This is a genomic window from Enterococcus caccae ATCC BAA-1240 (genome assembly GCF_000407145.1).
Classification (GTDB): Bacteria; Bacillota; Bacilli; order Lactobacillales; family Enterococcaceae; genus Enterococcus_L; species Enterococcus_L caccae.
Genome location: NZ_KE136473.1, coordinates 288,358 through 346,028 on the forward strand (window position 1 = coordinate 288,358; position 57,671 = coordinate 346,028).

The 57,671-nt window shown below is 36.2% G+C and carries 57 protein-coding genes, 1 tRNA gene and 1 other annotated feature (2 of these 59 only partly in view); of the genes, 52 read left to right on the plus strand and 6 right to left on the minus strand.

What is annotated here, in order from left to right:
- The 15 genes from rsmH to ileS all read left to right on the plus strand — a co-directional run.
- Window positions 1-589, plus strand: the 3' portion of a protein-coding gene (rsmH, locus tag I580_RS06900) for a 16S rRNA (cytosine(1402)-N(4))-methyltransferase RsmH (protein WP_010771237.1). Its footprint begins 371 nt before the window's first position; only the last 589 of its 960 coding nucleotides appear in the window; the start codon falls outside the window, past its left edge; it ends in the stop codon at window positions 587-589.
- Window positions 590-605: 16 nt separating this feature from the next.
- The gene (gene ftsL / locus I580_RS06905) at window positions 606-1,007 is read left to right on the plus strand and encodes a cell division protein FtsL (protein ID WP_010771238.1); all 402 of its coding nucleotides are present in this window, start codon (window positions 606-608) and stop codon (window positions 1,005-1,007) included.
- Window positions 1,008-2,888, plus strand: coding sequence for a peptidoglycan D,D-transpeptidase FtsI family protein (locus I580_RS06910; RefSeq protein WP_010771239.1), 1,881 nt, complete (start codon window positions 1,008-1,010; stop codon window positions 2,886-2,888).
- A gap of 60 nt (window positions 2,889-2,948) precedes the next feature.
- Window positions 2,949-3,914: a phospho-N-acetylmuramoyl-pentapeptide-transferase gene (gene mraY / locus I580_RS06915; protein WP_010771240.1), complete on the plus strand. Its 966-nt coding sequence runs from the start codon at window positions 2,949-2,951 to the stop codon at window positions 3,912-3,914.
- A gap of 523 nt (window positions 3,915-4,437) precedes the next feature.
- The gene (gene murD, locus I580_RS06920) at window positions 4,438-5,808 is read left to right on the plus strand and encodes a UDP-N-acetylmuramoyl-L-alanine--D-glutamate ligase (protein ID WP_010771241.1); all 1,371 of its coding nucleotides are present in this window, start codon (window positions 4,438-4,440) and stop codon (window positions 5,806-5,808) included.
- 7 nt (window positions 5,809-5,815) lie between these two features.
- Window positions 5,816-6,907, plus strand: a complete 1,092-nt coding sequence (murG, locus tag I580_RS06925) for an undecaprenyldiphospho-muramoylpentapeptide beta-N-acetylglucosaminyltransferase (protein ID WP_010771242.1) — start codon at window positions 5,816-5,818, stop codon at window positions 6,905-6,907.
- Between the two features lie 117 nt (window positions 6,908-7,024).
- Window positions 7,025-7,963 (plus strand): cell division protein FtsQ/DivIB, encoded by a 939-nt coding sequence (locus I580_RS06930; protein ID WP_425387082.1) that lies wholly within the window; start codon window positions 7,025-7,027, stop codon window positions 7,961-7,963.
- Between the two features lie 161 nt (window positions 7,964-8,124).
- Window positions 8,125-9,447 (plus strand): cell division protein FtsA, encoded by a 1,323-nt coding sequence (gene ftsA / locus I580_RS06935; RefSeq protein WP_010771244.1) that lies wholly within the window; start codon window positions 8,125-8,127, stop codon window positions 9,445-9,447.
- Window positions 9,448-9,473: 26 nt separating this feature from the next.
- Complete coding sequence (ftsZ, locus tag I580_RS06940; protein WP_010771245.1) at window positions 9,474-10,730, plus strand: cell division protein FtsZ; 1,257 nt, start codon at window positions 9,474-9,476, stop codon at window positions 10,728-10,730.
- 15 nt (window positions 10,731-10,745) lie between these two features.
- A complete protein-coding gene (locus I580_RS06945; RefSeq protein WP_010771246.1) occupies window positions 10,746-11,423 on the plus strand; it encodes a YggS family pyridoxal phosphate-dependent enzyme in 678 nt (225 codons plus the stop codon).
- Between the two features lie 13 nt (window positions 11,424-11,436).
- Entirely contained in the window at window positions 11,437-12,042 is a 606-nt protein-coding gene (locus I580_RS06950; protein WP_010771247.1) for a cell division protein SepF, read from the plus strand.
- A gap of 10 nt (window positions 12,043-12,052) precedes the next feature.
- Window positions 12,053-12,325 (plus strand): YggT family protein, encoded by a 273-nt coding sequence (locus I580_RS06955; RefSeq protein WP_010771248.1) that lies wholly within the window; start codon window positions 12,053-12,055, stop codon window positions 12,323-12,325.
- 22 nt (window positions 12,326-12,347) lie between these two features.
- Window positions 12,348-13,130 (plus strand): YlmH family RNA-binding protein, encoded by a 783-nt coding sequence (locus I580_RS06960; protein ID WP_010771249.1) that lies wholly within the window; start codon window positions 12,348-12,350, stop codon window positions 13,128-13,130.
- A gap of 19 nt (window positions 13,131-13,149) precedes the next feature.
- Window positions 13,150-13,869, plus strand: a complete 720-nt coding sequence (locus I580_RS06965; RefSeq protein ID WP_010771250.1) for a DivIVA domain-containing protein — start codon at window positions 13,150-13,152, stop codon at window positions 13,867-13,869.
- A 370-nt stretch (window positions 13,870-14,239) separates the two neighbouring features.
- Window positions 14,240-17,029: an isoleucine--tRNA ligase gene (gene ileS, locus I580_RS06970; RefSeq protein WP_010771251.1), complete on the plus strand. Its 2,790-nt coding sequence runs from the start codon at window positions 14,240-14,242 to the stop codon at window positions 17,027-17,029.
- Window positions 17,030-17,296: 267 nt separating this feature from the next.
- Here ileS and zwf read toward each other — a convergent pair whose 3' ends face one another.
- Window positions 17,297-18,817, minus strand: a complete 1,521-nt coding sequence (gene zwf, locus I580_RS06975) for a glucose-6-phosphate dehydrogenase (RefSeq protein ID WP_010771252.1) — start codon at window positions 18,815-18,817, stop codon at window positions 17,297-17,299.
- Between the two features lie 72 nt (window positions 18,818-18,889).
- Window positions 18,890-19,537: a transcriptional regulator EfaR gene (gene efaR / locus I580_RS06980; protein ID WP_010771253.1), complete on the minus strand. Its 648-nt coding sequence runs from the start codon at window positions 19,535-19,537 to the stop codon at window positions 18,890-18,892.
- Between the two features lie 342 nt (window positions 19,538-19,879).
- On the opposite strand from efaR, the gene glpK reads away from it, so the two are divergent.
- Genes glpK through I580_RS07000 form a run of 4 tightly spaced genes read left to right on the plus strand, consistent with a single transcriptional unit; the run spans window position 19,880 to window position 23,013 of the window.
- Window positions 19,880-21,385, plus strand: coding sequence for a glycerol kinase GlpK (gene glpK, locus I580_RS06985; protein ID WP_010771254.1), 1,506 nt, complete (start codon window positions 19,880-19,882; stop codon window positions 21,383-21,385).
- A gap of 34 nt (window positions 21,386-21,419) precedes the next feature.
- Window positions 21,420-22,220 carry a helix-turn-helix domain-containing protein gene (locus I580_RS06990; RefSeq protein ID WP_010771255.1) on the plus strand — a complete coding sequence of 267 codons (801 nt, stop codon included), beginning with the start codon at window positions 21,420-21,422 and terminating at the stop codon, window positions 22,218-22,220.
- 42 nt (window positions 22,221-22,262) lie between these two features.
- The gene (locus tag I580_RS06995) at window positions 22,263-22,661 is read left to right on the plus strand and encodes a VOC family protein (protein ID WP_010771256.1); all 399 of its coding nucleotides are present in this window, start codon (window positions 22,263-22,265) and stop codon (window positions 22,659-22,661) included.
- Window positions 22,651-23,013, plus strand: coding sequence for an MmcQ/YjbR family DNA-binding protein (locus I580_RS07000; protein ID WP_010771257.1), 363 nt, complete (start codon window positions 22,651-22,653; stop codon window positions 23,011-23,013). The genes I580_RS06995 and I580_RS07000 overlap by 11 nt, the downstream gene beginning before the upstream one ends.
- 79 nt (window positions 23,014-23,092) lie before the next feature.
- Here I580_RS07000 and I580_RS07005 read toward each other — a convergent pair whose 3' ends face one another.
- Window positions 23,093-23,839, minus strand: coding sequence for a TraX family protein (locus I580_RS07005; protein WP_010771258.1), 747 nt, complete (start codon window positions 23,837-23,839; stop codon window positions 23,093-23,095).
- Window positions 23,840-24,389: 550 nt separating this feature from the next.
- On the opposite strand from I580_RS07005, the gene I580_RS07010 reads away from it, so the two are divergent.
- The 15 genes from I580_RS07010 to hisE all read left to right on the plus strand — a co-directional run bounded on the left by I580_RS07010 (window position 24,390) and on the right by hisE (window position 38,475).
- Window positions 24,390-25,052 carry a hypothetical protein gene (locus I580_RS07010; protein WP_010771259.1) on the plus strand — a complete coding sequence of 221 codons (663 nt, stop codon included), beginning with the start codon at window positions 24,390-24,392 and terminating at the stop codon, window positions 25,050-25,052.
- Entirely contained in the window at window positions 25,049-26,143 is a 1,095-nt protein-coding gene (locus I580_RS07015) for a WxLIP family cell surface protein (RefSeq protein ID WP_010771260.1), read from the plus strand. The genes I580_RS07010 and I580_RS07015 overlap by 4 nt, the downstream gene beginning before the upstream one ends.
- Before the next feature lie 41 nt (window positions 26,144-26,184).
- Window positions 26,185-26,409 carry a hypothetical protein gene (locus tag I580_RS07020; protein WP_010771261.1) on the plus strand — a complete coding sequence of 75 codons (225 nt, stop codon included), beginning with the start codon at window positions 26,185-26,187 and terminating at the stop codon, window positions 26,407-26,409.
- Between the two features lie 72 nt (window positions 26,410-26,481).
- Window positions 26,482-27,219 carry a WxL domain-containing protein gene (locus I580_RS07025; RefSeq protein ID WP_010771262.1) on the plus strand — a complete coding sequence of 246 codons (738 nt, stop codon included), beginning with the start codon at window positions 26,482-26,484 and terminating at the stop codon, window positions 27,217-27,219.
- Window positions 27,220-27,330: 111 nt separating this feature from the next.
- Entirely contained in the window at window positions 27,331-28,374 is a 1,044-nt protein-coding gene (locus I580_RS07030) for a WxLIP family cell surface protein (RefSeq protein WP_010771263.1), read from the plus strand.
- A complete protein-coding gene (locus I580_RS07035) occupies window positions 28,371-30,911 on the plus strand; it encodes a lectin-like domain-containing protein (protein WP_010771264.1) in 2,541 nt (846 codons plus the stop codon). The genes I580_RS07030 and I580_RS07035 overlap by 4 nt, the downstream gene beginning before the upstream one ends.
- A 619-nt stretch (window positions 30,912-31,530) precedes the next feature.
- Window positions 31,531-31,804: a binding site (T-box leader), on the plus strand.
- 133 nt (window positions 31,805-31,937) lie between these two features.
- The gene (hisZ, locus tag I580_RS07040; protein WP_010771265.1) at window positions 31,938-33,122 is read left to right on the plus strand and encodes an ATP phosphoribosyltransferase regulatory subunit; all 1,185 of its coding nucleotides are present in this window, start codon (window positions 31,938-31,940) and stop codon (window positions 33,120-33,122) included.
- A gap of 2 nt (window positions 33,123-33,124) precedes the next feature.
- Complete coding sequence (hisG, locus tag I580_RS07045) at window positions 33,125-33,766, plus strand: ATP phosphoribosyltransferase (RefSeq protein WP_010771266.1); 642 nt, start codon at window positions 33,125-33,127, stop codon at window positions 33,764-33,766.
- The gene (gene hisD, locus I580_RS07050; protein ID WP_010771267.1) at window positions 33,763-35,043 is read left to right on the plus strand and encodes a histidinol dehydrogenase; all 1,281 of its coding nucleotides are present in this window, start codon (window positions 33,763-33,765) and stop codon (window positions 35,041-35,043) included. Before hisG ends, hisD begins: the two co-directional genes overlap by 4 nt.
- Before the next feature lie 108 nt (window positions 35,044-35,151).
- Entirely contained in the window at window positions 35,152-35,736 is a 585-nt protein-coding gene (gene hisB / locus I580_RS07055; RefSeq protein ID WP_010771268.1) for an imidazoleglycerol-phosphate dehydratase HisB, read from the plus strand.
- On the plus strand, window positions 35,737-36,363 hold the full coding sequence (gene hisH / locus I580_RS07060) for an imidazole glycerol phosphate synthase subunit HisH (protein WP_010771269.1): 627 nt from the start codon (window positions 35,737-35,739) through the stop codon (window positions 36,361-36,363).
- Window positions 36,341-37,066: a 1-(5-phosphoribosyl)-5-[(5-phosphoribosylamino)methylideneamino]imidazole-4-carboxamide isomerase gene (gene hisA, locus I580_RS07065; RefSeq protein WP_010771270.1), complete on the plus strand. Its 726-nt coding sequence runs from the start codon at window positions 36,341-36,343 to the stop codon at window positions 37,064-37,066. The genes hisH and hisA overlap by 23 nt, the downstream gene beginning before the upstream one ends.
- Window positions 37,056-37,811 carry an imidazole glycerol phosphate synthase subunit HisF gene (gene hisF / locus I580_RS07070; RefSeq protein ID WP_010771271.1) on the plus strand — a complete coding sequence of 252 codons (756 nt, stop codon included), beginning with the start codon at window positions 37,056-37,058 and terminating at the stop codon, window positions 37,809-37,811. Before hisA ends, hisF begins: the two co-directional genes overlap by 11 nt.
- Window positions 37,808-38,113, plus strand: coding sequence for a phosphoribosyl-AMP cyclohydrolase (hisI, locus tag I580_RS07075; RefSeq protein ID WP_010771272.1), 306 nt, complete (start codon window positions 37,808-37,810; stop codon window positions 38,111-38,113). The genes hisF and hisI overlap by 4 nt, the downstream gene beginning before the upstream one ends.
- A 50-nt stretch (window positions 38,114-38,163) precedes the next feature.
- Window positions 38,164-38,475, plus strand: a complete 312-nt coding sequence (gene hisE / locus I580_RS07080; RefSeq protein WP_010771273.1) for a phosphoribosyl-ATP diphosphatase — start codon at window positions 38,164-38,166, stop codon at window positions 38,473-38,475.
- 195 nt (window positions 38,476-38,670) lie between these two features.
- Here the strand turns inward: hisE and I580_RS07085 are convergent, their stop codons facing one another.
- Entirely contained in the window at window positions 38,671-39,069 is a 399-nt protein-coding gene (locus I580_RS07085; protein ID WP_010771274.1) for a DUF4828 domain-containing protein, read from the minus strand.
- 220 nt (window positions 39,070-39,289) lie between these two features.
- Between I580_RS07085 and sfsA the strand changes: the two genes are divergently transcribed.
- The 18 genes from sfsA to I580_RS07170 all read left to right on the plus strand — a co-directional run bounded on the left by sfsA (window position 39,290) and on the right by I580_RS07170 (window position 56,237).
- Entirely contained in the window at window positions 39,290-40,027 is a 738-nt protein-coding gene (sfsA, locus tag I580_RS07090; RefSeq protein ID WP_034860236.1) for a DNA/RNA nuclease SfsA, read from the plus strand.
- Between the two features lie 8 nt (window positions 40,028-40,035).
- Window positions 40,036-41,037, plus strand: a complete 1,002-nt coding sequence (locus tag I580_RS07095) for a Gfo/Idh/MocA family protein (protein ID WP_010771276.1) — start codon at window positions 40,036-40,038, stop codon at window positions 41,035-41,037.
- A gap of 27 nt (window positions 41,038-41,064) precedes the next feature.
- Entirely contained in the window at window positions 41,065-42,345 is a 1,281-nt protein-coding gene (locus I580_RS07100; protein WP_010771277.1) for a DEAD/DEAH box helicase, read from the plus strand.
- Between the two features lie 39 nt (window positions 42,346-42,384).
- The gene (locus tag I580_RS07105) at window positions 42,385-45,099 is read left to right on the plus strand and encodes a sigma-54-dependent transcriptional regulator (RefSeq protein WP_010771278.1); all 2,715 of its coding nucleotides are present in this window, start codon (window positions 42,385-42,387) and stop codon (window positions 45,097-45,099) included.
- A 148-nt stretch (window positions 45,100-45,247) separates the two neighbouring features.
- The gene (locus I580_RS07110; protein WP_010771279.1) at window positions 45,248-45,568 is read left to right on the plus strand and encodes a PTS sugar transporter subunit IIB; all 321 of its coding nucleotides are present in this window, start codon (window positions 45,248-45,250) and stop codon (window positions 45,566-45,568) included.
- Window positions 45,569-45,601: 33 nt separating this feature from the next.
- Entirely contained in the window at window positions 45,602-45,922 is a 321-nt protein-coding gene (locus I580_RS07115; RefSeq protein WP_010771280.1) for a PTS lactose/cellobiose transporter subunit IIA, read from the plus strand.
- 111 nt (window positions 45,923-46,033) lie between these two features.
- On the plus strand, window positions 46,034-47,314 hold the full coding sequence (locus tag I580_RS07120; protein WP_010771281.1) for a PTS sugar transporter subunit IIC: 1,281 nt from the start codon (window positions 46,034-46,036) through the stop codon (window positions 47,312-47,314).
- A gap of 129 nt (window positions 47,315-47,443) precedes the next feature.
- Window positions 47,444-48,841: a glycoside hydrolase family 1 protein gene (locus I580_RS07125; protein WP_010771282.1), complete on the plus strand. Its 1,398-nt coding sequence runs from the start codon at window positions 47,444-47,446 to the stop codon at window positions 48,839-48,841.
- A 225-nt stretch (window positions 48,842-49,066) separates the two neighbouring features.
- Entirely contained in the window at window positions 49,067-49,387 is a 321-nt protein-coding gene (locus I580_RS07130) for a PTS sugar transporter subunit IIB (protein WP_010764085.1), read from the plus strand.
- A 27-nt stretch (window positions 49,388-49,414) separates the two neighbouring features.
- Window positions 49,415-49,735, plus strand: a complete 321-nt coding sequence (locus tag I580_RS07135; protein WP_010771283.1) for a PTS lactose/cellobiose transporter subunit IIA — start codon at window positions 49,415-49,417, stop codon at window positions 49,733-49,735.
- A gap of 151 nt (window positions 49,736-49,886) precedes the next feature.
- Window positions 49,887-51,320: a PTS sugar transporter subunit IIC gene (locus tag I580_RS07140; RefSeq protein ID WP_390621163.1), complete on the plus strand. Its 1,434-nt coding sequence runs from the start codon at window positions 49,887-49,889 to the stop codon at window positions 51,318-51,320.
- 72 nt (window positions 51,321-51,392) lie between these two features.
- Window positions 51,393-51,611: a hypothetical protein gene (locus tag I580_RS07145; protein ID WP_010764088.1), complete on the plus strand. Its 219-nt coding sequence runs from the start codon at window positions 51,393-51,395 to the stop codon at window positions 51,609-51,611.
- A gap of 21 nt (window positions 51,612-51,632) precedes the next feature.
- A complete protein-coding gene (locus I580_RS07150; protein WP_010771285.1) occupies window positions 51,633-51,830 on the plus strand; it encodes a DUF3188 domain-containing protein in 198 nt (65 codons plus the stop codon).
- Window positions 51,830-52,243, plus strand: coding sequence for a DUF3284 domain-containing protein (locus I580_RS07155; protein ID WP_010771286.1), 414 nt, complete (start codon window positions 51,830-51,832; stop codon window positions 52,241-52,243). The genes I580_RS07150 and I580_RS07155 overlap by 1 nt, the downstream gene beginning before the upstream one ends.
- Before the next feature lie 334 nt (window positions 52,244-52,577).
- Window positions 52,578-53,981 carry a PTS sugar transporter subunit IIC gene (locus I580_RS07160; protein ID WP_010771287.1) on the plus strand — a complete coding sequence of 468 codons (1,404 nt, stop codon included), beginning with the start codon at window positions 52,578-52,580 and terminating at the stop codon, window positions 53,979-53,981.
- Between the two features lie 225 nt (window positions 53,982-54,206).
- Entirely contained in the window at window positions 54,207-55,403 is a 1,197-nt protein-coding gene (locus I580_RS07165) for a GNAT family N-acetyltransferase (RefSeq protein WP_010771288.1), read from the plus strand.
- Between the two features lie 470 nt (window positions 55,404-55,873).
- Window positions 55,874-55,996: a hypothetical protein gene (locus I580_RS17320; RefSeq protein ID WP_010771289.1), complete on the plus strand. Its 123-nt coding sequence runs from the start codon at window positions 55,874-55,876 to the stop codon at window positions 55,994-55,996.
- 167 nt (window positions 55,997-56,163) lie between these two features.
- Window positions 56,164-56,237 (plus strand) — tRNA-Arg (locus I580_RS07170).
- A 111-nt stretch (window positions 56,238-56,348) separates the two neighbouring features.
- Here I580_RS07170 and I580_RS07175 read toward each other — a convergent pair.
- Together I580_RS07175 and I580_RS07180 are read right to left on the minus strand one after the other, a co-directional pair.
- Window positions 56,349-56,999, minus strand: a complete 651-nt coding sequence (locus I580_RS07175) for a uracil-DNA glycosylase (protein ID WP_010771290.1) — start codon at window positions 56,997-56,999, stop codon at window positions 56,349-56,351.
- 62 nt (window positions 57,000-57,061) lie between these two features.
- A protein-coding gene (locus I580_RS07180; RefSeq protein WP_010771291.1) for an aminopeptidase crosses the window boundary here: on the minus strand, window positions 57,062-57,671 show its 3' portion. It continues 629 nt past the right edge of the window; 610 of the gene's 1,239 nt are visible here — the last part of the coding sequence; its start codon lies off the right edge, out of view; it ends in the stop codon at window positions 57,062-57,064.

Genomic DNA, 57,671 nt, shown 5'->3' on the forward strand with positions numbered 1-57,671 from the left:
AGACGCACCATTAGATATGCGGATGGACCAAGAGGCGGAGTTGTCGGCTTACGATGTAGTCAACAACTATAGCTACCATGAATTAGTGAAGATTTTCTTCCGTTATGGAGAGGAAAAATTTTCTAAGCAAATCGCTAGAGAAATTGAACGGGTACGCGAAAAAGCACCAATCGAAACAACTGGCGAATTAGTAGAAATCATCAAAACAGCAATTCCAGCGCCAGCAAGACGTAAGGGTGGACATCCAGCAAAAAGGATTTTCCAAGCTATTCGCATTGCGGTAAACGATGAATTAGGCGTTGTTGAAGAGTCTTTGGAACAAGCAATTGCGTTATTAAACAAAAATGGTCGAATTAGCGTGATTACTTTTCACTCTTTAGAAGATCGAATTGTAAAAACCATGTTTAAAGAATATAGTACGATGCAGGATTTACCACCTGGACTACCCGTAGTGCCAGAAGAATTTCAACCTGAGTTAAATGTAATTACTAGAAAGCCGATTTTACCAGGTGAGACTGAGTTGGCTGAAAATAATCGCTCACGAAGTGCTAAATTAAGAATTGCCGAAAAAGTTAAATTAAATTTATAAAGAAAGGGGTAACGACATGGCTGAGTTAAAAAAAGTGGAAGAGTTCCAATATGATATTCCAATAATGGATGAACCAGTCACTGCTCCTGAACAAAAGCCAAAAGTTCAGAAAAATGTAGACCTACCCCAATCTCCCAAAAGGAAGTTGAGAAATATCTCACTTTTAGAAAAAACAATCGGCTTTTTATTATTAGTAGCGATTATCGGTATAGCTGTTCTCACCATTCAAGTACGTACTTCTATTACACAAATGACGAATGAAATCACTGAAACGCAAGCGACGATCCAAGAGAAAGAAGAATCTGCATTAAAATTAGAACAACAAAAAAATGAACTATCCAAAGCAGATCGAATCAAAGATGTTGCAAAGCGCAAAGGGCTTTCAGATAACCTTGATAGTATAAGGAATGTGAAATAAATGAGCATAAAAAATAAAATAAAGAATTTTGTCAAAAAGAAGAACTTAAATCCAATGAACAATCGTAAAAAAGTAGGCATTATTTTATTTGCTACGAGTATTGGATTGTTCTTTTTATTTGCCTTTAGATTAACGTACATAGTAGCTGTGGGCAAAGTAGCCGGTGTCTCTTTACCAGAAAAAACAGCGAATCTCTACCAAGGCAGTAGTGTAGTCAAAGCAAAAAGGGGAGCCATTTTAGATCGAAATGGAGCAGTTATTGCAGAAGATGCTACCTCATACTCTGTTTATGCTATTTTGTCTGAAACATATTTAGGTGAAGAAAATAAAAAATTATATGCACAGAAAAAAGATTTCCAAACACTAGCAGAAATCTTAGATAGAAATACAGAGCTCACAAAAGATGAAGCGTTAGGTTTTCTCAATCGTGGTGTAAACGAAGATGGGACCGTAAAATTTCAAGTTGAATTTGGATCTAAGGGTAAAAATATTACATTAGAAACACGACAAAAAATTGAAGAAGAACTAAAGCAAAAAAATGTGGCAGGTCTTTATTTTGAGGGCCATCCAGCAAGGATTTATCCAAATGGTGTCTTTGCTTCTCATTTTATTGGTTATACAGATTCAGCTGATGCAGAGGATGATTCAAAAGGCTTAGTAGGGAAAATGGGGCTAGAAAAGTCCTATAATGATATTTTAAGTGGGCAAGATGGTAAAATCGATTACGAAAAAGATGTTTACGGAAATCCTTTACCAGGAACCGTTGCCAGTGAAAAGAAAGCAATTGACGGAAAAGATATCTATACAACGCTAGACACACGAATTCAAAGTCGCTTAGAAATTTTATTAGACCCAGTTGTAGAAGAATTTAAGCCAGAAGATATGACAGCAATGTTGATGAAGGCTAAAACTGGTGAAATTCTTGCAATGTCTCAACGACCATCCTTCAATCCGGAAACAAAAGAAGGGTTAAATGATGACACTGTTTGGCGGAATATATTAGTAGAAGATAAATTTGAACCAGGCTCCACTATGAAACTTTTTACAGCAGCAGCAGCAATGCAAGAAGGAAAATTCAACCCGAATACAACATTCAACTATCCAGCAGGTGGCTATAAATTAGATGATCGAACAGTGAATGATCATGATTTCGGAGCGGTAGGTCCTTTGACTTTCCGCCAAGCAATCTCTTGGTCTAGTAATGTCGGGATGCTTACTTTAGAACAGGCAATGGACCCAACAGGTCAAATTTGGAAAAGTTATTTAGAAAAATTTGGTTTTGGAAAATCAACAAATTCAGGTTTAGCTGGAGAATCAGCTGGGGAATTACCAGGCGATAATTGGGTCGACCTAGCAATGTCATCGTTTGGACAAGCAGTTTCAGTGACCAATTTTCAAATGATGCAAGCTTATACCGCAATAGCCAACGATGGTTCTATGCTGAAGCCGCAATATATTAGTAAGATTGTGGATAAAGATACTGGTGAAGAAAAAATTACTCAACCTGAAAGAGTAGGACAACAAGTTATAACGCCACAAGCAGCTAGCGATATTCGAACATATATGATCGATACGGTAGAAGATCCAAATTATGGAATTGCTTATGAGGTATATACAGTTCCAGGCTACCATGTGGCAGCTAAAACCGGAACAGCGCAAATCACTGGAGAAAATGGTTATATGGCTGGTTTAACAGATTATACTTATTCTGTTGTAGAAATGGTGCCTGCTGACAATCCAGAATATATTTTGTATCTTACAATGAAAAAACCACAAACTTATACAAGAGAAGCATTGGCAAAAATTGCTAACCCGCTGATGAAAGTGGTAATGGATTCGATGGACAGCGAGTCAACTGAAACAGTAAAACCAGCGAAATAAATAGTAGGTAGTAGAATAACAAGGTAGACCAATACGAGTCGGATAATTAGGAGAGATATCATGGAGTGGACACAAATTTTTATTCCCATAGTATGTAGTTTTGCTATAACAGTGGCAGTGATGCCGATGTTTATCGGTTATTTTCAAATGAAGAAACAAGGACAAACAACGCGCGAAGATGGCCCAACTTGGCATAATGTGAAAACAGGAACGCCAACGATGGGTGGCTTAGTTTTTCTAGTTGCAAGTTTTATCACGTCATTATTAGTAGGCTTATGGAAGCAAGAACTGACTCCTTCTCTGCTGATTATTTTGTTTATTTTAGTATTGTATGGACTGTTAGGTTTTTTAGATGATTTTATCAAAGTCTTTAAGAAAAGAAACATGGGGCTGAATTCCCGTCAAAAGTTGATTGGTCAAATCATTGGTGGTTTAGTATTTTATTTTGTTTATCGATCTGAAGGATTACCAGATACATTAGATTTGTTTGGTATTGTAACATTACCATTAGGGATTTTTTACGGTGTATTTGTCATTTTTTGGTTGGTTGGATTTTCAAATGCAGTGAATTTGACCGATGGAATCGACGGATTAGTTGCAGGATTAGGAACCATTTCATTTGCTACATATGCAATCATCGCATGGAAACAACAGCAATTTGACGTTGTGATCATCTGTCTGAGCGTGATTGGTGGTCTGCTAGGATTCTTTCCTTATAATAAAAAACCAGCTAAAATTTTTATGGGTGATGTCGGTTCACTCGCTTTAGGAGGATTGTTAGCAGCTATTTCAATTATTTTACGCCAAGAATGGACATTGTTGCTGATCGGACTTGTTTACGTGTGTGAAACAGCTAGTGTTATTTTGCAAGTTACTTCATTCAAGTTATTTGGAAAACGAGTTTTTAAAATGTCTCCGATCCATCATCATTTTGAAATGTGTGGATGGTCTGAATGGAAAATCGATCTTGTTTTCTGGTTGACAGGTGCTATTTGTTCAGCAATCACATTATGGATTATTTTTTAGACCTATCTATATCTTTCAGCATTTCTAACGTGTCTAGCATCAAGAAGCAACTCTTAGGAAAGTAGATAATTTGAAGTTAAACGAAGAACGTTCCACTTCAAATTCCTAACTTTCTACAGAGTTATTCGCTTCTTTCAGCGTTTCTAATGTGTCTAGCATCAAGAAGCAACTCTTAGGAAAGTAGATAATTTGGAGTTAAACGAAGAGCGTTCCACTTCAAATTCCTAACTTTCTACAGAGTTATTCGCTTCTTTCAGCGTTTCTAATGTGTCTAGCATCAAGAAGCAACTCTTAGGAAAGTAGATAATTTGAAGTTAAACGAAGAGCGTTCCACTTCAAATTCCTAACTTTCTACAGAGTTATTCGCTTCTTTCAGCATTTCTAATGTGTCTAGCATCATGAGGGAGTTTTTGGAAAATAGCTAATCTTCGAATGGAAACAAAGGTGTTTTAATCTCAGATTCTTAATTTTCAACAAGGCTACCCGCGTCTTTCAGTTTTTCTTAAGAGAAGGAGAATTTATAATGAAAAAAATAACAGATTATGAAAACAAAAAAGTCCTTGTTCTTGGGCTTGCTAAAAGCGGTGTTAGTGCTGCGAAGTTACTGCATGAGCTAGGCGCATTGGTAACAGTCAATGACTTTAAACAATTTGATCAAAACCCGGAAGCCCAAGATTTATTAACCTTGGGTATTCGTGTTGTTACAGGTGGACATCCAATTGAGCTTTTAGATGAAGATTTTTCTTTGATTGTGAAGAATCCAGGAATACCTTATACAAATCCTTTAGTAGAAAAAGCTGTCAGCATGAATCTACCGATTCTAACAGAAGTTGAGTTGGCTTATCAAATTGCTGAATGTCCAATCATTGGAATTACTGGAACAAATGGTAAAACGACTACAACTACAATGATTGGTTTACTTTTGAATGCTGATCGAGAAAAAGGAACTGCTCGTTTAGCAGGGAACATTGGTTATCCAGCCAGTGAAGTTGCTGAAGAGTCTAGTGCTGAAGATGATATCGTGATGGAGTTATCAAGTTTTCAATTGATGGGAATCAAAACATTCCGTCCACATATTGCCGTGATTACTAATATTTACGAAGCACATTTAGATTATCATGGTTCAAGAGAAGAATATGTAAAAGCTAAATGGGCAGTGCAAGAAAACATGGAAGCAAATGATTTTATTGTCCTTAATTGGAATCAACAAGAGCTACGAGAGCTGAGTGAAACAACGAAAGCCACAATTATTCCATTTTCAACAAAAGAAAAAGTTGCGGGTGCTTATCTTGCCGATGAGAAGTTGTATTACAAAGATGAATACATTATGAAATCAGCGGAATTGGGTGTACCAGGTAGTCATAATATTGAGAATGCTTTGGCAGCAATTTCTGTAGCAAAATTAAAAGGCGTATCAACAGAGGTCATTAAACAAACGTTAATGATTTTCACCGGAGTTCCTCACCGCACACAGTATGTAGGGGAGGTAGGCGGACGTAAATTCTATAATGATTCAAAAGCAACGAATATACTCGCAACGGAGATGGCATTGAGCGGTTTTGATCATTCCTCACTTGTTTTATTAGCAGGTGGTTTGGATCGAGGAAATAGTTTTGAGGAGTTAGTTCCCTCACTCAAAGGAATCAAAGCAATCATTCTTTTTGGAGAAACCAAAGATAAACTGTATACAGCGGCAGTGGAAGCAGGAATCAAAATGATACAACGGACAGAAAATGTTCAAACGGCTGTAAGGCAAGCCTATGATTTTTCTGAAAAAAATGATACTATTCTATTATCGCCTGCGTGCGCTAGTTGGGATCAATATCCTAATTTTGAGTTGCGCGGAGATGCGTTTATTCAAGCGATGCACCAGCTAAAAGACATAGAAAAGTGAGATAATTATGAAAATATTAATAACTGGCGGCGGAACAGGGGGACACATTTACCCTGCTTTGGCTTTTGTTAATTATGTGAAACAAATCGAACCAAATACTGAATTCATGTATGTTGGTACGGAAACGGGTTTAGAAAGTCAAATTGTTCCGAAATACGACATTCCATTTAAAACGATTAAAATCCAAGGATTTCGACGTTCACTTAGTCCGCAAAATATCAAGACCGTCTACCTGTTTTTAAACAGTATTGGAAAAGCTAAAAAAATTATTAAGGCATTTCAACCAGATGTTGTCATTGGAACAGGTGGTTATGTTTCAGGATCTGTTGTCTATGCTGCAAAACAGTTGAACATTCCAACAATCGTACATGAGCAAAACAGCATACCTGGTATAACAAACAAGTTTTTAAGTAGATATGCGACTAAGGTAGCGATTTGCTTCCCGGATGTTGCAGAACATTTTCCTAAAGATAAGGTAGTTTTGACTGGGAATCCTAGAGCTCAAGAAGTTGTGATGCTCGAGAAAGCAGATGTTCTAAAAGAATATGGTTTAGACCCTGATAAAAAAACAGTGGTCATTTTCGGTGGAAGTCGTGGGGCATTGAAAATAAATCAAGCGTTTGTTGAAGCATTTCCACTTTTTGAACAGAGAAACTACCAAGTACTTTACGCATCAGGAGAGCGTTATTATGAAGAATTGCAAGAAACGTTAAAGCTTTCTGAAAAGAAATTGACAAATATAAGCATTCAGCCTTATATTGATAAAATGGCTGAAGTTTTAGCAGCGGTAGACTTGATGGTTGGACGAGCTGGAGCAACCTCTATTGCAGAATTTACAGCTTTAGGATTACCAGCGATTCTGATCCCAAGTCCATATGTCACTAATGATCATCAAACAAAGAATGCTCAAAGTTTAGTGAAATCTGGAGCAGTCGAAATGATCGCCGATCAAGAGCTTACAGGTCCTAAATTAGTAAATGAAATTGATGCAATTTTATTGGATGAAGCGCGCCATCAAGCAATGGCTGAAGCTTCTAAGCAAGAAGGAATTCCTGATGCTGCCAAGAGATTATATGAAGTGGTGAAAGAAATTACTTGATAGGGGGTGTAAAAGATTAGTAAGAAAAAAGATGACTCAGGGGGTCAAGAAGAAAAACGCAAAGATACTAACGAACAGTTAGACGAACAAAATTTGACCCCATGGCAAAAAGAAAATTTGGAGTATTTGAAAACACAAGGTGATCAGCCAACGTGGAGTCCTTCTGCTGGATCTGATGAAAAAGAAGACCAAGAAGAAAAAGAGGAAGAAGACGAAACGAAAACAGAAGAATCGGTGTCAAAAAATCCAGAAACTGAAGAAAAAACGAAGAAAACTTACGAGTCTTTTGCAGACCGCTTACCAAACATAAAAAAAGTGCGTAATAAACTATTATATCGTCGATTGACATTGATTGTATCCGTATTTTTGTTGGCGATATTGATTGTACTTTATTTTGTTTCTCCACTTAGTAAGCTAGGCAAGATTAGTGTTTCTGGGAATAATGCTGTAGACAGTCAGCAAATCATTGTCCAATCAAAACTGGAAAAAGGCAAGAGTTTATGGGAACAATTTGGAGATAGAAAAATCTATGAAAAAAAAATCAAACGCCAATTACCACGTGTAAAAAAAGCAACGATTTCATTGAGTGGAATTAATGCCTTCAATATAAAAATTGATGAATATAAAGTAGTTGCTCTGGAATCGGTAAACGATATTTTTCATCCAATCTTAGAAAATGGGAAAATTTTACCAGAAGAAATGAAAGCACCTATTAGTGGTATGCCTGTTTTTCTAAATTTTAAAGATCAGTCGATCATTAAAAATTTAATGAATTCTTATAATAAACTTCCTGAGGATTTAAAGCAAAATATTTCAGAAATTCGTTATGCACCTTCTAATGCAAATAAAGAATTAATTAATCTTCATATGAAAGATGCAAACGAAGTTATTGTAAATATCTCTCAATTAGCGGAGAAAATGGCGTATTATAGCAAAGTAGCCAGTCAAATGGAGAAGCCGGGAATTATTGATATGGAGGTCGGAATTTTCTCATATCCTTTTAATAATGAGGCGGCTGAAGAAAGTGTAGAAGAATCTTCACAAGCGGTAGAATAAAGTTAAGAAAAATAAAAGAATAAAATAGTAGAATCTGCTTTCTAAAAAGCCTATGTTTATGGTAAAATTGAAAGAAGTGAGTATTCATAAAAAATATATATGTAAATGGGTGTTTTATGCCCATGTACATATTGGAATTAATAGGAGGAGGAACCCCATTCATGGCAAAGACAGGAATGTATGTAGGCCTTGATATTGGTACAACGTCAGTAAAAGTTGTAGTGGCTGAATTTATTGAAGGTCAAATGAATATCATTGGCGTAGGAAACGCAAAATCTGATGGATTAAATCGAGGGATCATTGTCGATATCGATAAAACAGTAAATGCGATTCAAAGAGCAGTAAGACAAGCAGAAGAAAAAGCGGGAATTCAAATTAAAAGTGTGAATGTGGGGTTACCGGCAAACTTACTTGAAGTGGAAAATTGTCAAGGAATGATCGCTGTTAGTAGTGAGTCAAAAGAAATCACTGATGAAGATGTACGAAATGTGGCATCTGCAGCTCTGGTTCGTTCAACTCCTCCTGAACGTCAAATTGTAGCCATTTTACCTCAAGAGTTTACGGTAGATGGATTTGAAGGGATCAAAGATCCTCGAGGAATGATAGGCGTTCGTTTAGAAATGTTCGGAGTGGTTTTCACAGGTCCGAAAACAATCATCCACAATACAAGAAAATGTGTTGAAAAAGCTGGTTTAACAGTCAATGAATTAGTTATCATGCCATTAGCACTAACTGAAACAGTTCTTTCAGACGGTGAAAAAGATTTTGGAACGATTGTCATCGACATGGGTGGCGGTCAAACAACAACTTCTGTGATGCACGATAAACAATTGAAGTTTACTCATGTAAATCAAGAAGGCGGAGAATTTGTAACGAAAGATGTTTCGATTGTCTTGAATACATCATTCAATAATGCGGAAGCGTTGAAAATCAATTATGGTGATGCATATCCAGAAAGAACGTCAGTTAGTGAAGAATTTCCAGTTGATGTGATCGGTAAGTCTGAACCTGTAAAAGTTGATGAACGTTATCTTTCAGAAGTAATCGAAGCAAGAGTCGAACAAATCTTTAAAAAATCAAAAGAAGTGTTAGACGAAATCGATGCTTTAGAACTTCCAGGCGGAGTGATTCTAACTGGCGGTGGCGCAAGCCTTCCTGGTGTAGTTGACTTAGCTCAGGAAATTTTTGATGCGAGTGTGAAATTATACGTACCTAATCATATGGGGTTACGTAACCCAGTATTTACTAATGTGATCAGCATCGTAGAATATTCTGCTCAACTAAATGATATTTATCATATTGCTAAAGGTGCGATTCCAGGTGAGAAAATTAAATCATCACAACCAATCGCAGTTCAACAAGAAGTGCAATATGATACTTATGCAGATACAGTACAAGATGATTACGATGATTCTGAAATACATGAATCTGGTGAAAAAGTTACAGGCAAGATCAAAGACTTCTTCTCGAACATTTTCGACTAACAATTAAAACAGGAGGAAAAGATACTATGGAATTTTCTTTAGACAATAACATTAACAATGGCGCTGTCATCAAAGTTATCGGTGTAGGCGGCGGCGGCGGTAATGCTGTGAATCGCATGATCGATGAAAACGTCAAAGGCGTGGAATTTATCGCTGCAAATACAGATGTACAAGCCCTTAAAAACTCAAAAGCAGAAACAGTCATTCAACTTGGACCTAAGTACACACGTGGATTAGGTGCAGGATCTCAACCAGAAGTTGGTCAAAAGTCAGCAGAGGAAAGTGAACAAGTACTTTCGGATGCTTTACAAGGGGCGGACATGATCTTTATCACTGCTGGTATGGGCGGTGGAACAGGTACAGGAGCTGCTCCTGTAGTTGCTAAAATCGCTAAAGAATTAGGTGCTTTGACAGTTGGGGTCGTTACAAGACCATTTAGCTTTGAAGGACCAAAACGCGGACGTTTTGCAGCTGAAGGAATTGCTCTTTTAAAAGAAAACGTTGATACATTGTTGATTATTTCAAACAACCGTTTATTAGAAGTTGTTGATAAAAAGACTCCAATGCTTGAAGCATTCCGTGAGGCAGATAATGTTTTACGTCAAGGTGTACAAGGAATTTCAGATTTAATTACAGCTCCAGGATATGTCAACTTGGACTTTGCTGATGTAAAAACTGTAATGGAAAACCAAGGAACGGCTTTAATGGGAATTGGTGTAGCTAGTGGAGAAGATCGTGTGATCGAAGCCACTAAGAAGGCCATTTCTTCACCACTTCTAGAAACATCTATTGATGGTGCAGAGCAAGTCTTGTTAAACATTACTGGTGGTCTTGATATGACATTGTTTGAAGCACAAGATGCTTCAGATATCGTAACAAGTGCTGCGACTGGTGATGTGAATATTATCTTAGGTACTTCTATCAACGAAGACTTAGGAGATGAAATTCGTGTTACAGTGATTGCTACAGGAATCGATCCTTCAAAAAAAGATCGTAAACCACAACGTCAACATAGACCAACTCAAATCCAAGCTGTGCAACAAGCACCAGTATTGGATATGGAGCAATCAAAACCTGCACCTTCACAACCACAACCGCAAGAAGATACAAGTGCGTTTGGTGATTGGGACATCCGCAGAGAACAAAATGTGAGACCTAAAGTTGAAGATACAACATTTGAAAATGTGGAGAAAAAAGATTTTGAAACATTTCATCGTGAAGAACCATCTCAAAATAATGACGATGAGTTAAACACACCACCATTTTTCCGCAGAAAAAGATAGGAGTGAATTTTGACCATGCTAGTTGATAACTTAGAAAAAATAAATCAAGAAATTCGACTAGCATGTCAAAAAGCTTCGCGGTCTGACAACGATGTAACCATGATTGCTGTGACTAAATCAGTGGGAAAAGAGATTGCCAAGGAACTTGCTGAACTTGGTATTGAGAATATGGCTGAGAACCGAGTCGATAAATTATTGGAAAAAAAAGTGGCACTAGAAAGTTTTTCGTCTATTAAGTGGCATTTGATTGGTAATTTACAGCGTAGGAAGGTAAAATCAATAATAAATGAGATAGATTATTTTCACGCTTTGGACAGTTTAAAATTAGCAGAGGAAATCCAAAAACGAGCAGAAAAGCAAATTTCTTGCTTCGTTGAGGTGAATGTTACGGGTGAGGAAAGTAAACACGGATTCAAATCAGAGGAAGTGCTTGATTTTATCCATCAATTAGCTGATTTTGATCGAATAAAGGTTGTAGGATTAATGACTATGGCTCCGTTGAATGCTTCTGAACAAGTACTTCATGAAGTGTTTTCTAAGTTAAAAAAACTGCAATCAGCAGTAAATAATCAGCATCTGTCATATGCGCCATGTACAGAGCTTAGCATGGGAATGAGTAACGATTTCCCAATCGCTATTGAAGAAGGTGCAACTTTTGTACGAATCGGAACAGCAATATTTAGAGGTGCGTAAAGGAGGGGAATCTATGTCAATTTTTAGTAAAAATGCGTTATCGAGCTTTTTTGGATTATCTGGTGAAGATGAATATGATAATTATGATGAATACGAAGAGCAAAAGGTTGTAAATGAACAACCAAGACAGACGGTTCGACAAGCACAAACACAGGTACAAAGACCGACTACAACTGAGCCTTTAACCGAAAAACCATCTGCTCGTTATCGTTCAACAGAAACGCATCAAGATAAGAAAGAAAGCCGTCAGGAAACAGCATTTAATGAGCAAAAGGTTGTCTCCATGCGTAGTTCTAATAACTCAAGTTCAAAACGTTCGCAAGATACACAGAGCTCAGGTAGACCAGGTAAAATTACCATTATTGAACCAAGAGTTTATTCTGAAGCAATGAATATTGCTAAACATATTATCGCAAGTGATGCTGTGCTGATTAATTTTCATTTAGTGGAAGAAAATCAAGCAAGAAGAATCGTTGACTTTCTTACAGGAACTGTATACGCATTAGATGGAGACATTCAGCGTGTAGGGGATGAAATTTTTCTTTGTACACCATCAAACATAGAAATCGATAGTGCTACTGCACAATCGTTAGCTAAGAAACAAATGTTTGATTTTTAGTTAGGAGGTAATGAGTATCGCTCTATTTATATTTCTATTGTATAAAGGTGTTCAAATCTATTCAGGCGTTTTAATCATTTATGCATTATTATCTTGGTTTCCAGGAGCATATGATTCTACGTTTGGCCGATTGATTTCAAGAATTTCTGAACCTTACTTAAACCTATTTGATCGATTAAATTTGAGCATAGGTATGGTTGGTTTTAATGTGATGATTGCAATCATTGTATTGAACTTAGTTGCGAGTGGACTAGGACGAATTTTACAATCGATTATTTACTAATAAAAGAAAGGATGGTTTATCTATGAACGCAAATGTGTATCAACATTTTCGAAAAGATGAGCATCCTTTTATTGATTCCGTTGGTGATTGGTTAGAACAAGTTGAAAGTCAGTATGCTCCTTATTTATCTGATTTTTTAGATCCTAGACAAGCGTATATTTTAGAAACATTGATACGACAAAATAGTGAGCTCGAGTTTCAGTTTTACGGTGGATATGAACAAGCGGAGCGAAGACGCTGCTTGATTTTTCCTGATTACTATGAACCAAAAGAAGCAGATTTCGAGGTTGAATTAATTGAAATTGTCTATCCTGTTAAATTTTCAACCTTATCTCATGGTAAGGTACTGGGGACTTTAGTTAATACAGGGATTAAACGAGAATATTTTGGAGATATTATTTCTGATGGCGATAGATGGCAAGTCTTTGTTGCTAAAGAAATAGCTAACTTTGTTATGACTCAAATAGAAAAAATCGGGAAAATATCAGTAAGATTAGAAAAAAGAAAATATACGGAGATGATTCTTCCAAAAGATGACTGGACACATGAGCGGACAACAATAAGTTCGTTACGTCTGGATAATTTGATCTCTAGCGTATATAATATATCTAGACAGAGATCTAAACAATTGATTGAGTCTGGAAAAGTCAAAGTGAATTGGACGGAGAATGTCAGACCAGATTTCTTAGTAGACTTGTTAGATATCGTGTCTATTAGAGGTTTTGGCCGAATCCAAATCCAAGAGTTAGAGGGAAAAACGAAAAAAGATAAGTTTCGTTTGTTATTGGGAGTTCTACGAAAATAATCCAAAGAGGTGAAGGAATATGGCATTAACTCCATTAGATATTCAAAATAAGAATTTCACTACGAAGATGAGAGGATATAGTCAAGATGACGTTGATGATTTTTTAGATCAAGTCACAAAAGATTACGAAGATTCTCTTCAAAAAACACGTGAGCTTGAAAAATCATTAAAACATGCTGAAGAAAAATTACAATATTTCAATGAATTAAAAGATGCATTGAATCAATCAATTATTGTTGCACAAGATACTGCAGATAAGGTAAAAACGAGTGCGAATAAAGAATCTGAAGTAATTGTAACTTCTGCTGAAAATACAGCGAATGAAATGATTTCTTCTGCTGAAAAACGTTCAAGTAACCTTATTACTTCTGCAGAAGAAAAAGCGAAAGAAATTTTAACAGATGCTACTGATCGTGCACGTCAATTAGCAGCTGAGACAGATGATTTGAAGAAGAAAACGCGTGTCTTCCATCAACGTTTAAGCTTAATGTTAGAAGCGCAATTAGAGCAAGTGAAAAGCGAAGAATGGAACGAATTATTAAAACCATTCTCAAGTTACGTAAGTGATTCACATACTGTTATCAAAGAAGTATTGGCAGATGAACTTGATAAAAGTGACGATGTAGTTGTTGAGCCAACAGTAACAGAAGAACAAGCTACTATAGATGAACCAACATTAGAAAAAGCTGCTATGGATCCCAAAGCAATGCTAGATCTATTAAACAAAGATCCTAAATAATTTTGTAAATAAATAGAACAGAAAAGTCAATAACCATTCTTTTAGCGAGTCAATGATAGTGAAAGTTTGACAGACCCTGGTATTGAAAAGATCCTCTATTTTACTCAAGTTTGAATCAAGTAAAACTTGACGAGTGATTTCGTTAACAATCGACAGAGGAAATAATTGAGTTGAACGATTATTTTAAATTTGGGTGGTAACGCGAGTACTTTCGTCCCTTGGGATGAAGGTACTTTTTTGCTGTGAATCACCACGATTGGCTCTGACAGAATGAATGATGAACAGTACTTGGCGAAGGTAAGTGAGAGAAGTTTCCTTTTAACAATATTACTTATTATTAAAAGCCTACAAATGAAAGCGAGGAAGAAACATGAAAATGAAAGAAACATTGCAATTGGGAAAAACAGCTTTTCCAATGCGTGGGAATTTGCCAAACCGTGAAGTAGAATGGCAAAAAGATTGGGAAGAACAAAAAATCTATGAAAAACGTCAAGAATTAAACGAAGGCAAGCCAACATTTGTCCTTCATGATGGACCGCCATATGCCAATGGAAATATTCACTTGGGACATTCATTAAATAAAATCAGTAAAGATATTATCATCCGTTCAAAATCTATGTCAGGATTTCGTTCGCCATATGTTCCTGGTTGGGATACACATGGTTTACCGATCGAGCAAGTGCTGACAAATAAAGGGATCAAAAGAAAAGAAATGACTTTAGCTGAATACCGTGAAAAATGTGAAGAGTATGCACGTTCACAAGTAGATACACAACGTGCTGATTTTAAACGTTTAGGTGTTGCTGGTGATTGGGATCATCCGTATATTACATTAGACCCTTCTTATGAAGCAGCTGAAATTCGTGTATTTGGAAAAATGGCTGAAAAAGGCTATATCTACAAAGGCTTAAAACCAATTTACTGGTCTCCATCAAGTGAATCATCATTAGCTGAAGCGGAGATTGAATATAAAGATGTTAAATCAGCATCTATTTACGTTGCATTTAAAGTAGCTGACGGCAAAGGAATTCTGGATACAGATACTTCATTTGTAATTTGGACAACAACACCGTGGACCCTTCCCGCAAACTTAGGGATTTCAGTGAATCCTACGTATCAATATGTCGTAGTCAAAGCATATGGTAAAAAATATGTCGTAGCGAAAGATCTTTTAGACACTGTAAAAGAAGCGATTGGCTGGGATGATGTTGAAATTCTTGATACGATTTCTGGTAAAGAGTTGGAATACATGACTGCTCAACATCCATTTTATGATCGTACATCACTAGTGATGTTAGGAGATCATGTAACCTTAGACGCTGGTACTGGTTTAGTTCATACTGCACCTGGTCATGGTGAAGATGATTACATCGTAAGCAAAAAATATAACTTAGATGTTCTTTCACCTGTTGATAATCGTGGTGTCTTTACTGATGAAGCCCCTGGATTTGAAGGAGTTTTCTATGATAAGGCAAACCCAATGATCACAGCGTTATTGGATGAAAAAGATGCGCTATTAAAATTGGATTTCTTTACACATAGTTATCCACATGACTGGCGTACGAAGAAACCTGTTATTTACCGTGCAACGCCGCAATGGTTTGCATCGATCGATAAATTCCGCCAAAACATCTTAGATGAAGTTGAAAAAGTTGACTGGATTCTTCCTTGGGGTAAAACCCGTCTTTATAATATGATTCGTGATCGTGGTGACTGGGTAATCTCCCGTCAACGTGCGTGGGGTGTACCATTACCGATTTTCTATGCGGAAAATGGTGAAGCAATCATTACACCAGAAACAATCGAACATGTAGCAAGTTTATTTGCTGAGCATGGCTCCAACGTTTGGTTTAAACGTGAAGCGAAAGACTTATTACCAGAAGGCTTTACCCATCCTGGTTCTCCAAATGGTGAATTTACAAAAGAAACAGATATTATGGACGTTTGGTTTGATTCTGGTTCATCTCATGAGGCTGTATTGCGTCAACGCCCTGAACTAACATTCCCAGCTGATATGTATCTAGAAGGCTCTGATCAGTATCGTGGCTGGTTTAACTCAAGTATTACGACTAGTGTAGCGATCAATGGTGTAGCGCCTTATAAAGCCGTTTTATCTCAAGGCTTTACATTGGATGGTGAAGGACGTAAGATGAGTAAATCACTAGGCAATACAATTTTACCGGATAAAGTAATCAAGCAAATGGGTGCGGATATTTTACGCCTGTGGGTAAGTAGTGTGGATTATGAAGCCGATGTCCGCGTTTCAATGGATATCTTAAACCAAGTTTCTGAAGTTTACCGTAAAATTCGTAATACAATGCGTTTCTTATTAGCAAATACAAGCGATTTTGAACCACAAGAGCACACTGTTGCATATGAAGATTTACGTTCTGTGGATAAATATATGATTGTACGTTTAAATCAAGTGATTCAAGAAATTCGGGAAAAAGGCTATGAAAAATATAACTTCATGCAAATTTACCGTTCTGTTATGAACTTCTTAACTGTGGATCTATCATCATTCTATTTGGATTTTGCCAAAGATGTGGTTTACATTGAAGCAGAGGATAATTATCAACGCCGTTGTATGCAAACTGTATTTTATCAAACAGCTGTTGCATTAACTAAACTGTTAACGCCAATTATCCCACATACTTCTGAGGAAATCTGGAGCTTCTTGAAAGAAGACGAAGACTATGTTCAGCTAGCAGAATTCCCTGGATATGAAGAGTTTGCTAATCAACAAGAATTGTTAGATACTTGGGCAGCATTTATGGACTTTAGAGATAATGTTCTAAAAGCTTTGGAAGAAGCTCGTAATTCTAAATTGATTGGTAAATCATTGGAAGCAAAAGTAACAGTTTATCCTAATGAGCAAGTCCGTGAGTTGTTAACAGCTGTGGATGCTGATATTGCTCAATTATTGATTGTATCTGACTTTGAGATAGCGGATTTAACAGCGGAAGTTCCTGAAAATGTCGAAAAATTTGATGATATGGCGATTTTTGTGGAAAAAGCAGCAGGAGAAACATGCGATCGCTGTCGTGCGGTGCGCACAGATGTTGGGGAAGATGAAAAATTACCACACCTATGTGGACGTTGTGCTACAATTGTTGAAGAAAATTATCCAGAAGCTGTGGCAGAAGGATTTGAAGACTAAAATAAGTAAACGTGGTTGGAATAAAAACACGTAACTTCGAGAACCAAGTAGGTACTATTTGACATCTATTCTTGTCCTATTATGTTTTATAGCAGAGGGCATTCAAGAGAATGGCTAAGCATCACAGTGAGCGTGAGAACGGATGATAATGGCTACCTACCTGGTATTGTTCAAATTTAAAGGGGCTGAGACATAACTTTTCGAGTTATGTCTTAGCCCCTTTAAATACGAATAAACGGTGGTAAAAAAGCGCCTAGCTCCATTTTTTTATTCTAATTTTCCACGTTCACGGTACCAGATATCAGGCTGCCAATCCCATGTGAAATTATCTCGTGCTAATAAATCAAATGCAGCGTCAGGTCCCATTGAACCTGCTGCATAATTTGGGAATTCAACAGAAGTTTTATCCCAAGCATGACGAATAATATCAACAATACGCCAAGATTGAGCTACTTCATCCCAATGGGAGAAGTTTGTACCATCACCATTCAAACTATCTAATAATAGCTTTTCATAAGCTTCTGGACTATTGCCTGTTGTCTCTGCACTATGACGGTAGTCTAATTTTACAGGAGTTGTTGTAAATCCTTGACCAATTTCTTTGCCATTTAGTGTCATTGAGAAACCTTCTGTTGGTTGGATATAAATTGTTAAGACATTTGGTGGTAAATCGGTTTTTTCACCACATTTATCAATATCATCTTTGAAGACATTAACTGGTACTTGTTTGAAAACGATATTAATACGTGTGCCTTTTTCTGTTAGGCGTTTACCTGTGCGGATATAAAATGGAACACCTGACCAACGGAAATTATCAATCAGGAATTTTCCAGCAACAAATGTTTCGGTTTGAGAGTGTTCATCTACATTAGGTTCTTCACGATAACTAACAAATTCTTGCTCTTCAAGTTTACCATGGCCATACTGACCACGAACAAAATTTTCCAACGCTTCTTTTTCCGAATAAAGGCGAATTGCTTGTAAAGCTTTAACTTTTTCTGCACGAATTTCAGCTTCTGAAAAAGCAACTGGTGGTTCCATCGCTAATAATGCTACCACTTGTAAGATATGATTTTGAACCATGTCTTTTAATGCACCACTGTGTTCATAATAACCACCGCGGTCTTCAACACCAAGGCTTTCAGCAAATGTAATCTGTACGTTATCAATATAGCGATTATTCCATTGCGATTCAAAAATGTTATTAGCAAAACGAATCGCTGATATATTTTGAATCATTTCTTTTCCTAAGTAGTGATCGATTCTGAAAATATCTTTTTCTGGGAAAACGGCACGAATTTCTTCATTTAATTGATAAGCAGAGTCATAATCTGAGCCAAATGGTTTCTCGATGACTAAACGATCAAAGCCGTTATCTGTTAGAATTTCTTGTGATTTTAAGTGTTGGACGATCGTGCCGAAAAATTGTGGAGCCATCGCTAAGTAATAAATATGGTTTCCACCTAATTTGTATTTATCATTTAAAGTATCAGATAATTTTTTTAAAGTATCGTAATGCTCAGAATCATTGACATTGTGGGACTGATAATAGAAGTGACTTGAAAAGGCCTCTGCTTCTTCAGTGGTTGGATTTAAGTCTTTGATTGTGTCACGGACAATCTCACGATAATGATCATCAGACCAGTCCCTTCTTGCAGTGCCAATTACTGCGAAATGCTCAGCTAAATTTCCTTTACGATATAATCGGAATAAAGAAGGATAAAGTTTTCTTTTGGCTAAATCACCAGTGCCGCCAAATATAGTAAATAGAGCGATCTTTTCATTCATTTCATTTCCCCGCTTTCTTGATGGAGGCTAGGCTATATGTTTCTTAACCTGCCGCTTCGTAGTCATTCTTTCTTATAAGTTATCAACAAAAATCGTACTTGCTGCTTTATAGCTGATTGCTAATTTTTTCTCGCCATTGCTAATACTGATTGGACCTTCATAGGCTGCAATTTCATCAATCGTATATTCTTCATGGATTTGTAGATCGATCGATACGAGATAATCTAGTAATTCTTTTTCATCTAATACACGTGCGATACGGATCTTAGTTCCAACTGGATAGTCTATTAAAGTTTGTCGTTTTTCTTCATGGACAGGCTGATCATCACCAGGAATAACTCCACCATGAGGACAAAAACTAGGCTGATGTAAGTAGTCAGATAATCGATTTGCTAAGGTTTGAGAGGTGACATGCTCCAAGACTTCCGCTTCATCATGAACTTCATTCCATGAGTAGTTTAAATGTTCAACCAAAAATACTTCCCATAATCGATGCTTACGAATCAGTGTACTTGCTTTTTTTAGTCCTATTTCTGTTAGTTGAACGCCTTGATAGGGTGAATGTTCAACTAGTTTTTCTTTTACCAACTTTGAAATCATCTCACTGACAGATGCAGCTGAAACATCTAATCCAGAAACGATTTGCTTGTTGTTGATTTTATTTTCATCGCCACCTAATTCAAAAATTAGTTTTAGGTAGTCTTCACGATTAGGGGTCATATAGTTCATCCTTTCAAAGAAGCCATCAAGGTAAGTTTATCAGAAAAATGTTTTTTTGACCATTTAATAATATGTTAATCTTAAAAAAAATGTGTGTTTTGTTTTCTGAATCTGAAAATGGTAAATAAACGCATAATTGATAACGTTTTCCATGAAGTTTTATTTTAAAATTCGCTAGGAAAATGATGAACGTAGGTTTATTAAAAAAAGATTGTTAAAAAATGATTAGAATTTTTTGAGATATATAAAAGTTGGGGATTGTGTTTAATTTATAATAGAACAAGACTTTTAATAACACTTTGCTTTATAATAAAAGTATCATTTTCAAGGAGCGGACAAGTCGTGAAACAAAAACAATATATTTTATCGATAGATCAAGGAACAACGAGTTCAAGAGCTATTATCTTTAATCGTGATGGGCAAGAAATCGCCAAAGCACAAAAAGAATTTATCCAGTATTTTCCAAATCCTGGTTGGGTAGAGCATGATGCCAATGAAATTTGGAATTCTGTTCAATCCGTTATCGCAGATGTATTGATCGAATCAAAGTTAAAGCCAGTTCAAATCAAGGCAATTGGAATCACGAATCAACGTGAAACAACCATTGTATGGGATAAAGTGACAGGTGAACCGATCCATCGTGCGATTGTGTGGCAATCTAAGCAAACAAATGAAATCGCAGATGAACTGAAAGCAAATGGTTACCAGGATTTTATTCAAAAGCGGACAGGACTGATTATTGATTCTTATTTTTCTGCAACAAAAATTAAGTGGTTGTTGGATCAGATAAAGGGAGCAAAAGAAAAAGCCCGATCAGGACAATTATTATTTGGAACAATCGATACTTGGTTATTATGGAAACTTACCGGTGGAAAAGTTCATAAAACTGACTATACGAATGCTAGTAGGACAATGTTGTTCAATATTCACTCATTGGATTGGGATCAGGAGATTTTAGATATTTTAGCGATTCCTCGAAATATGTTGCCAGAAGTATGCTCAAATGCAGAAGTTTACGGGTATACTGAAGAATATCATTTTTATGGAGAAAATATTCCAATTGCTGCAATGGCAGGGGATCAGCAAGCTGCGCTTTTTGGACAAGCGGCTTTTGAAAAAGGAATGGTCAAAAATACTTATGGCACAGGTGCATTTATTGTAATGAACACAGGAGAAAAAGCAATTTTATCTGAAAACGGCTTATTAACAACGATTGGTTATGGAATCAATGGTAAAGTCAATTATGCTTTGGAAGGGAGTATTTTTGTTGCAGGATCTGCTGTTCAATGGTTGCGTGATGGATTGAAGTTGATTGAAAAAGCGAGTGAATCAGAAGCTTTAGCAAGCCTAGTCCCAGATTCAGATGGTGTGTATGTTGTACCAGCATTTACAGGTCTCGGTGCACCATATTGGGATCAAGAGGCTAGAGGAGCTGTTTTTGGCTTAACCAGAGGAACGACAAAAGAGCATTTGATACGTGCCACACTGGAATCGATTGCCTATCAAACAGCAGATGTTATTAAAACGATGGAAAATGATTCTAAGATCGAGATCAAATTATTAAGAGCAGATGGAGGCGCATCTAAAAATGATTTGTTGATGCAATTTCAAGCGGATATCATTAACAAGCCTGTTGAAGCTGCAGATTTTTCAGAGACAACTGCTTTAGGTGTTGCTTACTTAGCGGGATTAGCTGTTGGTTTTTGGAAAGACTTAGCTGAAATCAAAGCATTTACACATCGTGGAAAACGATTTGCTCCACAAATTACAGAAGAAAAACGACATGATTTATATGACGGGTGGGAAAGAGCGGTTTATGCAACTATGACTTATAAGAGTGGAAAATAACTCTTGGTAATTGACGTAAAGGAGGAGTAAGAGAATGGATTATCGACCGCAAGTTTGGCAAGAGTATACAAGTGATTACCAAGAAGTTGCTCCTGATTTACGTTTACGGCCCTATATTCAATCCTATTGGTTTAGTTATACAGATTCATCTAGTCCGCCTAGCAGGATTATTCCAGACTTATGTTCAGATGTGATTGTTCAATTGAGTACTGAATTAGATGTTTTACAGATCAAGGTCAGTGGTCCAAACACGAGTTTTTTTTATTCTTATTCGGACCAACCGATTGTTTATTTTGGTATCCGGTATTATTTAGGAGGTATGTATCCTTTTTTCAATCAATCCTTTAAAGGGCTAAAAGATCAGTTGACTGAATTAGCACTACTTGAAAAAAGAATGGCCGTTGATTTAACTGATAATTTATCTGGAAAGACTTCACTTAGTGAAGTCATTAAAGGCGCTGATTTATATTTTTTAGAACGGTTGAATCGCTTATCACCGAGAAAAATTTCGATACCCATTCAGATGTTTATTGAAAATCATGGTCACTTGATCAGTTATGCTGAAGGTACAGCTAATCGTTCTTTATCTGAAAGAAGTTTGCAACGATTATTTAGAGAAGAAACAGGACTTTCACCGTATGAAGCGTTTGATGTTCTGCGTTTTCAAAAAGTGTATCAGGAATTAATCAGCAAACCAAATATCAGTCACTTGGATTTAGTTGAAAAATACGGCTTTTTTGATCAGGCTCACTATTCTCGTAAAATGAAAAAAATGACTGGGCTAACGCCGCAAGCAATTCGTCAACATGTCGGGATTTTACAAGACAAGCATTAAGCAACGGATTATAATAAAAGAAACAGGATGGAGGTTCTTAAGATGAAATTAGATATGGTCGGAATTATTGTCGAGTCGATGGAGCAAGCAGTTTTATTTTATGAGCGTTTAGGCTTTAAAGCATTAGGTGAAAAAAATGCTGATTACGTAGAAGTGAATAATGAAGGAATGCGCATTTCACTAAATACTAAAAAAATGATCGAAGGAATTTATGGCTACCCGCCAAAAAGTGAAGGTGATAAAATCGAATTGGCTTTTCTCTGTGATTCTCCTGCAGAAATCGATCAAGTATGTGAAAAAATGAAAGGCTTTGGTTATGAGATCTTTCGGGAACCGTGGCAAGCTTTTTGGGGTCAGTATTACGCTATCATTAAAGATCCGGATGGAAATTTGTTGAGTCTGTTTTGTAATGATCCGTTGGAACAAGCGGATGAAAAATAAAATTCAGTACTTAAAAGATACGGCTAAAACATGGCCGGGAGCAACAGTTGATTATCGGGAAGATTGGGACTGTGATTATTTCGCAATAGAGAAAAAATGTTTTTGTATGCTTGGAACAAATAAAACAGGTGACTGGGTGATGACAGTCAAAGGGAATCCAGAAGAAAATGAATTGTTACGCGAGCAATATTCAGATGTGGTTCCAGGATATTACGCGAATAAAACACATTGGAATTCTTTTCTATTAGAGAATTCGTCGTTTACAGAAGAGCAGCTAGCCTTCTTCTTAAAAAAATCTTATGAACTAGTATTAAAGAAGTTCCCGAAAAAAGTTCAGATGAAGTATGTTTGATTATATGTAAAAACGTCGCTTTAAGATGAAAGTCTTAAAGCGACGTTTTTTGTTGAATTAACCTTGATGCAGATAAAAATTAACCTTGATGCAGATAAAAATTAACCAATGTGATGATCCACAAATGTGCTGGATAAAATACATAGAATAAATATTTAAAGAAAGGATTATCACTGCCTTTTTTACCGTTATATAAATGGATAAAAGGAATGACTGTAATAAATAGAAATTCTGGATTTGCACCTATGCTTTCTTTAATCATTTCAAAAGAATATTCGGGCAGTCCTACAATCGCCAGTAGCAACAAAGGAATTGCAAAGATAATATAAGAAATATCTCTCTTTTTTGCGTTGTCTCTGAAAAAGTAACTAAGTAGCATAAATGGTATAACGACTAATCCGCCTTCTGCAGGAATTAAATTTAAGGCTATTGCTAGTACCAAGAGAATGACTAAAATAATTGCTCCAATTTTAAATACAGGTTCTTTCACTCGTTTTGAAAAATCGATCAGTGTTAAAATCGTCACGCCAAAAGCGAGTGTTAGAAAAATATTATTATGAACCTCATACATCGGATTTTTGATAATCAAGGTATTGATCAAAGTATTCCCTACAAACATGATTGCCGCCCAGCTATAGAGACGTAGTAAATAGTTTTTTCGGCTTCTTGTGTAATGGAAGCCTTCGACTGCCATAAATGCAAAAAACACAGCGACACAGCGCGTTAACATACCAATTGGTGTGTTAAATTGTGGGGGTAAAAGTGGTAAAAGGTGATCAGAGAGCATCAAGCCCATCATAATAAGTTTTAATTGATTTCCGTTCATTTCATTCTCCTAAATAAACATTATTTTTTACTATCTATAGTATAAAAAAAATCACTCTATTTAGCGTGGGAATCAACGAACAAATAGATGACAAAAGTGAAAGGTGATCGCAGCTCTATTTTTTTAGTTGAACCAAAAAATAAATACGCTAATTACTTAGATAAAGATAACGAAAAGAGTAAAAAAAGTTTTTTTTTTTGTGTGATCAAAAAGATGTTCAGTTTATGATAGGAAAATGAAAAAAGAATATGAGAAACTGGTAATATAAAATATAAAAAAGATTATTTGTGTATTTGATTTAAATTAGATTCATATGGAATTTTGGGTTTTGAAATGAATTAACAGTCCCTAAAGGAAGGATTAACTTAGAAATAGTGTATTTTATTCGCGTTTTAACATTTGAAGGAAACAGTGTAGGCGCATTTAAATTCTATGTTTATTGACAAATATAAATGAGAATAAATTCTGTTATATCGGAGATAAATCAAGTCCAAATGAGTTTATATTTTTTAAAAAGAGTGATAATTCAAAGAAATGGAAGGAAATCGTCGTGGAAAAAATAAAAAAAAATAAAAAATACTATTTAATGGAACTATTAATAATAATAAGCTATGTACTATATCTGATGTTCTTTTTTTACTTTTACAAAGAGGCTGTTTTTTATGTTGATGATAGAGCGTCAATGATGATTCAAGTTCTTTTTTTAACAACGTTTTATCTTAAGGAGATTTTAATCTCTGTATTTGCAGCATTTTTACTAGTCACCATGCAGTTATTATTTCTTGTGCACTTGTACTCAATGATGAAAAATAATCCTAAAGCAAAGAGTGATTTTAAGTGGTTATTTATAGTGTCAATATTCATCTTTTGTAGCTATTCTTTAGGATTGTTGTTGACTAAAATCGGGATTTTCTTTCTTATTGCATTTATTTTTTCGGTAGCGGTAGCTTATGCTACGTATGTCATAGTTAAACTAAGTAAGGAAAAAGAGTTAATGATACAAGAAGAGAATATTTTAGAAGTTGACGGACCCTTTAATACAGAAAATGAAGCGCGCCATAAATTTGAAGATTTTTCTGAACATTGGGCAGGCTCAGAGCCATTATCTTACATGATTGAATGCGAAAATAGTGAAGAATATTATCTCTCCATATACATTGACATAGATCAACAAGATGAAGAACATAACAATGGGGAGAAGACGACTGAATGAAAAAATTATCTATCACTTACCTAATACTTATCGGCTTCTTCACTTTTTTTACGGCTCCCAGTGAAGCCGTGGCAGCAAAGGATGATGCTGGTTTAGGATATACAGTTTCAATCGTACAACCAAAGACTCAGATTGATCCAGAAAAAAGTTATTTTTATGTAAAAACGACACCTGGAGAAGCACAAACTTTAGAAGTCAGGGTAAGGAGTACAAAAAAAGAACCAGTTCATCTAAATATTTATGGGAGTAATGCAATAACTGGAGACGGTGGGACAATCGAATATGCGAAGGATGTCTCTAAAATCGACAAAACATTAAAAGAACCATTAACCTCATTGATTACAGTTGAGACCCCAGAAATTACAGTAGAAAATTTTGAAGAAAAAATAATTCATGTTAAATTAACGCCTCCAAAAGAAAGCTATCAAGGAGTAAAAATGGGAGCCTTAATATTTTCATTAGATAAAGGTTCAGAAAAAAAAAGCGGAGTTACAACAGAATTTTCATATAGGATTGGAGTAATTGCTTCCAGTTCAGGTGATGAGTTCAATAATGCTCAAACGCTAAAATTGATTTCTACGAAAGCAGCAATGAAACGTGGTAAGAAAATGGTCATTGCAAATCTCCAAAATCCTGAGCCAAGAATATTAGAGAACTTGACTATTGAAGCGACGATGGTTGAGAAAGGGTCAGAAAAAAAGATTAAAAAAATAACCGTGCAAAACTACAAACTTGCTCCGAATAGTAACTTTGATTTTGAATTGGACTGGGGAATTGCCCAACTTCCTTCTGGTGACTATACATTAAAATTAACTGCGAGTAATGACTTACATGAATGGAATTTAAGTAAAGACTTTACGATTTCAAATCAACAAGCAAAACAAATAAATGAAGCAAGTGTATTCAAAATTATAACGCCTACTTGGATAAAAATCATAGCGGCTATCTTTATAGGCTATTTCATAGCGATAACCTCAATTATGATTTTCAGAAGAATGCGTTGGGAAAAAAAGTGGAAAAGAAGACGTTTTTTAAAAAACAAAGAAAAGAAAAAATCTGCTAGAGATAAAAGAAATAGAAGGAACATGTGAGATCAAAAATATTATCAAACAATCATAATCAGGGGGAAAATATGATCGATTACTTATGGCTTTATATATTAAGCGGGATTGCGTTACTATCACTGATTTTATTTGTACTAACTTTATCAAGAGATCTGTTTTTAGTGAAGCGTCTAAAGGTAAAAAAAATGGCTTTATTTGCAAATGCTAGTTTGTTACTGCTCTCTTTAATGAGTCTTTCATTGATTATATATTTATTTATTCTACTTAAAGATCAGATTAATTTGATTGGATAGTAACTAGATTGGAAAATTCACAACAATAACTGTCTTTAATCTAATTTATATTTACAGAAGGATGATTAAAAAATGAAAAAACTTGTATTAACAACTTTATTAGCTTCATCAGCATTAATGGTTTTTGCGAAAACTGCAGATGCAGAGGAAGTAGGGAAAGACAAGACAGATGTTGGAATTAAATTTGAAACTGATGGACCAGTAAAACCTGGATCAGGCCCTTTTAAAGATAACTTATCACTTGTATTTGTACCATCTAGTTTCGATTTTGGGAACCAAAAAGCTGTTGCTAATATTGCAACATACAACAACACTTTTAAAGAAGCCCAATACATTACAGTAAACGATGACAGACAAGGAACGACAACCGGTGAAGGAGAGAATGCTGTAACGACTACTACAGCTTGGAAGGTAACTGCTTCAATGTCAGACCTTGTTTCAACAGGTGATTCTGCGACTAGTTTACCGTCAAAATTGACATTTGATTTAGGCGACGCACAGGCTTACACAATTGGGACTAAAATTGACCAAGACACCAATGATTTTATTCCTAATCCTATTGAAGAGAATACTTCGAAACTACCTGAGCCAAATAATATTATACTTGGTGATGGAAAAACAAAGAGTATTTCATTAGAAGCAGGGAAAACTACCGCTGTTCAAATATTAGGAAAATCAAAAGCAGATGCTGTGAAAGGCGGATTTGTTACGAAAATTTCGAATGTTAAACTAAATGTTACTTCTGGAAGTAACGCTTCTGGAAAAACATTTAAAAGTTCAGTTAATTGGAGTTTAGATAACACATATTAAAAAATAAACATATAAATAGATCGTGTAGACAGTTATTGTTGTGAGTTTTCCAATGTTTGAATGAAGACAATTTTTTATTGCTGTTCATTATGAGAGGTTTGAGAAAAGAAAATGAAAAAAGTACTTGTAGTTATCGTTTCCTTTGTTTTAATTGTAATTAATCAATCCGTAACAAGTTTTGCTGAAGAAAATTCGGTGAATGGTTTTCAAGATTTTACATACGAAATTGTGATGCCTACAAATCAAATCAATAGAGATGTAGGTTATTATGATTTATTGGTGAAGCCAGGGCAAAAACAAAATATTCAATTGAAAATACATAATGTAACAGCAAAAGATATAATTATTGCGATTAGAAGAAATAGCGCAAAAACCAATAGCGCTGGTGTTATTGAATACGGACCAAATAAAATTGAAAAAGATTCATCATTAAAAGTTGATTTTGCGGACATAGTAAAAGGTCCAGAAAAAGTGGTGGTTCCATCAGCTAGTACCAAAACGGTTGATTTTTTGATAGAAGTTCCCTCAACTACTTTTGAAGGATACATTGCTGGTGGCATACAGCTACAAAAAATTGAGGAAGAGCACGATGTAACCAACGAAGACAAAGATGGGATCGTGAATGAATTTGCTTATTTGATCGGTATGTTAATTAGTGAAACTGAAACAAAAAATATTAAACCAAAGATGAAGCTAAATAAAGTATATCCTGGAATACAAGATGGAAAAGCGACATTATTTGTGAATTTTTCTAATAGTCAACCAGTATATGGTGAGGACCTATCCGTACATGTCAAAGTAAGGAATAGAAATAAGACAAAAAAACTGTTTGAAATTTTCAATAAAGATATGCGAATAGCCCCAAATTCAATGATTGATTTTCCAGTGCCTATTGATGATAAACGAATGAAAGCTGGGGAATATACAGCTTTCATTACAGTGAAGACAAAAGGTAAAGAGACCTGGTCTTGGGTTGAGGATTTTATGATATCTAATCAAGAAGCAAATGGGGTAAATGGTCAAGTAATTGAAACAAGAGATCATTCTAATATTTCATTATTTCTTATGATAATAGCGCTACTAGTGGTTTTAATAATTAAAATCATAAAGAGAAAAAATAAGAAGTCTAAGTCAATAAGGAGTGAGTTGAAATGAAAAAAAAATCATATGTTGTCATACTGTTAGCAGTAAGTATATTTTTTTTTATAAAGCTAAATAAAATCGAAGCATCTCCAGCTTTGAAAGACAAGTCATCAGAATCAGTTATTGATAATGAGACAAATAAAACGAAGTCATTGTTGAAAGCTGAGACAGATGATAGTGTTCCTTTAGGTGTACCATTAACAGGAATATTCAAAATTCCTAAGGATTCTAATAGTTATGTTTCTGGTAATAAAGTAATTATAACAGATAAGAAATCGTCTCAATCAGGAAATGTTTTTTCAACAGAGGCAAATAAATTAGATTTAAGTAAAAGTCTTGAGGCTGAAATGTATATCAGGATAGATGGTAATGCTGATGGTATGACTTTTGTTCTACACAACGATTCAAAGGTAGTAGATACAATCTATAAAAAAACGGAAGGAGCAGCGTTAAATGCTTATTATGATTATTCTTACGGAGTTGAATTTATTGGACAAATAAAAAATAGTCTTGCTATTGAATTTGATACATATCGTAATGATAATTTTGATTATGGTATAGATAAGAATGATGATAAAGGACACGTAGCTGTTATATTTCCTGATAAGATGGATGACTACAGAGGAGAAGATAGTCAGAAGAAAGTTACCTCTTTAGTACACCATAATGTCCAGTATCCTACTTTTAAACTGGGTAATGGAAAATGGCGTAAATTTGCGATTAGTTGGCAACCCTTTGATAGTAATAATAAGGGGACTTTGACATATGAGCTTGAAGGTTTGAGTGCTCAGAAAATAGAGGTTGATAAGAAGGTTTTTGGCAATGTAGATAAGGTGTTTTGGGGATTTACAGGATCCACTGGGCTTTATTCCGAACAAGCAGAAGTTATTTTCAAAGAAGTTCCGGGATTGGTTAATTTTACTGATAGTTTAAAATTGACCGATAGTGCAGGAAATGAGCTAACAGAGACTAGCGCTATTAAAAATGATACAGAATTACAAGTGAATTATTCAGGAGAATATAAAGGTGGGAACCAGAATCTACTAGCTCCTGTTTTAAAATTCACATTAAGTGATAATCAAGAGTACCTTGCTGATACGTTAACTGTGAATGGTGTGTCCACAACGCCCAACTATGCTGATAACATCTTACAGGTTAATTTAAGTGAGTTAGACAGTAAAGATAATAAAGTTGATGTATCTTTTAAGTTAAAGCCAACAAAGGGAATTTCGTTAAGCAAACCTACTATAAAAAGTAGTTTGACAGGATTAAATTACTTCAAGACGAAGATGAACACAGTGTCTTATACATTAGATACTAAAGCCCCAACAGGTATCGGTAAACTTACTGTAGTAGATCAATTTGATGCCAATAAACTAACTAATGCAGAAGATTATAAAGGATTTTTAAAATCATGGCAGGATGATGTGACAGCGAAAGAGAAGGTTCAAGTCTATCTAAAAGAGGGACAGGATATCAAGAAAATAGTAGAAACTGCTGGGATGAGCAATGTCATTCTCTCTCTTAAAGATGAAGCGGGAAATATCGGAGAAGTGACGATACCATTGTTTATTAAAGAGAAAGAAACAGCTATTGCACAGGATGATACATTTTTAATGGCAGCAAAAGATATCAAAATTTATAATTCTGATTACTCTGAAACAACTGATAAGTTGAAGGCATTACTACGAAAAGAATCATCATTAGAAATGTGGCAAACAAATGTAGATGGTTCTTTAGAAAAATTAGATTCTTCGTTGATAAGTATTGAAACCGATCAATTACCTCAAACAGGTTCGATTCCTGACGAAGGAGATTTCCCAGTGAAATTAGAATATACAGAAAAGAATACTACTCTTAATTTAGCGATTAATTTGAAAATAGTAGCAAATCTTTCAAAAGTTATAGTCCAATATGTAGATGAATCGGGAGAAGCAATACTTGATTCAACGAGTATAATTGAGAACGTTGGTAAGAGCGTAAATTTGACTGAACAAGAGACTGTTAAAAAAAAGATTGAAGAAATAATTAATAAGAACTATTTATTAGTAACCAGACCTAGTTCAGAAACAGCAATTTCTGTAACAAAAGAAGAACAGACAGTTGCTTATCAATTTAAAGGGACACTGAAAATGATTTCATCACCTAACTATTTAAACTTTGGGCGAAAAACAATAAAGAACTTTTTTATCAAAGTAGAACAAGCGAAATACGATAAACCTTTAATTATTTGGGATAATCGAAAGGTTAAAAGCTCTTGGACTGTTACAGCAACATTAAAAAAAGCCTTAACAAATACGGAAGATGAAAGTATGGAGCTACCTAGAGCAATTAAGTATAAAATGGATGAAGATCAATCTATAGTTTTATTAAAGGACGTTGCGCGGTCAATAGCAGTTAGAAAGCCAAATGATTCTAACGAGTACAATATAAGTGAGGATTGGAAAAATGGACAAAAAGGATTTCAATTGGAGGTTACGTCAAGAGAAATTCTTAAACTGGGTGCATACAGGGGAACGATTCTATGGCAAATAGGGGAAACGCCATGATTTCATTATGATCGGAATTAAAAGAAATGACCTGAAAAACTCTTTATCATATAATGTTGATGAATAAAGTCAAAAAAGTAAGGTCGAACAGAGTTCTATGAGTCACGTCCTAACTTCAAAGAAATAAGAACAAATGGTGTGATTAGCAGCAACTTATTACGTTATACTTCAATCATACTGTTGTAAATCACGAGGCACGAAGTGACTCGATGATACACAATACAATGTGTTCTTCAGACGCATTGTTTCTTTTGGCAAGCTCACTATGATGCTTGCCAATTTTCGTGAATTCTCTCTTATTACTATAAAACGCAACGAATTACGAGTCGATGTTGCACAGTACCCACTCGATGTTCGGAGCTAAATACTTCTGTTCAACCTCTTTGGAAGGTAAAAATGGTACAAGAGGATTTGTGCATCATGTGTAAGGTGCATTGATTTTCGTTTTGTTCAAAAGTATGGTGGAATTGTTTCCCGATAGTCTGCAGAAACGATTTCTTATGATTTATCTTTAACAGAAGTTTGTTGTGCAATCAGATATATCTCAAGTTTTCTGTATAGCCTATTGACTAAATTCGTATTTCATGATAAATTATTTAAAAATAAATGAGAATAAAATGAAAGAACGATGATCAAAATAGTAGGTGAATCAATTCATTTTAGAGAGTTTCCGTTTGCTGAAAGGAAATAATGAATCATCATCGAACACGCTTGTAAGTTATTTTTCTGAAATAAAAAATTTAGTTTCTTGAAGTTAGCTTCGTATTCTAAATGAGTAGGAAAAATCGGAGAGTCCGTTATCACTCCTTAGTTTATCTAACTAACAGAGGTTTTTACTGAGAAGTAAAAGCAAATCTGAGGTGGGACCACGTGAATAAATTCTCGTCCTCTTGGCTTATTTGCCAAGGGGCTTTTTTATTTAGCTTTATAGGTTCGTTCTAAGGAAAAGAGCAAAATTTGATTTGTAGAAAAAACATCTCTTAAAAAATGATCTACTTTATTCTCTAAAAACAAGGAGGAAACCGAATGAAATGGAATCGCAGTATACCATCAGGAACAAAAGATAAGTTATTCAGAGAAGCAAATGGGGCGTATCAATTAGAAAAAAAAATCAATGATATTGTGAAAAAAAGAGGGTACCAACGAATTGATACGCCTATGATCGAGTTTGAAGATGTGTTTGACAGTGAAGAAAAAGATGAAAAAGAATTTTACCGTTTTTTTGACAAGCAAGGTCGTCTGCTCGTTTTGCGTCCGGATATGACGATGCCGATTGGGCGAGTGATTGCAACGACAGGCATTCAGCCTCCTCTCAAGTTATCGTATAGTGGAAAAGTGTTTCGCTCAAATGATGATATGCTGGGTGAACAAAATGAGCTGACGCAAGCTGGAATTGAATTGATCGGGTATTCTTCTTTAAAAGCTGAAGTCGAATGTATCTCGTGTGCTATTGAAATTTTGGAGGCCCTGTCTATACCAAATTTTCATTTTGAATTGGGGCATGCAGAAATTTTCCGTTTCATTGTGGCTTCATTAGGATTAGATGATGGAGCAAAAATAGAGCTTCAAACATATGTTAATAATAAAAGTTTAACGGATCTAAAGCGATTTGTAGCAAGATATCCAAGTGACTTAGACGCATTTATTTGTGCGATTCCCAGACTATTTGGTGAAGCAGACGAAGTGTTGCCCATTGCAAAATCATTGCTCCCAAATGACACGAAAATCATAAAAATTATTGACGAATTAGAAACGCTAATGAATGCGATCAAGAGGTGTCATCAAAAAATATCATTAACTGTAGATTTAGGTTTAGTTGCCTTGATGGATTATTACACAGGTGTTTTATTTAGCGGTTATGCGGATCTAGTGCCTGATATTTTCTTACGTGGCGGACGTTATGACCATTTAGCAGAACAATTCGGACAACGTGTGATTCCTGCTGTTGGTTTGGGCATCAACTTAGACACCTTGGTTGCCTTACAATATCAAATCAACAGCTTAGCTTCTTTAGATCAACCGACGACATTGGTTCATGGGTCTTTAGAACAGTTAGCAAAATCAGAAGCGATAGTAAAAGAGAATCCTGGTTATCAATTATCTTTATTTGAAACCATAGAAGAAGCGTTGAAATATGGAAAAAAATGGCAGTATCAACAGATTATTGAAGTAACACAAGATAAAATACGTGTAGTAAAGGTGGGGACGTAAAATTGACACAACTGACTATTGCATTAACAAAAGGGCGCTTGGAAAAACAAACATTGGCCCTGTTTAAACAAGCAGGGATCGATGTTTCCTTTTTGCAAGATAAGCAGCGAAAATTAATTTTTACTAGTCCAGATCATCGCTTTACTTTTCTTTTAGTAAAGGCTGCTGATGTGACGACTTATGTAAGGCATGGGGTTGCTGATCTTGGTATAGTAGGGAAAGACGTATTGATCGAGCATCCATTCGGTTATTATGAAATGCTTGATTTAAAGATTGGCACATGTAAGTTTTCGGTGGCCTCTACAAAAAATTACCAACCAAATGATTATAAACGAAAACGAATTGCAACAAAGTATCCAACAGTTGCATCAGAACATTTTCGTAAAAAGGGTGAAGATGTTGAGATCATCAAGATTGAAGGATCAGTGGAAATTGCACCAGTTTTGGGGTTGGCAGATGCAATTGTTGATATTGTTGAAACAGGTACGACGCTAAGAGAAAATGGCTTGGAGATCTTTGAAGATATCTGTCCAGTTTCGGCTCGAGTGATCGTAAATAAAGCGATGCTCAAACGTAAGCGTCAAGCAATATTTCAGCTGATCGATGGATTAGAAAATGTGATCGAAGGAGGAGAAACGATATGAAATGGTTGACGGGAAATACCGTAGATATTTTAACAGCATTAAACGAAGACTTCAGGTTGACTCAAGAGGACAATCAACAAGTAGAAGAACAAGTTCGTCAAATTATCCGACAAGTGATTCAAAACGGCGATCAGGCGTTAAAGGACTATTCAAAAAAATTTGATCAAGTCGAGCTACAAGAATTATTCATATCACAGGAGACGATCGACCAAGGGTATCAACAAGTAGAAAAAGAAGTGATTGCAGCGTTAGAAGCGGCTAAAGAAAATATTATCAGTTATCATCAAAAGCAAAAACAACATGACTTTATGGACACAGAAAAAACAGGTGTTTTGCGGGGGCAATTGGTGTTGCCTTTAGCACGTGTTGGTGTATACGTACCAGGTGGAACGGCAGCGTATCCATCTTCTGTATTGATGAATGTTCTCCCCGCAAAAATTGCTGGAGTGAAAGAAATCATTATGGTTACACCGCCATCAGTCAATGGAGTTCCTGATGTGATCTTAGCAGCAGCAAAAATTGCTGGAGTAAATAAAATTTTTCAAATAGGAGGAGCACAAAGTATTGCTGCATTAGCTTATGGGACAGAAACAGTACCTAAAGTGGATAAAATCGTGGGACCAGGTAATATCTATGTAGCGACAGCCAAAAAGCAAGTATTTGGAGTAGTAGGAATCGACATGATCGCAGGTCCCTCTGAGATTGGAATTTTAGCCGATGAATCAGCAAATCCAACATATATCGCCGCGGATTTACTGTCACAAGCAGAACATGATACGCTAGCTAGAACTATATTAGTCACAAATTCAATCAGTCTTGCAGAACAAGTAGAAAAAGATATTTATAGACAGCTAGAATCATTGCCTCGTAAAGAAATTGCTATACAAGCAATCAAAAATCATGGCAGGATTATTATTGCCTCAACAATTGCCTCAATGTTTACAATCATGAATGAGATTGCACCAGAACATTTAGAAGTCCAATTAACGGATCCAATCAGCTACCTGCATGAAATAAAAAATGCTGGATCGATCTTTTTAGGAGAATATGCATCAGAACCAGTAGGAGATTATTTTTCAGGAACGAATCATGTGTTGCCAACAAGTGGTACTGCAAAATTTTATTCCCCTTTAGGCGTGTACGATTTTGTGAAGTATAGTCAAGTTACTTATTATACCAAAGAAGCGTTGGCTGAGGTTAAGGATGCCATTACAGTTTTGGCGAGAAAAGAAGGTTTAGAAGCGCATGCCAGAGCGATTGAATACCGATTTGACTGATTATTATTCGTTGTTGATATGGAAAAAAGATAAAATAGAAATGAAGCCAAAAGCACCTCAATTACATTTTCAGAGTCCACTATGCTTTTAATTGAAAGGAGAAACATAATGAGAACTGCTACTTTAAAACGAGAAACTGCAGAAACAAAAATCGAGTTGAGTCTTGATCTAGATCATCAAGAACCAGTTACGATTCAAACCGGCGTTGGCTTTTTTGATCATATGTTGATTTTATTCGCTCGTCACAGCCGTATTTCTTTAGAAGTGAAAGTAGAAGGTGACTTAGATGTAGATAGTCATCATACTGTGGAAGATGTCGGGATTGTTTTAGGACAATGTATTCGCGAAGCTATAGGGGACAAAGCGGGAATCAATCGTTATGGTACTAGTTTTGTACCAATGGATGAGTCTTTAGGAATGGCATCGTTAGATGTAAGTGGGCGGTCTTATTTAGTATTTGATGCGATATTTGATAATCCTAAGCTTGGGGATTTTGACACAGAATTGACAGAAGAATTTTTTCAAGCGTTAGCATTCAATACTCAAATGAATTTACATTTAAAAATCTTGCACGGGAAAAATACTCATCACAAGATAGAAGCGTTGTTTAAGGCAACTGGCCGAGCCTTAAGAGAAGCGATAACCATAAATCCTGAAATTCAAGGAGTCAACTCCACGAAAGGAATTCTGTAGATGATTATTATCATTGATTACGATACTGGAAATACATTAAATGTTCAAAAAGCCTTAGATCATGTTGGTTTAGCAAATAAAATTTCTGCTGATCCTGATGAAATACGAACAGCATCAGGCCTAATTTTACCAGGTGTCGGAGCTTTTGCACTAGCTATGAAGGAATTGAAGCAGCGCGGGTTAGTGAGTGTGATCCAAGAAGTTGCTCAAAATGGGACTCCGATTTTAGGTGTTTGTTTAGGGATGCAGTTGCTTTTAGAAGGGAGTATGGAAAATGGTTTTACGGAAGGGTTAGGGCTGATTGAAGGCATTTGTGAAAAGTTACCTGACGATCCTGATTTACCAGTTCCTCATATGGGATGGAATCAATTAGTTGTAACGGAAGAAACCTATTTAACAAAAGATGTGGATGGAAAGTATGTCTATTTTGTCCATTCTTATTATGCTGATTGTGAGTCTGAGGTGATTGATGCATTCGCTCAGTATTCTATTAAAATACCTGGGATGATTTCAAAGGGGAATGTTTACGGAACCCAGTTTCATCCTGAAAAAAGTAGTGAAGCTGGTTTGATGATTTTAAGAGGATTTAAGGAGGTAGTAGATCATGTTGATTTTACCAGCAATTGATATTAGAGAAGGAAAAGCGGTACGATTAGTTCAAGGGAATTTTTTACAAAAAACGATTGTCAATCATGATCCTATTGCCCAAGCACAAGAATTTAGTGATGCGGGTATTCAGATGATGCATGTCGTTGACTTGGATGGTGCTTTGATGGGAAAAGCCGCTAATGCACCTTTGATAGAGAATATGAAAAAAACAACGGGCTTAAAAATTGAAGTTGGCGGAGGAATTCGCACATTGCAACAAATTGATGATTATGTAGCCCTTGGAATTGACCGAATTATTATTGGTTCAGCGGCTTTGAGAGATCCAATATTAGTCAAAGAAGCTGTCAAGAAGTATGGAGATAAAATTGCAGTGGGAATTGATGCTAAAAATGGAAAAGTTGCTGTTAGTGGTTGGCTGGATGTGAGCGAAACTGATTATTTGCAAATGGCTAAGGAAATGGCAGCAATCGGTGTTCAAACAATCATTTATACAGATATTACAAAAGATGGCACTTTAGCTGGTCCAAGTTTTGAAGATTATGCACTATTAGCAAAAGTTGCACCTGATGTACAAATCATTGCTTCAGGTGGTGTGAGTAGTAAAGCAGATTTGGAGAAACTAGCAGAATTAGGTTTATACGGAGCAATCGTTGGAAAGGCGTTTTATAATGGTGCTATCACTTTAGCAGATATGCTGGAGGTAGAGAAAAATGCTAACTAAACGTATTATTCCTTGTTTAGATGTAACAGATGGCCGAGTAGTCAAGGGGGTCAATTTTATTGATCTGCAAGATGTGGGTGATCCTGTAGCTATTGCGAAAGCGTATAATGAACAGGGAGCTGATGAGCTAGTTTTCTTAGATATAACTGCTACAAGTGACGACCGTGAAACGATGATCGAAGTGGTAGAACGGACAGCGGCAGAAGTATTCATCCCTTTGACTGTAGGGGGGGGGATTCGAAGTGTCTCTGACATGAAACGAATGCTACAGGCCGGGGCTGATAAAATTTCTCTCAATTCAGCAGCGATTCAACGACCAGCGTTAATCCAAGAAGGGGCTGAAAAACTTGGTTCACAGTGTATTGTTGTAGCAATAGATGCTAAACGAACAGACGATTCTTGGCATGTTTTTGTTAAAGGCGGGCGAGAAGATACAGGAATAGACGCGATAGAATGGGCTAAAGAAGCCGTGGCTCTAGGTGCGGGCGAAATCCTACTGACAAGCATGGATGCAGATGGGACTAAATCAGGGTATGATCTCACATTGACTCAAGCTGTTTGTAAAGCTGTGAATGTTCCTGTGATTGCATCGGGTGGATGTGGCAGTGCAGCTGATATTGTAGAAGTTTTTGAACAAACCAAAGTAAGTGCTGCTTTAGCTGCAAGTGTTTTCCATTATGGAGAGGTGAAAATTCCAGAGCTGAAAGATTCATTAGCGCTTAAGGGAATGGAGGTACGTCGATGAAACTAGATTTTAGCAAAGGACTATTGCCTGCAATCATTATGGAAGAAAAAACAAAAGAAGTTTTGATGCTGGCTTATATGAATGAAGAAAGTTTTGAAAAAACACTCGAAACAGGCACAACTTGGTTTTATTCCCGATCACGTCAACAGTTATGGAATAAAGGTGAGACAAGCGGCAATAGTCAAAAAGTAAAAAGCATCATCACAGATTGTGATTCAGATACCTTACTTATCACCGTTGAACAAACAGGACCTGCTTGTCATACAGGTAAACATAGTTGTTTTTTCAATGTAATTTTTTAGCTTCACAGGCTAGCGCTTTGGAAAAATGATACAGGAAGGAGGCAAAAAATATGATCGAGACACTTTATGGAGAAATATGTGCGCGTAAAGAAAAGCCCCAAGAAGGTTCTTATACAAATTATCTATTCAGCCAAGGATTAGACAAAATCTTGAAAAAAGTTGGGGAAGAGGCAACAGAAGTAATTATCGCTGCTAAAAATAATCAATCAGAACTTATTTCTGAAACCTCTGATCTGATTTATCATATGTTAGTTTTACTTGTGGAACAAGATGTTTCCTTAGATGAGATCAAAATAGAATTAATGAAACGTGAAGGGAAATTAAGTAAAACGAAAGAGCGCAAACAAATTGATGACCTTTAAAATAACCGAAAACGAAAAGAAGAGGCCGAGACAAAAGTGTTTAGCTCCGAGAAATAAGAGGGAATTCACGAAAATTGCTTTTTAAATTTTTGTGAATTTCAGCTTATTTCCGAAGGATCTGCTTTTTTCTCGCCGTTTATTCGGGTTTAGAGAGCATAACAAAACTGATCTTTAGTTTTGTCCCGCTCTCTTCTTTTATTTTTCAGTTGAACAATCTAAAGAATCAGTCGTCTCTAACACATATGTAGCATCATCTGCTTCATCATATAAGGAAGCAGGTCGATCATTTAGACATTGAACAATCAGATGATAACCATATTCATCTTGGGCTACTAAGCGTTTACTAGTTAATTCGACTAACCTATAGCTTAACTTCTTACCATCTATAATGATTTGTAAATCGTCTTCGATCTTTAATGTATGTTGCGTGGCTTTTACTTTGTTAACGAACCACCAACTACCTAAATAACTTTTATATAAATTAGGAATATCTGAATCGGTCAGCTGTTTCTCTTGTTTCTTTTTCAAGAACAATGAGCCAGCAATACCTGTAATAAGTGATGCACCTAAAAATAATGACCAATGTTTTTTCATACTATCATTCTCCTCCAAAACAATCATAGCATGAAATTAAAAAACAAACTATTCGAAAATCTTTTCCTATAAAAAAACTTAATGAAGTTGAAATTTTTGTCATCAGAAACGATTGTTTTAGTAATAGTTAGGTGAAATGGCAAAAGGGTTGTCTGAAAAGTTTGACGATGCTTTTTCAACCAAAATATGGTATTGTTTTGAAGAAAGGGTGTTACAATTGATTACATATCCTAACGTGCATATCGCACATTTTATTGATAGACCAAATCGTTTTATTGCAGAGTGCCGTTTGAAGGAAACGGGTGAAATGGTAACGGTTCACGTAAAGAATACTGGTCGTTGCAAAGAACTATTTTATTCAGATGTTGAAGTTGCTTTATCTTATCAACCTTCGCCAAAGCGAAAAACAGACTATGATCTGATAGCTGTTAAAAAAGGAGAAGAATGGTTTAATATTGATAGTCAAGTTCCTAATGCATTAGCGGCTCAGGCACTGCTGAATGGCACGATTCGTTTGCCAGGATTAAAAGGAAAGATCACCTCAGTTAAGAGAGAAAAACGGTTTGCACAGTCACAATTTGATATACTAATAGAAACTGATACTGGCAATCAAGCCTTCGTTGAAGTAAAAGGGATGACTTTAGAAAATCGTAAAATTGGCGCTTTTCCCGATGCACCAACGTTGCGTGGATTGAAACATGTGACGGAATTGATTGAAGCACTTCAAGTTGGTTTTCAAAGCTATGTATTATTTGTAGTACAATTTGAAAAAGTCGAAGCAACAACGATTCATACAACGATGCAGCCAGCTTTAGCAGAAATGATTTTATCAGGACAAAAACAAGGATTAAGCGTCATTGCTTACAATTGTTCTGTTACTCCTGATACAATAGCAATAGAACATCAGGTACCGTTTGATGTCACAAAAACGTTTGAAGATCCAAATTCAGAAAGGTGAGGGTAAAGATGATTCACTTAGGTATTATTGGAACAAACTGGATTAGCCATCAATTTGTCAATGCAGCGTTGGAAACAAAGCGCTATGATTTAACAGCTGTTTATTCACGAAAGTTGGAAACTGCTCAAAAATTTGGTGAGGAATACGGCGATGTTGAGTATGCAACAGATTTAAAGACATTTTTCGGTATTGCTCATATGGACACAGTTTATATTGCGTCACCTAATTCCCTACATTTTGAACAAGCAAAACAAGGAATTTTGGCAGGAAAAAATATTATTGTCGAAAAACCAGCCTTCTCAACGCCTGCTGAAATGGAAGAGATCATTGAGCTAGCAAATCAACAAAAAGTCTTCTTTTTTGAAGCAGCCCGCAATATTCATGAGAAAAGTTTCAAAAAAATTGGGGATTTATTACCATTAAAAAATAAAATTATGGGTGCAAACTTTACCTATATGAAATATTCTTCACGTTACGACCAAGTACTTGATGGCCAAGAACCAAATATTTTTTCACCACATTTTTCAGGTGGCGCTATGGCAGACCTTGGTGTCTATCTAGTTTATGCTGCTGTTGGTTGGTTCGGTATGCCAAATGAAAGTCATTATTTTGCAAGAAAAATTCCGACAGATGTTGATGGGATCGGTACAGCGATTTTGAGATATGATTTGTTTGATGTAACATTACAAACAGGCAAAAATGCAGATTCTTTCTTAGATTCTGAAATTTATTTTGATGGTGGAACATTAATTTTAGATAGTGTAAATGCGATCTCTAAAGCCGAATTTCACGATCGTAATCACCAAGAACGTGATATCATTGAGCTTACAACGGAAGAAAACCCGATGATTGAAGAAGCCCATGATTTTGCCGATGTTCTTGAAAATCCTAATGATTCAATAATGGGCGCACGTTATGAAGAATGGGTAGAATTAGCCCGTAATGTAAATAAAGTGCTAACAACTTTAAGAAAAAGTGCTGGTATTGTATTTGACGCGGACAAAGAATAAAAAGTTTTTAATGAAGAAAGGATTATTATGACATTTATCAAACATTTACCAGAAGCTTGGCAAGAACATTGGCAGGCTTCTGGTTTTAGCGAGCCATCAGTGATTCAAGAAAAAAGTTTCCAACTTTTGAGAGAGAAACAAAATGTGCTTGGGATTTCGCCGACAGGTTCTGGAAAAACATTGGCTTATGTGCTGCCATTACTGTTGAATGTAGAAAAAGACCAAGGGAGCCAATTATTGATTTTAGCACCATCACAAGAATTAGCCGTGCAAATCAGCCAAGTGGTGCGTGATTGGGCAACATTACTTCAATTGAAAACCCAAAGTTTGATTGGGGGAGCCAATGTCGGCCGTCAAATTGAAAAATTAAAAAAGAAACCTGAAATTTTGGTTGGAACGCCAGGACGTGTACTGGAACTAATTAAAACAAAGAAAATCAAAAGTCATTTATTAAAGACCGTAGTAATGGATGAAGTCGATCAATTGTTTCATGAAAAAGAACTGAATTTAACCAAACAAATTTTAGCAAGTGCACCAACAGAATTCCAATTAGTCTTTTATTCAGCAACAGCAGATCGAGTAGCAGAAGAAGCTGAAAAGTTAACAAATCAACTGACGACCATTGATGTAACGGATGAAGACCAATCAAGTGGTGTCGTAAAGCATTATTTCATGGCTCTATCCCCTAGAAAGAAAAGTGACTTTTTAAGAAGCTTGGCGTATACACCAGATTTTCGGGCGATGGTTTTTTTCAATCAAGTTGCCGATTTAGGCTCAGTCGAAGAAAAACTGATGTATGAAGGAGTGAAAGTAGTCGGACTTGCTTCAGATCAAAATAAAACGTTACGAAAATTAGCGATTGATCAATTCTCTAAAAAACAGGCAGTAATGCTTTTAACAACAGATATCGCTGCTAGAGGATTGGATTTTGATGCTATTCCATTTGTTGTGAATGCTGACGTTCCTTTATCAGAGGAAAGTTATATCCATCGATCTGGGCGTGTTGGACGAATGGGCGCAGCAGGTTCGGTCATTACCTTTGTAAATGATGCAACAAAGAGAGATTATCAACGCTTGATGAAAAAAATCGAGCTTCCATCCCAAGAAATTTTTCTATACGATGGAGCGATTCACTTGACTAGAAAAGAAAAAAGTTTATCTGACGAAAAAAATACAAGTTCAAATGGAATCACTAGAAAAGAACAAGAGATAAAAGAACGACCAAATAAAGCGGCTACTAAACCTAAAAAACGGCCAAAAAACAATAAAAATAAAGGGGCTAGACGGAAACCGTCTAAAACTGAATAATGTTCATAAGTGAAAACGTCATGATTTAGGAGGCTATCCATGAAATCTAGAAAAGACGAGATTTTAGCAGTTCTAGAATTAAAAGATCAAGGGATGACGGCGGCGGAAGTCGCAAATGAGTTGGCAATCGATCGAAGTAATGCCAGTCGCTATTTGAGTGAGCTGTTCAAAGAACAGAAAATCATTAAAAGTGATGGTCGTCCAGTCATCTATTCAGTTGCAAAAGAAGAGGACAAAGTCCATGTGGACAGTTCCAGTGAAGTAACGTTTGATAACTTAGTTGGTGCTCAAGATTCTTTAAAGGTTAGCATTCAGCAAGCAAAAGCAGCAATTTTATATCCGCCACGCGGCTTACATACCATTATTTTTGGTGAAACTGGAACAGGTAAATCCTTATTTGCAGAATGCATGTATCACTTTGCCGTTGATTCAAATACATTGGCAAAAGATGCACCATTTGTTTCGTTTAATTGTGCTGACTACGCTCAGAATCCTCAATTGCTCTTTGGACATATTTTTGGTGTGAAAAAAGGGGCTTATACTGGTGCTAATGAAGATAGCCCAGGTCTAATGTCAAAAGCAGATGGAGGAATTTTATTTCTTGATGAAATCCACCGCTTACCACCAGAAGGTCAAGAAATGCTTTTTACCTTTATCGATAAAGGGATCTATCGCCCACTTGGGGAAAGTGGTCAAACATATGAAGCATCTGTTCAAATCATTGGTGCAACTACAGAATCGTCTGAAAGCTTTTTGACGACGTTTAATCGTCGAATTCCGATGGCGATTACATTGCCGTCTTTAGATGCACGATCGCTTGATGAGCGCTATGATATTATCTCCTTGTTTATCAAACAAGAAGCCAATCGTTTAAATCAGCGGATTGATATTAAAAGAGAAGCTATTTTAGCTTTTATGCTATATGATGCTGAAGGCAACATTGGGCAAGTTAAACGGGACTTGAAACTTGTTTGTGCTAAATCGTTTTTACACTATCGTACTCATAACGAGTCTAGCTTGGTGATTCAAAAACGAGATTTACCACTTCAAGTTCAAAAAGGATTATTAAAAATCAAAGAAGTTTCTGATCGATTGGATCGTTTTGTTGATAGCAAGAGTAACTATTTAAGTTTTGAACCGGGCACCAATGAAGTTGTATGGTCTCAAGATCCAGCTCGTGATATGCAAGTCTATAACGAAATTGAAGAAAAAGTTGCTACTTTATCTCCAAATGAATTAGAAAACGTCAATTTAGAACAACTGATTTCCAGTGATATGGATGCCTATTTCCAAACCTATGTGGATGAATTGACACAAAATCCAGTGCATAAAGAATTGTTGCCAGAACCGATTTGGAAACTGACAGATCAGTTATATGATATCGCAGAAAAAAGATTAGAGCGGACATACAATGAGAAGGCACGCTTTGCTTTTGCACTCCATTTACAAAGTACGATTGATCGAGTGAGAGAAGGACATGTGATTGTTCATCCTAATTTAAATAATGTTCGCAAAAAAATGAAAAAAGAATTTCAAGTCGCCATGGATTTATCTGCTATCATTGAAGAAGAGAACAATATTGAAATTCCATTTGATGAGATTGGCTTTATCAGTATGTTCTTATCGATCAATGTGGGGAGTAAAGAAAAAGTCCATGAAAATAACGTTGGCGTTGTCGTGTTGATGCATGGTGATTCAACAGCTTCAAGTATGCTGAAAACAGCGCAAGAATTGCTTGGAACAGAAACTGGTGTGGCAATGAACATGCCACTAACGATGGAAGTTCAAACCATGTATGAACAGTTAAAAACGTTTGTGTTGAACCATCGTGAAAAATTAGTGAACGGTATGCTACTTTTGACAGATATGGGGTCATTGAATTCGTTTGGGAATCTGATTTTTGAAGAAACAGGGATTCGGACAAAAGCTATCACTATGACAAGCACAATGATTGTTTTAGAAGCAATTCGCATGGCTAGCGTGGGACGAAGTTTAGAAGATATCTACCAAAATATTCAAATGTCATTTGAAAGTATTATTAGAGAACAATTTAGAACAAGTCCGCAAAATCGGGCTGAAGTCAAAAAAGCGGTTGTTGTTACGTGCTTTACAGGTGAAGGTGTTGCAGCAAAGTTATACCAACGTATTTTGCCAGTTATTGATGAAAGCAAAGTAGAAATCATTCAAATGCAGTTTTTAGAACGTGAAGCATTCAAGAAACACATCGATAGTTTGATGGAAGAGTATGAAATCAAAGCCATTGCTGGAACCGTTGATGTGGAGTATCAGAATATCCCATTCTTTTCTGCGTATGATATCTTTGATGATGAAAAATTAAATGTCTTAAAACGCATTGCGGGGGATGAAGTACCGACTGAAAAAATAGTAAAATCGTTAGGTGGTACAATCACTGCAGTCGATTCACTGCAAAAGCTGATCATCATGTTACAAAAAATTATCCATCAAATTCAAACAGATATGCACATTATTGTGGAACCAGGTGTTGATGCTGGAATTGTTATCCACTTAGCATTTTTAGTAGATGCGATTTTAAAAGGGGAGAAATCAAAAGAATTTGAAAATCTTTCTGAATTTATGAAAAAGAACCGTTTAGAATCCGATGTCGTTAGAACCAATCTGATGGCAATCGAAAAAGCTTATCGTCTATCTTTTACAGAGTCCGATGTTGCTCACTTAACGCAACTTTTCTTAGAAAATAAAATCGAAGCAGTAACAGAATATAAGTCAAAATAATTAGTGTGTAGTCAAAAAAATAATAGTGTGTACACAAAATGTATAGACCAAAACCGAGATATTACGGGATTTGGTCTATCTTTTTTTTGGCACACTTCTTGCTTTATATAAAAGTGTAGATAAAACAACTATAGAAGGAGTGGTAACAATGGCTAAAAAAACAATCATGTTAGTCTGTTCAGCAGGAATGAGTACAAGTTTATTGGTAACAAAAATGCAAAAAGCAGCAGAAGATCGTGGAATGGAAGCAGATATTTTTGCGGTATCCGCATCCGATGCCGATAATAATTTGGAAGCAAAAGATGTAAACGTATTACTTTTAGGCCCGCAAGTTCGTTTCATGAAAGCACAATTCGAGCAAAAACTGGCGCCCAAAGGGATTCCATTTGACGTAATCAATATGTCAGATTACGGCATGATGAATGGTGAAAAAGTATTAGATCAAGCAATTGCTTTAATGGATAATTAATTTAAATAAAAAATGAATGGAGCGTTAATAATCATGGAAGAACAACAAAATTTAGAAGCAGTAATGGGACTGATCATGTATGGAGGCAATGCTAAAAGCGATGCAATGGAAGCCATAGCTGCAGCCAAAGCTGGAGACTTTGAATTAGCGGATCAAAAAATTGTGGATGCAGAAGAATCTTTAGTGCAAGCACATCATTCTCAAACAGGAATGCTAACGCAAGAAGCACAAGGAAATCATATTCAAGTGACTTTATTGACTGTACACAGCCAAGACCATTTAATGACAGCGATTGCTTTTACAGACTTAGCGAAAGAAATCATTGATTTGTATCGCCGTATGGATAATGAATAAAAAATATAAGCTCTTTAATGAAAGAGAAGCAACAAGTGAATGTTTAATAACGACGGATTTGAAGAGCTTCGGGCTTTTTAGATAAATATTGTTTAGGGGGATTTACAAACGATGGACAAATTTGTTCAATGGATGGAAAAATATTTTATGCCGAAAGCTTCAGTAATTGCAGCACAACGGCACTTGGTGGCAATTCGTGATGCCTTTGTAGTGACGATGCCATTAATGATTTTAGGAGCACTTGCAGTGCTGATCAACAATTTACCAATTCCAGGATTTCCGGAATTGATGGACAAATTATTTCCAATGATCGCCAATGACGCACCAATTTGGAAAAGCTTTGGCGGGAATATTTGGAACGGAACATTCGCAATTTTTTCAGTATTGATTGCATTTTTAGTAGCATACAACTTAGTAAAATCATACGGTAAAGACGGCATTGCTGCGGGTACTGTTTCCGTTGCTTCATTCTTTGCTGTTGGTGGCTTAAGTGGTATGGATGCTACTGGGTTATTTATTGCATTAGTTATTGCACTTATTTCAGGTGAATTATTCCAAAGATTAGTTGGAAACGAAAAATTAGTAATCAAAATGCCGGATGGTGTACCGCCAGCTGTCGCAAAATCATTTGCAGCGTTACTGCCAGCAATGATCACGATCAGTCTTTTCAGTTTGATCACTTCTATTTTATTAGGTTTAGGTATTGATAATATTGTGGTTTCATTCTATGAAGCAGTTCAAAAACCATTTATGGGATTAGCGAACAGCTATCCATCTGCATTATTATTAGCATTTATTACACCATTCCTATGGTTCTTCGGTTTACACGGAGCCAATATGGTCGATCCTTTGATGCAAACAATCAATGTTCCAGCGATTGATGCAAACATCAAAGCGTTAGAAGCTGGGGAAAAAATTCCTTATATCGTAAACAAACCGTTCTTTGATTCATTTGTAAACTTAGGTGGAACAGGTGCTACTTTAGGTTTGCTGATCGCAATTTTCTTAGTAGGACGTAAAAACAAACCATTTAAAGTCATCACGAACTTAAGTTTAGCACCAGGTATTTTTAATATTAATGAACCAGTAATGTTTGGTCTTCCGATCGTATTGAATCCGATCATGTTTATTCCATTTATCATTACGCCAATGGTTCTTGTAACAACGGCATATATTGCCACTTCTACAGGCCTAGTTCCGGCTGCGACATTTATGCCACCTTGGGTAACGCCGCCAATCATTGGTGGATTCTTGGCAACTAAGAGTATAGCAGGTGGTGTCTTAGCCGCAGTAAACTTAGCAATCTCTGTATTAATCTATATTCCGTTTGTAAAAGTTGCAACGGATCAATTCTTAAAACAAGAAGCAGCGGCACAAGAAAACAACATTTAAGCATAATCGTATACTGAATAGATAAAATCTCCTTAAGAGCGATTGTAAAAAACGAGTAATCGATTTTTCTCAATTGCTAGGAGGTTTTATCTATTTTCAAATAAACATTATTTTTAGGAGATGACAACGATGAATTATCAGTTTCCAGAAGGTTTTTGGTGGGGATCTGCTGCGAGTGGCCCACAAACAGAAGGTGTATTTGAAGGTGACGGAAAAGCGCAAAATATATGGGATTTTTGGTATGAGGAAAAACCCGAAAAGTTTTTCAATGGTGTAGGTCCAGATAAAACGTCACGTTTTTATAAGAAATATCAAGAAGATATTCAATTGATGAAAGAAACAGGTCATAATTCTTTTCGGACGTCAATCCAGTGGAGCCGCCTGATTCCAGATCCTGAAACTGGAGCAGTCAATCCAAAAGCAGTTGCTTTTTATAATGATGTGATTGATGGTCTGTTAGCAAATAGGATTGAGCCCTTCTTTAATCTGTATCATTTTGATATGCCAATGACAATGCAAGAAAAAGGTGGTTGGCTTAATCGAGAGGTTGTCGATCAGTATGTTTTTTATGCTAAAACATGTTTTGAGTTATTTGGTGACCGTGTCAAGAAATGGTTTACACACAATGAACCTATTGTTCCTGTTGAAGGTGGATATTTATATGGTTGGCACTATCCGGACGAAGTAAATTTGAAACATGGTGTTCAAGTAGCGTATCATGAAGCTCTTGCCAGTGCTAAAGCAATCGAAGTTTATCATAGTATGGATTTAGATGGTGAAATAGGAATCGTCCTTAATTTGACACCTACTTACCCAAGAGATGAACAAAATAAAGCAGATGTTGAAGCGGCACGTTTAGTCGATGGCTTATTTAATCGCTCATTTTTGGATCCAGCAGTGAAAGGTCATTTTCCAGAAGATATTGTGAATTGGGTCAAAGAAAATGATTTAATGCCTGTAACAACACCAGAGGATTTAAAAACGATCGCAGAAAATACGATTGATCTTTTGGGGGTTAATTATTATCAACCGCGCAGAGTAAAGACTAAAGAGTCACCTGTGGAGATTGCTGGAAATACTATTTTACCTGAGGACTTTTATGATGTGTATGATATGCCAGGTAAAAAGATGAATCCGTATCGTGGTTGGGAGATTTATGAAAAAGGGATTTATGATACTTTAGTGAATTTAAAAGAAAACTACGGCAATATTCGTTGTTACATTTCTGAAAACGGAATGGGTGTAGAAGGCGAAGAACGTTTTGTGAATGCTGAGGGAATGATCGAAGATGATTATCGAATTGAATTTGTAACAGATCATCTAAAATGGGTACATCAAGCAATCCAAGAAGGAAGTCAAGTCCAAGGATATCATATGTGGACCTGCATGGACAACTGGTCATGGTTGAATGCCTATAAAAATCGTTATGGTTTTATTGCCGTTGATTTAGACAATGAAGCAAAAAGAACGATCAAGAAAAGTGGTTACTGGTTCAAAGCGCTAACTGAAAATAATGGATTCAACTAAAATGAAAACAAATAGGTAATCATTCTATAAATCAATAGAAATGTCTTTATGACGGTAAAGAAAGCGCACACAAAACACAGTGTGTAGTGAGTAGAACAGTAGTGTGTACACAATCTGTATAGACCAAAACCTTGATATTACACGGTTTGGTCTATATGTATTTTTGGCACACTTCTTGCTTTATATAAAAGTGTAGATAAAACAACTATAGAAGGAGTGGTAACAATGGCTAAAAAAACAATTATGTTAGTCTGTTCAGCAGGAATGAGTACAAGTTTATTGGTAACAAAAATGCAAAAAGCGGCAGAAGATCGTGGAATGGAAGCAGATATTTTTGCGGTATCCGCATCCGATGCCGATAATAATTTGGAAGCAAAAGATGTAAACGTATTACTTTTAGGCCCGCAAGTTCGTTTCATGAAATCACAATTCGAGCAAAAACTGGCGCCCAAGGGGATTCCATTTGATGTAATCAACATGTCAGATTACGGCATGATGAATGGTGAAAAAGTATTAGATCAAGCAATTGCTTTGATGGACAAGTAAAAATAAAAAATGAACGGAGTTACAAACGTGGAAGAGCAACAAAATTTAGAAGCAATCATGGGTTTGATCATGTATGGAGGCAACGCTAAGAGCGATGCAATGGAAGCGATTACTGCAGCCAAAGCTGGAGATTTTGAATTAGCAGATCAAAAAATTGCGGATGCAGAAGAGTCTTTAGTGCAAGCACATCACTCTCAAACAGGAATGCTAACGCAAGAAGCACAAGGAAATCATATTCAAGTGACTTTGTTAACAGTTCATAGTCAGGATCATTTAATGACATCGATCGCTTTTACAGATTTAGCGAAAGAAATTATTGATTTATATCGACGCATGGATAACGAGTAAGTTGGTTATTTTCTTTTTGAACGGAAGAAAATAGAGGTTAAAGTTTTTTGAACGGGACTTTAACAACTACATTGTTTTAAGGAGTTTAATCGCTCTTTGAATAAATATTATTTATAGGAGGAATTAAAAAATGGATGGATTAACAGCCTGGATGGAGAAGTACATTCTGCCTGTGGCCGGTAAAATCGGTGCGCAAAAACACTTAGTTGCCCTACGTGATGCCTTTATCGGAACAATGCCAGCAACGATGGCAGGGTCAATTGCTGTAATGATCAACGCGATGATTCGTGACTTACCGCAACAATTTTTCTCTGACTATGCAGCAAACCTTGCTGCAGATAAAGGGTTCTTTGCAGTTATTAATGTTATCATTGGGATCAACGGATTTGTTTGGAATGGTACTTTGGCGATTGCTGGTTTGATTTTTGCCTTTTCTTGGGGTTATAATTTAGCAAGAGCATACAAAGTAAATGATTTAGCCGGTGGTATCGTTGGTTTGGCGACATTGATTCAAGGGATTGCTTTTTCTTATTCTAATACTTTAGAAACCGCTGTTCCAAAAGAATTGATGAACACAATCAATGCTGGCTCTGCAGATTCTGGTTGGTCAGCAACAGCTGAAGGTTTAACAGCCGGCGGTTGGGGTTGGTTAAAATTAGATCACTTAAATGGTAACGCATACTTCACAGTAATGATCATGGGTGCAATTTCAGTTATCATTTTCTGTAAATTAATGTTGGCGAATATCACAATCAAAATGCCTGATTCAGTTCCGCCAGCTGTATCAAAAGCGTTCGCGGCAATTTTACCAGCAACGATCGCATTATATGTTATTGCAATTATTAACTATGTAGTAGGGAAATTAACGAATGGACAATTGATCATTGATCTAGTTCAAAAATATATTGCCGAACCATTCTTGGGACTATCTCAAGGACTGGGTGCTGTATTGATCGTGACGATTTTCGTTCAAATTTTCTGGTTCTTCGGTATCCATGGTCCAAACGTATTGGCACCAGTTTTAGAAGGTATCTGGGGACAAGCACAATTGATCAATATCGACATTTTCCAAAAAGGGTACAAAGGCTTAACTGGTACGCCAGCTGTCTTGAAAGCCATTGATGATGGAAAAGCTTATATGTGGGTTCGTGGTTCATTCGATGCCTTTGCATGGTTTGGTGGTTCAGGTGGTACGATCGTCTTGATCATCGCTATCTTGTTATTCTCTAAACGTGCAGATTACCTAACGGTTGGTAAATTATCGTTAGGACCTGGTATCTTCAATATCAATGAACCAATCATGTTTGGTTTACCAATTGTATTAAATGCAATCATGTTTGTACCATTCTTAGTAGCGCCAGTGGTAGCAACATCTATCGGCTGGTTAGCAACGTACTTTGGATTAGTAGCACCAGTATCACAACAAGTAACATGGGTTGTCCCTCCAATCTTGCTATCATTCTTAGCAACAGGAGCAGACTGGAGAGCACCAATCGTAACAATCGTGTGTATGGTCGTAACATTCTTGATCTGGACACCGTTTGTTATTGCGGCTAATCGAATGGAACCAACTGATTTTGAATAAAAATTAAATAGTCTGTTGCTTTCACCTTTGACAAGGTGAGGGCAACTGCTTTATTGTTAAGGAGAGGTTAAAATGATCACAATTGCAAGTGCAATGCAACAAGAAGAAATCAAGAATTTATTAGAAAGCTATGATGGTGGCGATTTTACATACACTTTTAAAGAAAAAAAAGGTATTAAATTAGCATTCGACGTAACGGGAGACAAAGAAGAAGCAGCTAAAAAAGCAAAAGAAATCATCAAAGCACAGCCTTGGGGCGGTGTCTTATTCTTCCAAGCAGCTGCAGTTTAAAAAAGATTGGATGGATGTAAAATGGTAAGGAACGGTTTATTCGTATGTAGTATCGGCTTGATTATAATTTTATATGCACTTAATCCTGCATCAATGAAATATGATTTGTTAAGTATGACGACAGGTATTTTCTTAGTGGTTGTTGGAGGGTATTTTTTCTTCAAAGGCAAAAAGAAAGAAGAACAAAATAAGAAAAATAGTAACGAGGTGAAAAGATAATGGAAATTATTAAAAAAATGAATATTCCTGCATCTGTTTTTTATGACCAAGTCATGGATTCTGTTTTGTTTGATGTACGAAAGCATACTGGCAAAAGTCTAACAAGGAAGCAGCTAAACAACTTTGAATATGTTAAGCAATTTTCAAAAAATAGCCGAGCACGGATCAAAGTAGAAAAACTTGTTGAAAATACATCTTACCATTTTCGCACATCTACAACTAAAAATGACTTCTTGGTTCAATATGATATCAAGCCGTTAGATGAAAAGTCTTGTGAGATTCGTTATAATGAGAAAATGGAATCTTATGGATTTTTACAAAAAATGAATGATGCTGTACTTGGTACGATCCTTATGTTTTTTAAAAAGCGCCAATTTACTAAAATGTTAAAAATGATGGAAGAGTCATATTAATGAGGTTGGGTCAGAAGTGTTTATTTCCGAAAGAGTTACTTCTGCTCCAACTATTTATTTGGATTCCTTGTGTCTAGGATGTAATTTATTCTAGACACTTTTTTGTGTTTTTTACACACTAATATACACAGTGTAAACTGTGTGTATATTAGTGTGTTCAGAAAGCGCTTTATATTTAGGGGTTTTGGTCTAGATCAATTTGGCATGGCTTTTGCTTATTATAAGAATGTAAGATTATATTGATACGATATTTGAAGGTGAGATGTTTTGAGATGTAAATTTGATTTAAAGGGTGGACACTTTTTAAATAAATAAAGGTTTGGGAGGACAAAAAATGAATGGATTAACAGCGTGGATGGAGAGGTACATTTTACCTGTGGCGGCGAAGATTGGGGCCCAAAAACATTTGGTGGCACTCAGAGATGCGTTTATTGGTATGATGCCAGTTACGATGGCGGGAGCTATTGCCGTTTTACTAAATGCGTTTATGCGTGATTTTCCTAACACGTATCTAGGAGAAGGAAATGGGATTACCAACTTCTTTACACCAGTGATTGCGGTAAACGGTTTGGTGTGGACAGGGACCTTAGCAATCATGGCCGTTGTTTTTGCTGCATCGTTAGGCTACAACGTTGCAAGAGCTTATGATGTTGATGCTTTATCTGGGATGCTGGTGTCATTAGCGGCATTTTTTATTGGTTTACCACAAAGTGCAACAGCAACCGTTACTTTGACTGAAAAATTACCAAAGAATATAGTACAACTGTTTACTGATGCCGGTGCGACTGTCAATACGGTTGATGGTGTTTCCGCTGTTGATGCTGGTGCTTGGGGGTATTTCCCATTTAGTAAATACATGGGCGGAACTGGTTTATTTACAGCAATGATTTTTGGGTTTATTTCTGTTATTATATTTGCTAAATTGATTAAGAAAAATATTGTTATTAAAATGCCAGACTCTGTACCACCAGCAGTTTCAAAAGCATTTGCCGCAATTATTCCAGGTGTAACAGCTTTATATGTCTCAGGATTGATTTATCATGTATTTGAACAATTAACAGGAAAATTATTGATTGATTGGATCTCTGAATCAATTCAAACGCCACTGCTTGGGTTATCTCAAGGTTACGGTGCGGTTCTGTTGATTGTGCTGTTAGTGCATGTTCTGTGGTTCTTTGGACTTCACGGAACCAATATTATGTCACCAGTATTACAATCAATCTATGGTGTTGCGATGGTCGATAATACAAATGCTTATCAGCAAGGACAAGAAATTCCTTATAAATGGGTTGCTGGTTCGTTTGAGGCGTTTGTGTGGCCTGGTGGGGCTGGTGTAACGCTAGTTTTGATTATTTCGATTCTACTTTTATCTAAACGTGCGGATTACAAAACAGTCGGTAAACTTGGTATAGGACCAGGACTATTCAATATCAATGAACCAGTAATGTTTGGGATGCCAGTCGTATTGAATCCAATAATGTTGATCCCATTTATTTTAGCGCCACTAGCTACAGCTACGATTGCTTATTTTGCCACGATGGCTGGCTTAGTCAATCCTGTAGTTGTGAATGTGATTTGGGTCATGCCGACGATCATTAGTGGTTTCTTAGCAACAGCAGGTGATTGGCGTGCAATCATTTTAACAATCGTCAATTTGGCTGTGGCATTTGTGATTTGGGCTCCGTTTGTTATTGCAGCAAATAAAATGGATCCAAACCTAGGTGAGCCAGAAGAGTAAGAGTGAAAAATTTATAAATTAGTTTAGAATAACGCAACATCAGTTGAAAAGAGGATGGTTTCTGCTTCCACTGTTTATTCGCATTTAGGGTGTGAAACAAAAGTGCTTTTTACTTTTGTTCCACACCCTTTTTTGAACATTGATAAGGTTCGCTTTTTTCTGGACATCTTTTTACATTTGAGTACAATGAAAAGTAAATAGTTCCTTTTAGTTAGGGTGGTTACTGTGGAAAAAGAAGTGCGCCTTATAGGCGAAGAGAAAATTGATGAGATATTTGATTTAGCTGCATATGCTTTTAATGCCTCTAGAACTGAAGAACGTAAAGAGCGTTTTAAAAACGTTGTTGCACATTCTTTGAATTATGGGTATTTTTTAGAGGATGTCTTAGCAAGTCAAGTGATTTCTACACCATTTAAAGTAGCATTTCATGGAACAAGTTACCAAATGGCTGGGATCGGTTGTGTTTCCTCTTATCCAGAGTATCGTGGACAAGGTGGTATTTCAACGATTATGAAGCAGATGCTGAAAGAGTTAGCTGAAAAGAAGATTGAACTTGCTTACTTAGCCCCATTTTCATATCCTTTTTATCGAAAATATGGTTTTGAGCAGGTATTTGAACAAGTTAGTTATACAATCAAAGCAGCAGATTGGCCAAACGTGAAGGCACCGATAGGCAAGATGAAACGAGTCACATATGAAGAGGCTAAAAGTATTTGTCAGCAAATCTATTTTCAGTTACCAAACAATCAAAAAGGAGCAGTGATTCGGGAATCTTGGTGGTTTGATTACACATTTGGTCTGGATGATAAGAACCAGTTTGCCCTTTATGAAGACGATTTAGGAAATCCCCAGGCTTACTTGATCTATCAATCTAGTGCAGAGCGTTTTGTTATTAAAGAATGGGGTTATTTAACGAAGCAAGCATTTCAAGCACTTATTCGGTTTATCGGTTCTCATAACGGGTCATCACGGGAATTTTATTTAAAAACAGGATTTGATGGTACAAATCTAAGTTACCTAATGTCGTCCCCACTGGTAGAAATGAAAATCAGCCCCTTTATGATGGCTAGGATCGTGGACCTAGAAAGTTTTCTTGGTAAATATCCTTTTTCAACAGGGAATGAGGAAACTTATTATCTTAAAGTTGAGGATGAGTATGGTCCGTGGAACAAAGGAATCTGGGAATTTCGTATATCTGAAGCGGGGCAGAGTAGGGTAAGAAAGCTTGACCAAATTCCTGAATCACTGGGAGAAGATGAATTGATCGTACTTGCGATTCAGGCATTAACTCAGATTTTGATGGGGTATAAAACGGGAAGTGAACTAAGTTTCTATGGAAAAATCACAGGAAATGAAAAACAGATTCAGCTGTTAGATCAACGTCTAGTAAAAGGGATGCCGATTTTAGCAGATTACTTTTAAGAAACGTGGTTGAGACAGAAGTGTGTCATCCCGAGAACCAAGTAGGGACTATGCAAGATCCATTCGCACCTCGTTGTGTGTCACAACAATTTCAGCTTATTTCTGAAGGGGTTGTTTCTGTTCCAACCGTTTATCTGGATTCCACGTGAGTGGGATATGACTCGAAGCGTTATGTCCCATTCGCATTTTAATTTATACCTGATTTTTGTCATCTTTTGTTTTTCTCCTGGGTAATCATCATGATATTATTCTAAATTTTCTTTAAAAAATTCTTCTTTTCTTTCTATCAATCTGTGTATATCCTCCAGTTTTTTAATTTACCATCAATGATATAGTTTAAACGTAACATCCATACAAAGACTTTACGAGTTTTTTGATTATAAGCAAATGATTAGCGGGACGAGTTGAAACTCCTTATAATATATAGTAAGGAAATAAATAAAAGTTTATAAAGAAAGGCAGTGAAGAGTATGAGTAAGACTAAAGAAGAAAAAGTTGCAAGAAATGGTAAAATCGGTAAAACATTAGCTGTTGTCATAGGTGGCCTTTATTTAGTTAAAATGTTAAAAGGCAAAAAGGCTGTTAAAAAATGAGGAAATAGGTTGGGACAGACTGTTTATTTACGAAGATACTACTTCTGTGGCCGACTTTTATACGAATTACATGTGATTGAGCCATGACTTGAAGAGGTATGGCCCAATCACTTTCTTTTTATTTTCATTGACACTGAATGAAAAGACTTCTAAAATAAATAAGGAATGTTCTCGTAGCTCAGTAGGATAGAGCGATCGCCTCCTAAGCGATAGGTCGCTGGTTCGATTCCAGTCGGGAACGTAAAAAACACCTGTCAAACGTTGGTTTGCTAGGTGTTTTATTTTATTGGTGCCAAAAATGTGACAATACTAATTTGTTGAAACTATTTTTTATTTAATAAACGACGAAGCTCTAATTCAAATTACTATTTTTTAAAAGTGAACCTAAAAGCAACCAATCAGATTCAATAGCAGCTTCAAGTTTTTGATTATAAAAAACAGCCGCAGGGTGATAGGTTGGGAATACCGCATAGCTATCACTTGTTTTAGTGAGCTGATTTGTTTCGTTTGAATAGGCTAGAATCGGTAAATGAAGCAATTTTCCGTGACTTTTGGAAATTGTATAATCATTTCCCAAAAGCCGTTGCAAACCAATATTGCCCATCGGTACAAAGATTTTTGGCTGAATCGTTTTTATTTCATAATCTAACAATGGGGCATAAGCTAATACCTCAGCTTTAGTAGGCGTTCGATTTGGATATTTTGTTTCAATAATTCCAGTTCTTTTATTGAGTTGTTCTTTTACATAGAAAGGTCTACTTCGAACAGCGCTAGTAATATAGATATCCTCTCGGCTCAACCCTGATTCTGCTAACCAACCATCCAATTTTTTTCCTGATCTACCACTAAAGGGAATTTTCGTTTTTATTTCAGTCTCTCCAGGAGCTTCTCCAATCAGCATCAACACTGCATTTTTAGGACCTTTTCCAGAAAGAAAACCTTCTAAATTATGTCCTTCCATCTTGTGAGTGACTGTTTCAACTAGTTTTTTTGGATAGTTCATGGTCAACCATCTTCTCTCTAAAAAAACGCACTGATTTATTCAACCAGTACGCTTTTTTTATTTTAAGCCCAATCGCCATTACGGAAAATTGGGACACGTGTACCGTCTTCTCTAATACCGTCGATATTCATTTGATCTGATCCGACCATGAAATCAACATGAGTATGGCTGCGGTTTAGACCAGCTTCTTTTAATTCTTCTTCACTCATCTCAGTTCCACCTTGCAAATTAAATGCATAAGCTGAGCCGAAAGCTAAATGATTTGAAGCATTTTCATCGAATAAAGTATTGTAGAAAATAATGCCAGATTGAGAAATCGGTGATGGATCTGGGACTAAAGCAACCTCACCTAAATGACGTGCACCTTCATCTGTTTCAAGTAATTTAGCCAATACTTCTTCTCCATGTTCAGCAGAAAAATCAATCACTTTTCCATTTTTAAATGTAAATTTCATACCAGAAATAGTAGTACCAGCATAACTTAATGGTTTAGTACTAGAAACAACGCCATCAACGTGACGACTATCAGGGGCTGTGAACACTTCTTCTGTCGGCATATTTGCCATAAATTTTTCACCCCGAACGTTGTCACTGCCAGCACCTTCCCATAAATGGTTTTTGGGTAAGCCAATCACTAAGTCAGTTCCAGGTGCTGTGTAATGTAATGCGCTA

Coding starts and splice junctions, on each gene's coding strand:
- hisE (WP_010771273.1), top strand. CDS start 38,164: ATGATCGAGACACTTTATGGAGAAATATGTGCGCGTAAAGAAAAGCCC.
- mraY (WP_010771240.1), top strand. CDS start 2,949: ATGGAGTGGACACAAATTTTTATTCCCATAGTATGTAGTTTTGCTATA.
- ftsZ (WP_010771245.1), top strand. CDS start 9,474: ATGGAATTTTCTTTAGACAATAACATTAACAATGGCGCTGTCATCAAA.
- I580_RS07000 (WP_010771257.1), top strand. CDS start 22,651: ATGAAAAATAAAATTCAGTACTTAAAAGATACGGCTAAAACATGGCCG.
- I580_RS07150 (WP_010771285.1), top strand. CDS start 51,633: ATGGTAAGGAACGGTTTATTCGTATGTAGTATCGGCTTGATTATAATT.
- I580_RS06910 (WP_010771239.1), top strand. CDS start 1,008: ATGAGCATAAAAAATAAAATAAAGAATTTTGTCAAAAAGAAGAACTTA.
- I580_RS07160 (WP_010771287.1), top strand. CDS start 52,578: ATGAATGGATTAACAGCGTGGATGGAGAGGTACATTTTACCTGTGGCG.
- I580_RS07145 (WP_010764088.1), top strand. CDS start 51,393: ATGATCACAATTGCAAGTGCAATGCAACAAGAAGAAATCAAGAATTTA.
- I580_RS06960 (WP_010771249.1), top strand. CDS start 12,348: ATGAACGCAAATGTGTATCAACATTTTCGAAAAGATGAGCATCCTTTT.
- hisB (WP_010771268.1), top strand. CDS start 35,152: ATGAGAACTGCTACTTTAAAACGAGAAACTGCAGAAACAAAAATCGAG.
- I580_RS07085 (WP_010771274.1), bottom strand. CDS start 39,069: ATGAAAAAACATTGGTCATTATTTTTAGGTGCATCACTTATTACAGGT.
- I580_RS06990 (WP_010771255.1), top strand. CDS start 21,420: ATGGATTATCGACCGCAAGTTTGGCAAGAGTATACAAGTGATTACCAA.
- I580_RS07110 (WP_010771279.1), top strand. CDS start 45,248: ATGGCTAAAAAAACAATCATGTTAGTCTGTTCAGCAGGAATGAGTACA.
- I580_RS07130 (WP_010764085.1), top strand. CDS start 49,067: ATGGCTAAAAAAACAATTATGTTAGTCTGTTCAGCAGGAATGAGTACA.
- I580_RS07095 (WP_010771276.1), top strand. CDS start 40,036: ATGATTCACTTAGGTATTATTGGAACAAACTGGATTAGCCATCAATTT.
- I580_RS07025 (WP_010771262.1), top strand. CDS start 26,482: ATGAAAAAACTTGTATTAACAACTTTATTAGCTTCATCAGCATTAATG.
- murD (WP_010771241.1), top strand. CDS start 4,438: ATGAAAAAAATAACAGATTATGAAAACAAAAAAGTCCTTGTTCTTGGG.
- I580_RS07100 (WP_010771277.1), top strand. CDS start 41,065: ATGACATTTATCAAACATTTACCAGAAGCTTGGCAAGAACATTGGCAG.
- I580_RS07155 (WP_010771286.1), top strand. CDS start 51,830: ATGGAAATTATTAAAAAAATGAATATTCCTGCATCTGTTTTTTATGAC.
- murG (WP_010771242.1), top strand. CDS start 5,816: ATGAAAATATTAATAACTGGCGGCGGAACAGGGGGACACATTTACCCT.
- I580_RS07020 (WP_010771261.1), top strand. CDS start 26,185: ATGATCGATTACTTATGGCTTTATATATTAAGCGGGATTGCGTTACTA.
- I580_RS06965 (WP_010771250.1), top strand. CDS start 13,150: ATGGCATTAACTCCATTAGATATTCAAAATAAGAATTTCACTACGAAG.
- I580_RS06945 (WP_010771246.1), top strand. CDS start 10,746: ATGCTAGTTGATAACTTAGAAAAAATAAATCAAGAAATTCGACTAGCA.
- hisI (WP_010771272.1), top strand. CDS start 37,808: ATGAAACTAGATTTTAGCAAAGGACTATTGCCTGCAATCATTATGGAA.
- I580_RS07105 (WP_010771278.1), top strand. CDS start 42,385: ATGAAATCTAGAAAAGACGAGATTTTAGCAGTTCTAGAATTAAAAGAT.
- zwf (WP_010771252.1), bottom strand. CDS start 18,817: ATGAATGAAAAGATCGCTCTATTTACTATATTTGGCGGCACTGGTGAT.
- ftsL (WP_010771238.1), top strand. CDS start 606: ATGGCTGAGTTAAAAAAAGTGGAAGAGTTCCAATATGATATTCCAATA.
- I580_RS07175 (WP_010771290.1), bottom strand. CDS start 56,999: ATGAACTATCCAAAAAAACTAGTTGAAACAGTCACTCACAAGATGGAA.
- hisD (WP_010771267.1), top strand. CDS start 33,763: ATGAAATGGTTGACGGGAAATACCGTAGATATTTTAACAGCATTAAAC.
- I580_RS07120 (WP_010771281.1), top strand. CDS start 46,034: ATGGACAAATTTGTTCAATGGATGGAAAAATATTTTATGCCGAAAGCT.
- I580_RS07125 (WP_010771282.1), top strand. CDS start 47,444: ATGAATTATCAGTTTCCAGAAGGTTTTTGGTGGGGATCTGCTGCGAGT.
- ftsA (WP_010771244.1), top strand. CDS start 8,125: ATGGCAAAGACAGGAATGTATGTAGGCCTTGATATTGGTACAACGTCA.
- I580_RS07015 (WP_010771260.1), top strand. CDS start 25,049: ATGAAAAAATTATCTATCACTTACCTAATACTTATCGGCTTCTTCACT.
- I580_RS06950 (WP_010771247.1), top strand. CDS start 11,437: ATGTCAATTTTTAGTAAAAATGCGTTATCGAGCTTTTTTGGATTATCT.
- hisA (WP_010771270.1), top strand. CDS start 36,341: ATGTTGATTTTACCAGCAATTGATATTAGAGAAGGAAAAGCGGTACGA.
- I580_RS07115 (WP_010771280.1), top strand. CDS start 45,602: ATGGAAGAACAACAAAATTTAGAAGCAGTAATGGGACTGATCATGTAT.
- hisF (WP_010771271.1), top strand. CDS start 37,056: ATGCTAACTAAACGTATTATTCCTTGTTTAGATGTAACAGATGGCCGA.
- ileS (WP_010771251.1), top strand. CDS start 14,240: ATGAAAATGAAAGAAACATTGCAATTGGGAAAAACAGCTTTTCCAATG.
- I580_RS06995 (WP_010771256.1), top strand. CDS start 22,263: ATGAAATTAGATATGGTCGGAATTATTGTCGAGTCGATGGAGCAAGCA.
- I580_RS07005 (WP_010771258.1), bottom strand. CDS start 23,839: ATGAACGGAAATCAATTAAAACTTATTATGATGGGCTTGATGCTCTCT.
- I580_RS07030 (WP_010771263.1), top strand. CDS start 27,331: ATGAAAAAAGTACTTGTAGTTATCGTTTCCTTTGTTTTAATTGTAATT.
- efaR (WP_010771253.1), bottom strand. CDS start 19,537: ATGACCCCTAATCGTGAAGACTACCTAAAACTAATTTTTGAATTAGGT.
- I580_RS17320 (WP_010771289.1), top strand. CDS start 55,874: ATGAGTAAGACTAAAGAAGAAAAAGTTGCAAGAAATGGTAAAATCGGT.
- I580_RS06955 (WP_010771248.1), top strand. CDS start 12,053: ATGAGTATCGCTCTATTTATATTTCTATTGTATAAAGGTGTTCAAATC.
- I580_RS07035 (WP_010771264.1), top strand. CDS start 28,371: ATGAAAAAAAAATCATATGTTGTCATACTGTTAGCAGTAAGTATATTT.
- hisH (WP_010771269.1), top strand. CDS start 35,737: ATGATTATTATCATTGATTACGATACTGGAAATACATTAAATGTTCAA.
- hisZ (WP_010771265.1), top strand. CDS start 31,938: ATGAAATGGAATCGCAGTATACCATCAGGAACAAAAGATAAGTTATTC.
- I580_RS07140 (WP_390621163.1), top strand. CDS start 49,887: ATGGAGAAGTACATTCTGCCTGTGGCCGGTAAAATCGGTGCGCAAAAA.